The 54,703-nt window shown below is 64.0% G+C and carries 58 protein-coding genes (1 of these 58 cut by a window edge); 21 read left to right on the top strand and 37 right to left on the bottom strand.

Going from position 1 to position 54,703, the window contains the following annotated elements:
- From lnt to miaB, 7 genes are all read right to left on the bottom strand, one after another.
- A protein-coding gene (gene lnt, locus ACTRWG_RS03790) for an apolipoprotein N-acyltransferase (protein ID WP_462828976.1) crosses the window boundary here: on the bottom strand, positions 1-283 show its 5' end (the start). It extends 1,217 nt beyond the left edge of the window; 283 of the gene's 1,500 nt are visible here — the first part of the coding sequence; its start codon is at positions 281-283; its stop codon lies beyond the left edge, outside the window.
- On the bottom strand, positions 280-1,179 hold the full coding sequence (locus tag ACTRWG_RS03785) for a hemolysin family protein (RefSeq protein WP_462828974.1): 900 nt from the start codon (positions 1,177-1,179) through the stop codon (positions 280-282). The genes lnt and ACTRWG_RS03785 overlap by 4 nt, the downstream gene beginning before the upstream one ends.
- A 22-nt stretch (positions 1,180-1,201) precedes the next feature.
- Positions 1,202-1,714 carry an rRNA maturation RNase YbeY gene (gene ybeY, locus ACTRWG_RS03780; protein WP_027236349.1) on the bottom strand — a complete coding sequence of 171 codons (513 nt, stop codon included), beginning with the start codon at positions 1,712-1,714 and terminating at the stop codon, positions 1,202-1,204.
- A 67-nt stretch (positions 1,715-1,781) separates the two neighbouring features.
- Positions 1,782-2,792, bottom strand: a complete 1,011-nt coding sequence (locus ACTRWG_RS03775; RefSeq protein ID WP_027236348.1) for a PhoH family protein — start codon at positions 2,790-2,792, stop codon at positions 1,782-1,784.
- A 143-nt stretch (positions 2,793-2,935) separates the two neighbouring features.
- Complete coding sequence (locus tag ACTRWG_RS03770; RefSeq protein ID WP_435660548.1) at positions 2,936-3,241, bottom strand: hypothetical protein; 306 nt, start codon at positions 3,239-3,241, stop codon at positions 2,936-2,938.
- 13 nt (positions 3,242-3,254) lie between these two features.
- Positions 3,255-3,833, bottom strand: a complete 579-nt coding sequence (locus ACTRWG_RS03765) for an OmpA family protein (RefSeq protein ID WP_154667783.1) — start codon at positions 3,831-3,833, stop codon at positions 3,255-3,257.
- A 277-nt stretch (positions 3,834-4,110) separates the two neighbouring features.
- A complete protein-coding gene (gene miaB, locus ACTRWG_RS03760; protein WP_027236345.1) occupies positions 4,111-5,433 on the bottom strand; it encodes a tRNA (N6-isopentenyl adenosine(37)-C2)-methylthiotransferase MiaB in 1,323 nt (440 codons plus the stop codon).
- 126 nt (positions 5,434-5,559) lie between these two features.
- Between miaB and ACTRWG_RS03755 the strand changes: the two genes are divergently transcribed.
- Positions 5,560-6,429: a hypothetical protein gene (locus ACTRWG_RS03755; protein WP_027236344.1), complete on the top strand. Its 870-nt coding sequence runs from the start codon at positions 5,560-5,562 to the stop codon at positions 6,427-6,429.
- A 150-nt stretch (positions 6,430-6,579) separates the two neighbouring features.
- Positions 6,580-7,263 carry a UTRA domain-containing protein gene (locus tag ACTRWG_RS03750; RefSeq protein ID WP_051357866.1) on the top strand — a complete coding sequence of 228 codons (684 nt, stop codon included), beginning with the start codon at positions 6,580-6,582 and terminating at the stop codon, positions 7,261-7,263.
- Positions 7,264-7,336: 73 nt separating this feature from the next.
- Here ACTRWG_RS03750 and ACTRWG_RS03745 read toward each other — a convergent pair whose 3' ends face one another.
- From ACTRWG_RS03745 to ACTRWG_RS03735, 3 genes are all read right to left on the bottom strand, one after another.
- Positions 7,337-8,710 (bottom strand): ammonium transporter, encoded by a 1,374-nt coding sequence (locus ACTRWG_RS03745; RefSeq protein ID WP_027236342.1) that lies wholly within the window; start codon positions 8,708-8,710, stop codon positions 7,337-7,339.
- An 18-nt stretch (positions 8,711-8,728) separates the two neighbouring features.
- Positions 8,729-8,953: a hypothetical protein gene (locus tag ACTRWG_RS03740; protein ID WP_209320204.1), complete on the bottom strand. Its 225-nt coding sequence runs from the start codon at positions 8,951-8,953 to the stop codon at positions 8,729-8,731.
- Positions 8,954-9,096: 143 nt separating this feature from the next.
- On the bottom strand, positions 9,097-9,813 hold the full coding sequence (locus ACTRWG_RS03735; protein WP_027236341.1) for an SDR family NAD(P)-dependent oxidoreductase: 717 nt from the start codon (positions 9,811-9,813) through the stop codon (positions 9,097-9,099).
- Between the two features lie 187 nt (positions 9,814-10,000).
- On the opposite strand from ACTRWG_RS03735, the gene ACTRWG_RS03730 reads away from it, so the two are divergent.
- Positions 10,001-10,588 carry a sigma-70 family RNA polymerase sigma factor gene (locus ACTRWG_RS03730; RefSeq protein ID WP_051357791.1) on the top strand — a complete coding sequence of 196 codons (588 nt, stop codon included), beginning with the start codon at positions 10,001-10,003 and terminating at the stop codon, positions 10,586-10,588.
- Positions 10,589-11,224 (top strand): ChrR family anti-sigma-E factor, encoded by a 636-nt coding sequence (locus tag ACTRWG_RS03725; RefSeq protein ID WP_027236339.1) that lies wholly within the window; start codon positions 10,589-10,591, stop codon positions 11,222-11,224.
- A 42-nt stretch (positions 11,225-11,266) separates the two neighbouring features.
- On the opposite strand, the gene ACTRWG_RS03720 is transcribed toward ACTRWG_RS03725, so the two are convergent.
- Both ACTRWG_RS03720 and ACTRWG_RS03715 read right to left on the bottom strand, forming a co-directional pair.
- Positions 11,267-11,992 carry an SDR family NAD(P)-dependent oxidoreductase gene (locus tag ACTRWG_RS03720; RefSeq protein ID WP_027236338.1) on the bottom strand — a complete coding sequence of 242 codons (726 nt, stop codon included), beginning with the start codon at positions 11,990-11,992 and terminating at the stop codon, positions 11,267-11,269.
- On the bottom strand, positions 11,989-12,759 hold the full coding sequence (locus tag ACTRWG_RS03715) for a DUF1365 domain-containing protein (protein ID WP_462828969.1): 771 nt from the start codon (positions 12,757-12,759) through the stop codon (positions 11,989-11,991). Before ACTRWG_RS03715 ends, ACTRWG_RS03720 begins: the two co-directional genes overlap by 4 nt.
- A gap of 124 nt (positions 12,760-12,883) precedes the next feature.
- Between ACTRWG_RS03715 and ACTRWG_RS03710 the strand changes: the two genes are divergently transcribed.
- From ACTRWG_RS03710 to ACTRWG_RS03685, 6 genes are read left to right on the top strand one after another with little or no spacing between them, the layout of a single operon-like run.
- On the top strand, positions 12,884-14,233 hold the full coding sequence (locus ACTRWG_RS03710) for an NAD(P)/FAD-dependent oxidoreductase (protein WP_462828968.1): 1,350 nt from the start codon (positions 12,884-12,886) through the stop codon (positions 14,231-14,233).
- Positions 14,172-15,329, top strand: a complete 1,158-nt coding sequence (locus ACTRWG_RS03705) for an SAM-dependent methyltransferase (RefSeq protein ID WP_027236335.1) — start codon at positions 14,172-14,174, stop codon at positions 15,327-15,329. Before ACTRWG_RS03710 ends, ACTRWG_RS03705 begins: the two co-directional genes overlap by 62 nt.
- On the top strand, positions 15,322-15,813 hold the full coding sequence (locus ACTRWG_RS03700) for a hypothetical protein (protein ID WP_435660542.1): 492 nt from the start codon (positions 15,322-15,324) through the stop codon (positions 15,811-15,813). Before ACTRWG_RS03705 ends, ACTRWG_RS03700 begins: the two co-directional genes overlap by 8 nt.
- 2 nt (positions 15,814-15,815) lie before the next feature.
- Complete coding sequence (locus ACTRWG_RS03695) at positions 15,816-17,042, top strand: MFS transporter (protein ID WP_260001844.1); 1,227 nt, start codon at positions 15,816-15,818, stop codon at positions 17,040-17,042.
- Positions 17,039-17,587 carry a DUF3833 family protein gene (locus ACTRWG_RS03690; protein WP_462828966.1) on the top strand — a complete coding sequence of 183 codons (549 nt, stop codon included), beginning with the start codon at positions 17,039-17,041 and terminating at the stop codon, positions 17,585-17,587. The genes ACTRWG_RS03695 and ACTRWG_RS03690 overlap by 4 nt, the downstream gene beginning before the upstream one ends.
- Before the next feature lie 19 nt (positions 17,588-17,606).
- Positions 17,607-19,148: a cryptochrome/photolyase family protein gene (locus ACTRWG_RS03685; protein WP_462828965.1), complete on the top strand. Its 1,542-nt coding sequence runs from the start codon at positions 17,607-17,609 to the stop codon at positions 19,146-19,148.
- Between the two features lie 60 nt (positions 19,149-19,208).
- On the opposite strand, the gene ACTRWG_RS03680 is transcribed toward ACTRWG_RS03685, so the two are convergent.
- The 3 genes from ACTRWG_RS03680 to ACTRWG_RS03670 are packed head-to-tail and all read right to left on the bottom strand — an operon-like array spanning position 19,209 to position 22,260.
- Positions 19,209-20,243, bottom strand: a complete 1,035-nt coding sequence (locus tag ACTRWG_RS03680; protein ID WP_462828964.1) for an ABC transporter substrate-binding protein — start codon at positions 20,241-20,243, stop codon at positions 19,209-19,211.
- The gene (locus tag ACTRWG_RS03675; RefSeq protein WP_462828963.1) at positions 20,213-21,598 is read right to left on the bottom strand and encodes a sensor histidine kinase; all 1,386 of its coding nucleotides are present in this window, start codon (positions 21,596-21,598) and stop codon (positions 20,213-20,215) included. The genes ACTRWG_RS03680 and ACTRWG_RS03675 overlap by 31 nt, the downstream gene beginning before the upstream one ends.
- The gene (locus tag ACTRWG_RS03670) at positions 21,595-22,260 is read right to left on the bottom strand and encodes a response regulator transcription factor (RefSeq protein WP_259971033.1); all 666 of its coding nucleotides are present in this window, start codon (positions 22,258-22,260) and stop codon (positions 21,595-21,597) included. The genes ACTRWG_RS03675 and ACTRWG_RS03670 overlap by 4 nt, the downstream gene beginning before the upstream one ends.
- A 117-nt stretch (positions 22,261-22,377) precedes the next feature.
- Here ACTRWG_RS03670 and ACTRWG_RS03665 point away from each other — a divergent pair, with 117 nt between their 5' ends.
- From ACTRWG_RS03665 to ACTRWG_RS03655, 3 genes are all read left to right on the top strand, one after another.
- Complete coding sequence (locus ACTRWG_RS03665; RefSeq protein ID WP_259957435.1) at positions 22,378-23,361, top strand: tripartite tricarboxylate transporter substrate binding protein; 984 nt, start codon at positions 22,378-22,380, stop codon at positions 23,359-23,361.
- Between the two features lie 242 nt (positions 23,362-23,603).
- Positions 23,604-24,098: a tripartite tricarboxylate transporter TctB family protein gene (locus ACTRWG_RS03660; RefSeq protein WP_462828962.1), complete on the top strand. Its 495-nt coding sequence runs from the start codon at positions 23,604-23,606 to the stop codon at positions 24,096-24,098.
- A gap of 1 nt (position 24,099) precedes the next feature.
- Positions 24,100-25,617, top strand: coding sequence for a tripartite tricarboxylate transporter permease (locus ACTRWG_RS03655; RefSeq protein ID WP_462828961.1), 1,518 nt, complete (start codon positions 24,100-24,102; stop codon positions 25,615-25,617).
- A gap of 130 nt (positions 25,618-25,747) precedes the next feature.
- Here ACTRWG_RS03655 and ACTRWG_RS03650 read toward each other — a convergent pair whose 3' ends face one another.
- From ACTRWG_RS03650 to ACTRWG_RS03640, 3 genes are all read right to left on the bottom strand, one after another.
- Complete coding sequence (locus tag ACTRWG_RS03650) at positions 25,748-26,413, bottom strand: acyl-homoserine-lactone synthase (RefSeq protein WP_027236324.1); 666 nt, start codon at positions 26,411-26,413, stop codon at positions 25,748-25,750.
- A 61-nt stretch (positions 26,414-26,474) separates the two neighbouring features.
- Positions 26,475-27,110, bottom strand: a complete 636-nt coding sequence (locus ACTRWG_RS03645; RefSeq protein ID WP_084299561.1) for a helix-turn-helix transcriptional regulator — start codon at positions 27,108-27,110, stop codon at positions 26,475-26,477.
- Between the two features lie 197 nt (positions 27,111-27,307).
- Entirely contained in the window at positions 27,308-27,652 is a 345-nt protein-coding gene (locus ACTRWG_RS03640; protein WP_259967492.1) for a helix-turn-helix domain-containing protein, read from the bottom strand.
- Between the two features lie 298 nt (positions 27,653-27,950).
- Here ACTRWG_RS03640 and ACTRWG_RS03635 point away from each other — a divergent pair, with 298 nt between their 5' ends.
- Positions 27,951-28,274, top strand: coding sequence for a hypothetical protein (locus tag ACTRWG_RS03635; protein WP_027236321.1), 324 nt, complete (start codon positions 27,951-27,953; stop codon positions 28,272-28,274).
- A 167-nt stretch (positions 28,275-28,441) separates the two neighbouring features.
- On the opposite strand, the gene ACTRWG_RS03630 is transcribed toward ACTRWG_RS03635, so the two are convergent.
- The 7 genes from ACTRWG_RS03630 to ACTRWG_RS03600 form a co-directional block, all read right to left on the bottom strand.
- Positions 28,442-29,362 carry a nucleoside hydrolase gene (locus ACTRWG_RS03630; protein WP_027236320.1) on the bottom strand — a complete coding sequence of 307 codons (921 nt, stop codon included), beginning with the start codon at positions 29,360-29,362 and terminating at the stop codon, positions 28,442-28,444.
- Positions 29,363-29,378: 16 nt separating this feature from the next.
- A complete protein-coding gene (gene pth, locus ACTRWG_RS03625; protein WP_462828959.1) occupies positions 29,379-30,062 on the bottom strand; it encodes an aminoacyl-tRNA hydrolase in 684 nt (227 codons plus the stop codon).
- A 76-nt stretch (positions 30,063-30,138) separates the two neighbouring features.
- A complete protein-coding gene (locus ACTRWG_RS03620) occupies positions 30,139-31,380 on the bottom strand; it encodes an NAD(P)/FAD-dependent oxidoreductase (RefSeq protein WP_027236318.1) in 1,242 nt (413 codons plus the stop codon).
- Positions 31,381-31,519: 139 nt separating this feature from the next.
- On the bottom strand, positions 31,520-32,155 hold the full coding sequence (locus ACTRWG_RS03615) for a 50S ribosomal protein L25/general stress protein Ctc (RefSeq protein WP_027236317.1): 636 nt from the start codon (positions 32,153-32,155) through the stop codon (positions 31,520-31,522).
- 136 nt (positions 32,156-32,291) lie between these two features.
- Positions 32,292-33,458, bottom strand: a complete 1,167-nt coding sequence (locus ACTRWG_RS03610) for an alpha-hydroxy acid oxidase (RefSeq protein WP_027236316.1) — start codon at positions 33,456-33,458, stop codon at positions 32,292-32,294.
- Positions 33,459-33,653: 195 nt separating this feature from the next.
- Complete coding sequence (gene trpA / locus ACTRWG_RS03605; protein ID WP_027236315.1) at positions 33,654-34,445, bottom strand: tryptophan synthase subunit alpha; 792 nt, start codon at positions 34,443-34,445, stop codon at positions 33,654-33,656.
- A gap of 105 nt (positions 34,446-34,550) precedes the next feature.
- On the bottom strand, positions 34,551-35,048 hold the full coding sequence (locus ACTRWG_RS03600; protein ID WP_027236314.1) for an acyloxyacyl hydrolase: 498 nt from the start codon (positions 35,046-35,048) through the stop codon (positions 34,551-34,553).
- Between the two features lie 206 nt (positions 35,049-35,254).
- Here ACTRWG_RS03600 and ychF point away from each other — a divergent pair, with 206 nt between their 5' ends.
- The 3 genes from ychF to ACTRWG_RS03585 all read left to right on the top strand — a co-directional run bounded on the left by ychF (position 35,255) and on the right by ACTRWG_RS03585 (position 37,278).
- Complete coding sequence (ychF, locus tag ACTRWG_RS03595; RefSeq protein ID WP_027236313.1) at positions 35,255-36,352, top strand: redox-regulated ATPase YchF; 1,098 nt, start codon at positions 35,255-35,257, stop codon at positions 36,350-36,352.
- Between the two features lie 174 nt (positions 36,353-36,526).
- Positions 36,527-36,904: a DUF2237 family protein gene (locus ACTRWG_RS03590; RefSeq protein ID WP_027236312.1), complete on the top strand. Its 378-nt coding sequence runs from the start codon at positions 36,527-36,529 to the stop codon at positions 36,902-36,904.
- Between the two features lie 29 nt (positions 36,905-36,933).
- The gene (locus ACTRWG_RS03585) at positions 36,934-37,278 is read left to right on the top strand and encodes a lysozyme inhibitor LprI family protein (protein ID WP_051357790.1); all 345 of its coding nucleotides are present in this window, start codon (positions 36,934-36,936) and stop codon (positions 37,276-37,278) included.
- A gap of 72 nt (positions 37,279-37,350) precedes the next feature.
- Here the strand turns inward: ACTRWG_RS03585 and trpB are convergent, their stop codons facing one another.
- The 8 genes from trpB to ACTRWG_RS03545 form a co-directional block, all read right to left on the bottom strand.
- On the bottom strand, positions 37,351-38,610 hold the full coding sequence (gene trpB, locus ACTRWG_RS03580) for a tryptophan synthase subunit beta (RefSeq protein ID WP_027236311.1): 1,260 nt from the start codon (positions 38,608-38,610) through the stop codon (positions 37,351-37,353).
- Positions 38,611-39,115: 505 nt separating this feature from the next.
- Complete coding sequence (locus ACTRWG_RS03575) at positions 39,116-39,769, bottom strand: phosphoribosylanthranilate isomerase (RefSeq protein ID WP_462828957.1); 654 nt, start codon at positions 39,767-39,769, stop codon at positions 39,116-39,118.
- A gap of 7 nt (positions 39,770-39,776) precedes the next feature.
- Positions 39,777-40,127: a lipopolysaccharide assembly protein LapA domain-containing protein gene (locus ACTRWG_RS03570; RefSeq protein WP_027236309.1), complete on the bottom strand. Its 351-nt coding sequence runs from the start codon at positions 40,125-40,127 to the stop codon at positions 39,777-39,779.
- Entirely contained in the window at positions 40,127-40,411 is a 285-nt protein-coding gene (gene ihfB, locus ACTRWG_RS03565) for an integration host factor subunit beta (protein WP_008557618.1), read from the bottom strand. Before ihfB ends, ACTRWG_RS03570 begins: the two co-directional genes overlap by 1 nt.
- 245 nt (positions 40,412-40,656) lie before the next feature.
- Positions 40,657-41,889: a 50S ribosomal protein L11 methyltransferase gene (locus tag ACTRWG_RS03560; protein WP_462828956.1), complete on the bottom strand. Its 1,233-nt coding sequence runs from the start codon at positions 41,887-41,889 to the stop codon at positions 40,657-40,659.
- Positions 41,890-42,126: 237 nt separating this feature from the next.
- On the bottom strand, positions 42,127-43,806 hold the full coding sequence (gene rpsA, locus ACTRWG_RS03555; protein WP_027236307.1) for a 30S ribosomal protein S1: 1,680 nt from the start codon (positions 43,804-43,806) through the stop codon (positions 42,127-42,129).
- Between the two features lie 289 nt (positions 43,807-44,095).
- A complete protein-coding gene (locus ACTRWG_RS03550) occupies positions 44,096-44,545 on the bottom strand; it encodes a hypothetical protein (protein WP_259957450.1) in 450 nt (149 codons plus the stop codon).
- Between the two features lie 237 nt (positions 44,546-44,782).
- Entirely contained in the window at positions 44,783-45,424 is a 642-nt protein-coding gene (locus ACTRWG_RS03545) for an NAD(P)H-dependent oxidoreductase (protein WP_027236305.1), read from the bottom strand.
- Between the two features lie 122 nt (positions 45,425-45,546).
- On the opposite strand from ACTRWG_RS03545, the gene ACTRWG_RS03540 reads away from it, so the two are divergent.
- Entirely contained in the window at positions 45,547-45,924 is a 378-nt protein-coding gene (locus ACTRWG_RS03540) for a winged helix-turn-helix transcriptional regulator (RefSeq protein WP_027236304.1), read from the top strand.
- 175 nt (positions 45,925-46,099) lie between these two features.
- On the opposite strand, the gene ACTRWG_RS03535 is transcribed toward ACTRWG_RS03540, so the two are convergent.
- Together ACTRWG_RS03535 and ACTRWG_RS03530 are read right to left on the bottom strand one after the other, a co-directional pair.
- Positions 46,100-49,297 carry a 2Fe-2S iron-sulfur cluster-binding protein gene (locus ACTRWG_RS03535; RefSeq protein ID WP_462828955.1) on the bottom strand — a complete coding sequence of 1,066 codons (3,198 nt, stop codon included), beginning with the start codon at positions 49,295-49,297 and terminating at the stop codon, positions 46,100-46,102.
- Between the two features lie 17 nt (positions 49,298-49,314).
- Positions 49,315-49,767 carry a MarR family winged helix-turn-helix transcriptional regulator gene (locus ACTRWG_RS03530; RefSeq protein ID WP_259971048.1) on the bottom strand — a complete coding sequence of 151 codons (453 nt, stop codon included), beginning with the start codon at positions 49,765-49,767 and terminating at the stop codon, positions 49,315-49,317.
- 414 nt (positions 49,768-50,181) lie between these two features.
- Between ACTRWG_RS03530 and ACTRWG_RS03525 the strand changes: the two genes are divergently transcribed.
- Entirely contained in the window at positions 50,182-52,542 is a 2,361-nt protein-coding gene (locus tag ACTRWG_RS03525; protein ID WP_462828954.1) for a transporter substrate-binding domain-containing protein, read from the top strand.
- Between the two features lie 304 nt (positions 52,543-52,846).
- Here ACTRWG_RS03525 and ACTRWG_RS03520 read toward each other — a convergent pair whose 3' ends face one another.
- Complete coding sequence (locus ACTRWG_RS03520; RefSeq protein ID WP_027236300.1) at positions 52,847-53,020, bottom strand: DUF1328 domain-containing protein; 174 nt, start codon at positions 53,018-53,020, stop codon at positions 52,847-52,849.
- Between the two features lie 41 nt (positions 53,021-53,061).
- Entirely contained in the window at positions 53,062-53,478 is a 417-nt protein-coding gene (locus ACTRWG_RS03515; RefSeq protein ID WP_027236299.1) for a hypothetical protein, read from the bottom strand.
- A gap of 142 nt (positions 53,479-53,620) precedes the next feature.
- Between ACTRWG_RS03515 and ACTRWG_RS03510 the strand changes: the two genes are divergently transcribed.
- Positions 53,621-54,295, top strand: coding sequence for a Crp/Fnr family transcriptional regulator (locus ACTRWG_RS03510; protein ID WP_375544171.1), 675 nt, complete (start codon positions 53,621-53,623; stop codon positions 54,293-54,295).
- A 276-nt stretch (positions 54,296-54,571) separates the two neighbouring features.
- Positions 54,572-54,703: DUF1328 domain-containing protein (locus ACTRWG_RS03505; protein ID WP_462829018.1), on the top strand; the 132-nt coding region annotated here is incomplete at its 3' end.

Raw genomic sequence — 54,703 nt, 5'->3', positions numbered from 1 at the left:
CCATCCAAGCGTGGCGCTCCGGGTCGATTTGGAAGGGTTCGATGATCCACGACAGGCCAAAGGCAAAATACCCCAGCCCGAACAGCCAGCCGGCCAGCGCCGCCGTGCGGGCCGGGGCAGCTTGCAGGATCAGCCAGCCCGCAGCAGCCAGCGCCACCGGCAGCCCGAACAGGAAATGCCAAGGCGCAAGCGCCAGCGACAGCAGCGCGCCGCCGCCAACAGCCAGCGCCGCCGGCGCCAGCCGGAGCTGGCGGGCAGCCCGGCGCAGCCCGAGTGAGATCATGCGGCGGCGTCCGGCAGCCGCACGCGCAGCCGTTTGATCCGGCGCGGGTCGGCGTCGATCACTTCAAACTCGGCGCCTTCGGGATGCTCAATTACCTCGCCGCGGGCAGGCACCCGGCCCGACAGCATGAAGACCAGACCGCCCAGGGTGTCGATTTCCTCTTCATCGACCGCGTCATGGCTGGTCAGCGACTGACCGATCTCGCTCTCGAATTCCGGCAGAGGCGTGCGGGCCAGGGCGATATAGCTGCCGGGCTTCTCCTGATACCAGGTCTGCAGTTCATCGGCGTCGTGCTCATCTTCGATCTCGCCAACCACCTGTTCGATCAGATCCTCGATGGTCACCAGCCCGTCGACGCCGCCGTATTCGTCGATCACCAGCGCCATGTGGCGGCGTTCGGCCTGCATCTTGGTCAGCAGCACCCCGATCGGCATCGACGGCGGCACAAACAGCAGCGGCCGCAGCATCCGCGGCAGGTCGAAGTCCGAGCTGCCGCCATTGAAGCCGTGGGTGAGCGAAAAATCCTTGAGGTGGACAAAGCCCAGGGGCGTGTCCAGCGTGCCCTCGTACACCGGGATCCGGGTAAAACCGCTTTGCCGGAAGATGCCGACCAGGTCGTCCTTGCCGATGGTGACCGGCACGGCAGCGATCTCGGCAGAGGGGATGGCGACGTCTTCCACCCGCAGCCTGCGAAGGTTGATCATGCCATGCGACCCGGAACCAGCGGCCGGCTGGTCGCTGCCAGGTTCGTCTTCGGCCTGCGGCTCCGGGCTGAACACGCTGAAAAGCCGTGCCCAGAAACTGGTTTTCTCAGTGGCCGGCGCTTCTGCTGCCGTGCCGTTCACGTTCTGCAGCGCGCCCTGCGCCGCGTTAGAACTGCCTTCTATGTCGCCCATCTGTCCTATCCAAAAGCCCCGCCTAAGGGGCGTCCTCAGTCATATATGGGTTCGCAATCCCCATTTTGCCAAGTATCAGCACCTCAATCCCTTCCATTAATGCGGCATCGCGGTCACGAATGTGATCATAGCCCAAAAGATGCAACATTCCGTGAACAATCAGATGGCGGGTATGGTCGGCCAGCGGCTTGCCTGCCTCTGCGGCCTCGCGGGCGCAGGTGCCATAGGAAATGGCGATATCGCCCAGCGGGATTTCACCAGTGAAATCAGGCTCAGGCGGCAGCGGCGTGCCGCCGTCCTCCTCTGCGGCCCGCTCCTCAGCGGGCCAGCTAAGCACGTTGGTCGGGGCGGGTTTTTCGCGGAACTCGGCATTCAGCCCGGCGATTTCGGCGTCATCGCAGGCCAGCAGCGAGATTTCGCACATCTCCGGATCCAGCGCGAAATGGGCCAGCACGGCGGCGACGGCCTCCTCGGCCAGCGCCGCAAGCCCGGCGTCCTGCCAGCGGCTGTCTTCGATGGTAATGTCGAGCGTCATGGATCACATCCGGAAGCGGGGGCCGGCCCCGCGCCCCCGGGGTACTTCAGGCAAAAGGAAAGCGGGATCAGGCCGGCATAGCGTCTGCGTCATAAGCCTCGATGATGGCCGCCACAAGGGGGTGGCGCACCACATCGCGGGCCGTGAAGTAGTTGAAGCTGATCTTGGGGATGGATTTCAGCAGCCGTTCCGCGTCGGCCAGCCCGGACTGCACGCCCCGCGGCAGGTCGACCTGGCTGCGGTCGCCGGTGATCACCATGCGCGAACCCTCGCCCAGGCGGGTCAGGAACATCTTCATCTGCATGGTGGTGGCGTTCTGCGCCTCGTCCAGCACCACAAAGGCGTTGGAAAGCGTGCGGCCACGCATGAAGGCGAGCGGCGCAATCTCGATGCGCTTTTCCTCAATGAGCTTGGCGAGTTGCTTGCCCGGCAGAAAGTCGTTCAGCGCGTCGTAGAGCGGCTGCATGTAGGGATCGACCTTGTCCTTCATGTCGCCGGGCAGATAGCCGAGCTTCTCGCCCGCCTCCACCGCCGGGCGGGACAGGATGATGCGGTCGACATGGCCGGTGATGAACATGGACACGCCCACCGCCACCGCCAGATAGGTCTTGCCGGTGCCGGCCGGGCCGATGCCGAAGGCCAGCTCGTTTTCGAACAGCGAATGCACATAGGCCTTCTGTGCCTCGGTGCGCGGCTCCACCAGTTTCTTGCGGGTTTTGATCTCCACCCGGCCGCCCCGGAACATCTGCAGCTGGCCGTCGGGTTCGGCCTCGTCAGCCTCCTGGCCCATGCGCAATTCGCGGTCGATGTCGCCGCTTTCGACGCTGCGGCCGGTTTCCAGCCGGTCGTAAAGGGCGGTCAGCACGCCGGCCGCCTGTTCGCGGGCCGAATCTTCGCCCATCACCGACAGCTGGTTGCCGCGGCGGACGATCTGCACGCCCAGTTTTTGTTCGATGTCAGCCAGGTTGCGGTCATATTCGCCGCACAGGTCGATCAGCAAGCGGTTGTCGGGGAATTCCAGAAGCACTTCATGGGTTGCGGTCTGGTTTTGCGCGTCATTCAGGGCACCGATGGCCAAGCTGATCTCCTCAATCTGGCGTTGCCCCTCCAGTTTGCCGCCCCTGTTCCGTTTGCGCAAGCATGAGCAGCGGAAATTCACTCAATTGAAACAAAACAGCCGCCCCGGGAGGGACGGCTGCAGGCAGCGCATGTCTGCCGCGGTCAGATCGGATCCCATAGGGTCGAGCCGTTTTTGAACGGCCCGGTTGCCACATTGCGCGGCAGGTTGCTGTTGCAGACCGGCTTGCCATCGGGCGTGCGGCGCAGGTCGGCATAGCCTTCCAGGCCATCATCAATGATCCAATGCTCGCAGCCATTGGGATCAACCCAAATGCCTGCGGTCATGTTGGACAGGGTCTCGGAGCTGCCATCGCCGAAATGCCCGTCGGTGCCTTTGTCGGAGCCCGCAGCACAGGCTGAAACTGCGGCGGCGGCGGCAAGGAGGATGGCCGTTTTCATTGCTGTCATCGTCTGTCTCTCCTCAGCGCAGGCAATAGATTTCGACACGGCGGTTCTTTGCCATGTTGGCGGCGCTGGTGTTGGGCACCTGCGGCTCACGCTCGCCGTAGGCGCGGATGTCGTTGACCCGTGCGCCCGCAGAGCGCGCCACCTGTGCCACCGCATTGGCGCGGCGCTGCGACAGGCGGATGTTGTATTCGTCCGAGGCGCGGCTGTCGGTATGGCCCGCGATCACAAAGGACCGCGCGCCGTTGGACTTGGCCTGCCGGAAGAATTCGGCCAGGCGCTTGCGGCCTGCGGCATTGATGTGATGCTTGTTGGTGGCGAAGAACTGGTCGGTCGGCATCACGCCGCAGATGCTGCCGCGGCGGCAGACCGGTTTGCCGTCCGGGGTGACATGCGGCGTCATGAAGCCCTCGGCGCCATCGTCCATCACCCAATGCTCGCAGCCGTCCGGGTCGACCCAGATGGTGGGCACGTAGCGTTCGCCCTTTATAGTCCGCTGCTGGGATTGCGCGCTGGCAGGCGCGGCGGCGATGCTGAGCGCGGCCGTGGCAGCGGCAGCCAGCGCGATCACCTTGTTCAAATTGATTTTCGACACAACCAGATTTCCTTCACCTAAGTTTCCCAGGGTGTTAGCCGCATTGGTGCCCACCGCTCAGGCATGGCAGCAGAACTATCTGAAATTGATACGGTGTACCTGTTAAATTTCTCTTTTTTTGACGCGCGTTGATTGTGCGCCACGGACACTGGGCGCGCGCGGAGAGGATTGTTGCCGGAGGACGTTTAATAAGAATCCAGCCGGCCCGCGCCAGGAGGGCCGCGGCGGGCCTTCAAAACCGGCCCGCCACAAAAGATTCGCTGTTGTGCTAGCGGCCTTAGCCGATCAGCTCGCCCGCCAGGGAGTTTGCGCCTGAGGAGACAATCCGCACCCGCGCCAGCTCTCCAACCTCGCGGCTGCAATCGGCGACGTGGACGGCGTGGAGGTAGTCGGACTTGCCCACCATCTGGCCCGGCAGGCGGCCGGTTTTCTCAAACAGCACGCCAACCTCGCGGCCGACCATGCTGTCCTGCACCTCGCGCTGCTGTTTGGTCAGCAGAGCCTGCAGCCGCTGCAGCCGGTCGTCCGCCGCGGCGGGGTCGACCTGCGCGCGCTCTGCTGCCGGGGTGCCGGGGCGGGTGGAGTATTTGAAGGAATAGGCGGTGCCGTATTTGACCTCTTCCACCAGATCCATGGTGGCTTGGAAGTCCTCCTCGGTCTCTTCCGGGAAGCCGACTATGAAATCGCCGGAAATCAGGATGTCGGGCCGCGCCGCACGGATGCGCTCGATCAGGCGGATATAGCTTTCGGCGGTGTGTGCGCGGTTCATCCGCTTGAGGATCTTGTCGGAGCCCGCCTGCACCGGCAGGTGCAGATAGGGCATCAGCTTGGCACAGGTGCCATGCGCCTCGATCAGGTCGTCCTGCATGTCGTTGGGGTGCGAAGTGGTAAAGCGGATGCGCTCCAGCCCGTCGATCTTGTCCAGCTCCCAAATGAGCTGCGCCAGGGTCAGGTCGCCGTTGGGACCAGCGCCGTGGTAGGCATTCACATTCTGCCCCAACAGGGTGATCTCGCGCACGCCGCGTTCCACCAGGTCCTGTGCCTCGCGCAGGATGCGGTCCGCCGGGCGCGAAACCTCGGCACCGCGGGTATAGGGCACCACGCAGAAAGCGCAGAACTTGTCGCAGCCTTCCTGCACGGTCAGGAACGCGGTCGGGCCGCGTTTGGCCTTGGGGCGGTTTTTCAGTTTCTCGAACTTGTCTTCCTCGGGGAAATCGGTGTCCAGCACCTTCTCCCCCTCGCGCGCCTTGGCTTCCATCTCCGGCAGGCGGTGATAGCTTTGCGGGCCGACCACCAGATCGACCAGCGGCTGGCGGCGCATGATCTCCTCGCCCTCGGCCTGGGCGACGCAGCCCGCGACGCCGATCTTGAGATCCGGCTTCTCAGCTTTCAGCCCCTTGAAGCGGCCCAGTTCGGAATAGACCTTCTCCGCCGCCTTTTCCCGGATATGGCAGGTGTTCAGAAGGATCATGTCGGCATCATCGGCCGACTTGGTCTCGACATAGCCCTCGCCGCCCAGCGCTTCGGCCATGCGTTCGCTGTCGTAGACATTCATCTGACAGCCATAGGTCTTGATAAACAGCTTTTTCGGGGCGCTCATGAGTCTCAGCCTTTTAGCCTGATCCGGGGTCAGCGGCCTGCCATACAGGCAAATGCCGCCGCTTGCAATGACGCGGGAATTACCCGATTTTGGCCGCAAAGGCCAGAAAGGCAGGGGCAGACGGGCATGATGCATTCTTCGCTGGAGGATTTCCTGAAGCAGGGCAAGGTGCTGCTGGCCAAAGGCCCGGTTGCGCTGGTCTTCATCGAGGATGAGGTAGAGATTGCCACCACCCTGCGCCATCACCTGCAATGCGGCTTCACAGCGGTTGCGGCGCTGATGCCCGATGCCTTCGACCTGCCGCAGGATGTGCGCGCCAAGGTGCACCGGGTGCCGTTCGACTGCGGGCCGGAGGGCGCGGTGACCGCCGCCGTCAACGCAGCCATTGCGGCGGCGCAGCCGGGCTGCTGGCTCTATTACTGCTACAATGCGGAATACCTGTTCTACCCGTTCTGCGAGACCCGCAGCATCGGCGAGATGCTGGCCTTTCACACAGAGGAGCGGCGCGATGCGATGCTCAGCTATGTGATTGACCTGTATGCGGGCGATCTGGACGCCTGCCCCGGCGCGGTGTCGCTGGACGATACCTATCTGGACAAGTCCGGCTATTATGCCCAGGCGCGCAAGGACCCGGCAACCGGCGCCCCGCGCGAGCGGCAGCTGGACTTTTTCGGCGGCGTGCGCTGGCGGTTCGAGGAGCATATCCCCCCGGCCAGCCGCAAGATCGACCGGATCTCGCTGTTCCGCGCCAAGCCGGGGTTGAAGCTGCAGCCGGATCACACGTTCAACGATCAGGAATACAACACCTATGCCTGCCCCTGGCATCATAACCTGACCGCCGCCGTCTGCTCCTTCCGCACCGCCAAGGCGCTGAAGCGCAACCCGGGCTCCACCTTCGACATCCAAACCTTCCGCTGGCACAATTCCGCGCCTTTCGAGTGGCACTCGCGCCAGCTGCTGGATCTGGGGCTGATGGAACCCGGGCAGTGGTTCTGAGCGGCTGACGCCTAGCACGCCGCCCGGCCCCCGGTATCAAAGCCGCCGGGACCGGATGCCGCTTTCCTGCCCGCGGATTATGTGTATTCTTATAGGCGTTAAATTTCCTTATGACCCTTGAGAGGCACCATGGCAGCACCGCGCCGGAACATGAGCTACCGGGATATCAAGCAGGTCGTTCTTGACCGCATCCAGAACCGGATCTGGGCGCCCGACAGCCTGCTGCCGAGCGAGACCGACCTGGCGGAGGAATTTTCCAGCACCCGCACCACCGTGAACCGGGCGCTGCGGGAGCTGGCCGAGGAAGGCTTTTTGGAGCGCAAGCGCAAGGCGGGCACACGGGTGCTGAACTCTCCGGTGCGCAAGGCGCAGTTCTCAATCCCCCTGGTCCGGGATGAGATTGCCGGGACCGGCGCGGGCTACCGGTATTCCCTGGTCGAGCGCAGCGTGAAGGCGGCGCCGGACTGGCTGTCCGCCAGGCTCGACCTGCCCCAAGGCCAGGAAGTGCTGCATATCAGATGCATGCATTATGCGGACAATGCGCCCTTTCAGTACGAAGTCCGCTGGGTGATCCCGGACAGCGTGCCGGAGATCCTGGAGGCGGATTTCTCGCAGTCGGGGCCGAATGATTGGCTGGTGCAGAAAGTGCCGTTCACCAATCTGGAACTGAGTTTCATGGCGACCAAGGCGGATCAGGCAGTGGCGGAGTTTCTGGATGCGCCCGCCGGCGACCCGGTGTTCACCGCGGAACGGATCACCTGGCTGCGCGGCAGCCCGGTCACGCTGGCCAAACTGTACTTTGCGCCGGGGTACAAGCTGACGACGCACCTGTGATGCCCGGCGCGACCTGATCCGGCCGTGAAAAAGGCCCCGGCAGATGCCGGAGCCTTTGCGGTTGCAGGCGGGATCAGGCGTTCTGGGCGCTGTCCGCATGGGTGAGCACGTCGGGCTCCAGATCCCAAATCTTGCCGTCCAGGCCCTCGATCTGGTCATCCTCATGCACCCGCAGCCCCACGGTCCGCTCCAGGATGAAAGACAGGACCAGCGCCGTGACCACCCCGGTGCCGATGCAGACGGCGGTGCCCGCCAGCTGCATCATCAGCGAGATTTCCCCGTGCTGGAACGCATAGGCGCCTTCCTCGATCCCGAAGTAGCCGCCGCGCGGGGTGCCGGCCTTGAACAGCCCCAGCATGACCATGCCAAAGACGCCGGAGCCCAGGAACAGCGGGAACAGCTTATGCTCGTCGATGCCGCGCTTAAGCGTGAACTCATAGACGGCGTAGGCCACGAAGGGCGCTGCGAGGCCGATGATGAAGGCCTGCCAGGGCAGGTAGACATCAAAGCCCGATGCCCCTGCGACATAGCCAGCCAGCGGGCCAAGCAGGGTATAGGCGTATTTGCCCGTTGAATAGGCAATCAGCAGGCCGGTGACCGCGCCGCCGGCCCAGACCATGGCGTAGTTGTTGATCGCGATGCCGACGCTGGTGTCGGCCATGGTGACGCTGACTGCCAGCGCCTCGGGGTCAAAGAAGAACAGGCAGGACAGGATCACCATCGGCAGGCCCGCAAAGATCAGCAGCAGGCCCGGTGCGCACAGACCGATGCTGGGCGCCAGATAGGCCGAGATCCGCGGGTGCGGTTCCATCATGCCCGGGCGTGCGCCCAGTTTCGGCGTGAACACCAGCGCCATGCCGGCAGGGAACAGGTACACGAAACCAACGCCAAAGAAGTCGTGGAAACCGGCATTGGTCAGCGGCCCGACCGAGCCCCAGGTCGCCCAGCTCAGCGCTGAGGACACAACCGCGGCCACGATGCAGGTGATGAAATAGGCCGGGGCCTTCATCCGCTCCGACACCGCGAAGTGCAGCAGGATGTTGATGATCCCGGCAAACACCGCAAGGAAAAAGATGAAGATCTGAAAGGTGTTCAGACCGGGGAAGATCCCCGGATCGGTGTGATGCGCCATAGCGTTGGTCATGGCGCCGCCCAGCCACCAGTCATTGATGGAATCCATCATGGTCGCACCTTCCATGATGTAATACTGCCCGGCCCACAGGCCGAACCCGATGACATAGTAGGTGGCAAACCCCAGGAAGAAGCCGAGCGTCTTTTCGATGGTCGAGTTGAACAGGTTCCTGCGGCGCGCGGTGCCTGCGTCGATCAGCAGAAGCCCGACAACCACCAGGATTGCCCCGACGATCCCCGATGCGTACAGAATGTTCTGCACCAGCGAGTTCAGTGTGACTTGCTGAGCAAATATTGTGCTCACGTCCAATGACATTTGAATTATCCTCCCGGTTCATTGCCATTTTTGCCGAGTATGTTGCCTCGGTTTTTCTTCCGGCGTGCGCAGCCGCGTCAGACGGGGCATGCCGGTGTCAAGCGCACCAGATAAGAGCCGGCGTGCGGACTCATCTGGTCTCACCGGAATGATGCGGGGAAGAAGGCGCATCACAAAGACATTTTTTATTTTCCGGAAATGTTTTTTACCCAGAGTGCGCATTTGCGCCAGCGCATGCCGCATATGGCCAGGCGGAGGGCGTTTACGTGCCAGAAATTTGGGCGCAGCTTTCACGAATTGACGGCCGGGCTGACAGCGCACGCCCCGTTCCAGGCCATGGAACAGGCCTTTCCGGACCGCGGCGCGGCTGTGGCGCTTGCGGCGGATCAGGGGTCGATCAGGCTGCCGTCCCAGGCATAACACTGGCCGCTGTCGGCGGGTGTCAGGGTGGCGATCACGTCCATCATCCGGGACACCGCATACTGCGGCGGGAAGCGCTTGTCCGGGGCGACGTTCCGCAGGAACGGCTGGGACAGGCCGCTTTCCACCGTTCCGGGATGCAGCCCGGCGGCAATGGCCTGCGGGTTGCGGCGGCGGATTTCTATCGCGGCAGTGCGGATGAACATGTTCAGGGCAGCTTTGGACGCCCGGTAGGAGTACCAGCCGCCCAAATGGTTGTCGGAGATGCTGCCAACCCGTGCGGACAGGGCCGCGAACACGCCCCGCCGGTCACGCGGCAGCAAAGGCAGGAAGTGCTTTGCAGTCAGGGCCGGGGCAACCGTATTTGCGGAAAAGAGCGCCAGCAGCTTCTCGGCGCTGAGGTCTCTCAGGGACTTCTCCGGCATCATATCCCCCTGATGCAGAATTCCTCCCGCCACGATCATCAGATCAACCGCGCCCTCCTTGGCGACCTGTTCCGCCGCGGCGTGCAGGCTGTCCTCATCCAGATAATCCACCTGCAGCCACTGCACGCCCTCCGGAACGCGGGTGTCCGGGCTGCGGGACAGGCTGTGGATGCGGGCGTGCGGGTATTTTCGGACCAGTTCGTCAACAAAGGCCGACCCGATCGCCCCGGACCCGCCGCTGACAACAATATTGTGCATAAGCAGTCACTTTCCTGAACGCTGTTTGCAGCTGTTACGCGCCCGCACGTCGAACGGATCAGCTTGCCTGCGCTGCCGCATCTGCCCCGCGCAAAAAATTGCGGCAGCCTATGATCCAACTTTCCCACCGCTGCGTAACCTGATTATGCTGACACTAAACTTGGATAGGTCGCCCGGGAATACCGCTATGCTTCGGGCATCCCCTGAGGGCAAAGCAGTAGTGTCAAAAGACAAAACCTATTCGCAGCTGACTGTCTGGCTTCTGGCTGTGCGCGACCACCGGGACCGCGCGGCATTCGGCGACATGTTTGATCACCTGGCCCCGCGCCTGAAGGGGTTCATCATCCGTTGCGGCGCGCGGCCTGCACTGGCCGAGGAGATCGTTCAGGACGTCATGCTGACGATCTGGCGCAAGGCGGCGATGTTTGATCCGCACAAGGCGCAGGCGTCAGCCTGGATCTATCAGATCGCCCGCAACCGCCACATAGATATCGTGCGCAAGGAAAACCGGCCCGTCCCGGATGAGCTGGGCGAGGATCCCGGAACCGAGCCCGACGCCAGCCAGATCCTGGCCCTGGAGCAGGAGTCCTTGCACCTGAAGCAGGCGATCCAGCAGCTGCACCCCGATCAGAAGGAGATGATCGAAAAGGCCTATATCGGGGATTTGACCCATCAGGAGATCAGCACCCAGACCGGCTTGCCTCTGGGAACAGTAAAGTCGCGCATCCGCCTTGGCCTGGGGCGGCTGCGCAAGGAACTAAAAGGATTGCGTTGAATGCCTGCAATCACACATCACATCCCCGACCCGATGATCGCGGCCTATGCCTCGGGCAGCCTGCCGCATGCCTTTTCGATGGTTGTGGCCAGCCACCTGTCCTATTGCCGCGATTGCCAGGCCGCGCTTGGCGCGCATCAGGCCGCGGGCGGTGCGCTTCTTGAGGAAGCGGAGTGCGTGGCGCTGGAGCCCGCGCTGAAGTCCAAGGTTCTGGCGGAATTGGATGCGCCTGCCGTGCCGGACCCGGTTTATGACGCCAAGGGCATTTACCCGGGCGCAGTGATGCAGTCGCTGAAAGGGCGGCCGCCGCGCTGGAAGACGCTGGGCATGGGGGTGAAACAGGACATCCTGTTCGAGGACAAGCACGGCTCTGCCCGGCTGCTGTTCATCCCGGCCGGTCAAGCTGTGCCCGATCACAGCCACAACGGGCTGGAGCTGACCCTGGTGCTGCAGGGCAGTTTCAGCGACGAGACCGGGCGGTTTAGTGTCGGTGATGTCGAAATCGGCGATGAAGATCTGGAGCACACGCCGGTCGCAGATGCGGGCGATCCCTGCATCTGCCTGGCCGCCACCGACGCGCCGCTGCGGTTCAAGGCGCTGATGCCGCGCCTGCTGCAGCCGCTGTTCCGGATTTGACGCGGGCCGATAAAAAGCGGGGCCGCCTTGCGGCAGCTTCGTTTATTTCCCGCGATAGGCCAGCCAGTCGGGCAGCATGTCAAACGCCTTGATCGCATAGGAGAAAGGACGGGGGAAATCCGTCCGGAACCGGCGCGACTGCATGGCAGAAACCACATGCCCGGCGGCCTCCTCAGGCTCCATCAGCTGCGGCATCTTAAAGCTGTTCTTGTCGGTCAGCCGGGTTTTGATAAAGCCCGGGTTGACCACGCGGACAGTAACACCGCTGTCCTTCAGATCATGCCGCATGGTTTCCGCCAGGCTGATCAGCGCGGCCTTGCTGGCGCCATAGCCAATGGAGGCGGGCAGCCCCCGGTAGCCGGCCAAAGATCCGACCAGCGTGATATCGCCCCGGCCCGCCTCGACAAACCCGGGGACAACATGCCCCAGAACCCGCAGCGCTCCGGTGAAGTTCACGTCGCTCATCGCCAGCACGGCCTCCGCATCCCAGTCCTGGGTCCGCATCGGCTCATAGGCGCCGGCGTTATAAAGGAGCGCGTCAACTGGCCCGGCCCGACGGAAAGCCTCTGCGACAGATTCCGCATCGGTCACATCCAGCGGCACCGCCTGCGCCTGTTTCAGCTCGCTTGCCAGCTCCTCCAGCGCGTCTTCGGAGCGTGCCGACAAAACCAGCCGGGCGCCCGCCCGGTCCAGCTTCCGCGCCACCTCGCGCCCCAGCCCGTGGCTGGCCCCGACCATCCAGATGGTCTTGCCTGCAAAATCTGTCATGCTCCGCCTCCTGAAAACGTCGAACTGTCGGAAATCAGCGGCTCCGGCGGTGGCGGCTTACGCAAAAACGGCGCGCGCTTGATCCAGAGCTTGAGCGCCTGCCAATAGATCAGCGCAACGACACGGGCCGCCCCGAACGGCCTGCGCAGCGCAGCCCGCAGCAGCCCGCCGGATGTCACCGGGCGGCGCGCGCCCTCCAGCGTGGCCAGCACGCCCTCAGTCCCATTGTTATAGGAAATCCGGATGTTGAACGCCTGGTCCGTCATCCCGAAATTGAACCGGTAGCGCCCGGCCACCTGCTGAAACGGCGAGACATGCATCAGCTTCTCCGCCTCGATCACATCGCTGCGCCGGATCGGGCCGAAGTCCGGGTGCGCCGCGAAATAACAGTGGCGGTGGCCGAAGGTGTTGTTCACCTCCGCAATGAAGGCGCGCGGACTGCCACCCCTGACCGCGATCCAGAAGCTCACCGGGTTGAAATGGAACCACAGGAAGCTCGGCTGGGTCAGCAGCAGCAGCTGGGCGCCCTCCAACGGGAAACCGCGCCGCTCCAGCTCCTCCCGGAACCACAAGATGCCGCGGCCGCAGCCGCGCGGGCCGCCGTGGCGGCGGTCGTGGACCGAAAACAGGTTGAAGCGGTTGCGCGACAGCAGCGGCGGCGCGCCGAGGGTCATATCGGTCAAGATGTAGTCCACGCCATACCGGAAGGCGTTCTTCAGCCGCCCGCGGCGGGCATGAAAAGTCTGTGCTGAAACATGCTCAATCATGCACCGGATACGCAGGCGCCGCCGCCCCGGATCACCCGCAAACACAGTTTTATCGCGAATGCGGTGATCCGCTTTCTTGCCTGCGGCGTATCCGGTCTAAACAACAGCAAGGGAAAACCGACGCATGCTGGATCAAACTCAGGGGCCACGCCGCAAGATTGCCATCGTGGGAGGCGGCATTTCCGGGCTGTCTGCGGCGTATTATCTGGCTGGCAGCCATGACGTCACCTTGTTTGAGGCCGCCCCCCGGCTGGGCGGCCATGCGCGCACCGTTCTGGCGGGAAAGAACGGCGATCAGCCGGTCGATACCGGCTTTATCGTGTTCAACTATGCCACCTACCCTTACCTCACCCGGCTGTTCCGCGAGCTGGATGTGCCGGTGATCAAAAGCGAGATGAGCTTTTGCGCCAGCATCGACGACGGCCGCCTGGAATACGGGCTGAACAGCCTGCGGATGCTGGCCGCGCAAAAGCGCAACCTGGTGCGGCCGCAGTTTCACAGGATGGTCGCGGACATTGTGCGCTTTGGCAAACGGGCCGAGGCCGCCGCCACCGATGACGACAAAACCATCGGCGAGCTGGTGGAGGAGCTGGGCCTGGGCAGCTGGTTCCGCAACCATTACCTGATGCCGATGTGCGGCGCGATCTGGTCGACCCCGGTCACCGACGTCGACGCCTTTCCGGCGAAATCGCTGGTCCGCTTCTTCCGCAACCACGCGCTGCTGGCGGGCACCGGCAAGCACCAGTGGTGGACCGTCAAGGGCGGCAGCATCGAATATGTCCGCCGGCTTGAGACGGCGCTGGTTGCGCGGGGCTGCGAGATCCGCACCGGCAGCCCGATCCGGAACGTCACCCGTCAGGCAGGCGGTGTTTCGGTGCAGGCAGAGGGCGCAGACCCGCGCCTGTTCGACGAGATCATCCTTGCCTGCCATTCCGATCAGGCGCTGGCCATTCTGGGGGCTGATGCCACACCGGAAGAGGCCGCAGCGCTGGGGTCAATCCGCTATCAGCCGAACACGGCGGTTCTGCATTGCGATGAAGGCCAGATGCCCAAGCGGCGCAGCTGCTGGTCCAGCTGGGCCTACCGCAGCCAGGACGGCGGCGTCGGCGTCACCTACTGGATGAACCGCCTGCAAAGCATCCCCGAATGCGATCCGCTGTTTGTAACCCTGAACCCAACCCGACCCATTGCAGCAGACAAGATTTACGACACGGTGGAATTCTCGCACCCGGTCTTCGACAAGGCGGCGCTGCGTGCACAGCAGCAGATCCGGGCGATGCAAGGGCAGAACCGGACCTGGTTTGCCGGTGCCTACAACCGCCACGGCTTTCACGAAGACGGTATCGCCAGCGCCATGCGGATTGTCCGCATGATGAATTCTCTCACTCCCTCCCCGGTCAAAGGAACAGATCATGGCATTCACGGACAAAGCCCTTCAGTCGGAATTCCTGGACACCTGCGCGCGACTGCGTGAGGGCAGGCTGACGCTGCGCACACCGGATGGCGCACGCTATGAATTCGGCGACAGCGGCCCCGAGGCCGAAATGCAGATCAACGACTGGGCCGCGGTTTCCGCGATGGCGGCGCACGGCCAGGTCGGACTGGGCGAGGCCTATGTGCAGGGCCTGTGGGACACCCCGTCGGTCGATGCCCTGATGCAGCTGGCAATGCGCAACCGGGACCACCTGGGCAGCTACGATCAGGCCAGCCCGCTGAACCGCGCCAAGTTCCGTATCGTCGACACCCTGCTGCGGGCCAATTCCAAACGCGGCGCGCGCAAGAACATCCGCGCCCATTACGATGTTGGCAATGAGTTCTACCAGCTGTGGCTGGATGACGGCATGACCTATTCCTCCGGCCTGTTCGGGACAGAGGGCGATGATCTGGCGCAGGCACAGACCCGCAAGAACGCCCGCATCCTGTCGCGGCTGGGGGATGGCGAACAGGTGCTGGAAATCGGCTGCGGCTGGGGCGGCTTTGCCGAACAGGCCAGCGCCGAGGGCCGCGATGTGACCGGTGTTACCATATCCCGCAACCAGCACAGCTATGCCGAAAGCCGCCTGGACGGGCGCGCCGACATCCAGCTGCGCGACTACCGCGATATCGAGGGCAAATTCAGCAGCATCGTCTCCATCGAGATGATCGAGGCCGTGGGCGAGCGGTATTGGCCCAGCTATTTCGCCAAGCTCAAAAACAGCCTGGCCGAAGGCGGCCGGGTGCTGCTGCAGGCGATCACGGTGCGGGACGACTTCTTTCCGACCTACCGGACCTCCTCCGACTACATCCGCCAGTATGTTTTTCCCGGCGGTATGCTGCTGTCCGACCAGGTGATCGCGCAGCAGGCAAAATCGGCCGGGCTGCAGGTCGCGGACAGCTTTGCCTTCGGCCAGGATTATGCCCGCACCTGCCGGATCTGGGCCCAGCGCCTGGCGGCGCAGAAGCGCCGGATCGCGGAACTGGGCTATGGCGAGGCGTTCTTCCGCAACTGGCAGTACTATCTGGAGATCTGCGCCGCCTCCTTTGCCATCGGCCACACCAATGTCGTGCAGGTGGAGCTGGCCCATGCGTAGGCTGCTGCTGGCCCTTTGCCTGCTGGCGGTTCCGGCGGCAGGCTTTGCCTCTCCGGTCCAATCGCTGCTGCCGGGGGCCGAACAGCGCGGCGCTGCGACATTCCGGTTCCTTGGATTTCCGGTCTATCAGGCCCGGCTGTTCACCAGGGGCGCCGCGCCCTTGGACTGGTCGCAGGATTTCGGCATTGAGCTGACCTATCAGCGCCGCCTGAGCCAGAAGGATCTGGTCGAGGCCACCCTGCGCGAAATGCGGCGGCTGGGGCAGCCCGCCCCGGCCCGCGCCCGGTTTGAGGCCTGTTTCCAGGCCGTCTCCCCCGGCGACCGGTATCTGGCCGTCAGCCAGGGGCCTGACCGGGTGAAGTTCCTGCGCAATGGGCGCACCGCCTGCACACTGAGCCAGCCCGGTATCAAGCGCGGCTTCATGTCGATCTTTGTCGGCGCAAACACCCGCTCCGCCCGGTTCACCCGCGCGCTTCTGGGCTGACGATGCTGTATCCGCGCGTCAGCCTCTATGCGATGATGCTCGCCTCGGCGGGGATCCCGCTATATATTCACCTGCCGCAGTTTGCCTCGGTGAATTTGGGGATCGGCCTGGGGGCGCTTGGCGGCATCCTGCTGGTGATCCGGCTGTTCGATCTGGTTCAGGACCCGCTGATCGGCTGGGCTATCGACCGCTGGCCCGGGGCGCAGCTTTGGTTCGCGCTGGCGGCGGCGGGCGGTCTGGCCGCCGGATTTCCGCTGCTGTTCGGCCTGACGGCCGGCCCGCTGGTGGTGCCTAAGCTGGTCTTGGTCCTGCTGCTGCTGTTTTCGGCCTACAGCCTGGGCATGATCCTGCTCTACGGCCGCAGCGCCACGCTGGCCAAGCAATCCACCCCGCGCGAGCTGATGACGCTGGCCGCCTTCCGCGAGGCGGGCATGCTCAGCGGCGTGATCTTTGCCGCCATCGCGCCGGCGGTTCTGGTAGCGCTCGGAGCCGCGGGCCAGGGCTATGCCGCCTTTGGCCTGACCCTCGGCGGCTTTGCCCTGTTCACCGCTGCGGCCACCCGGCCCATGTGGAAGCGCCCGGCTGTCACCGGCCAGCCGCTGTCGGCGATGGCCCTGACCCAGGCCGGCGCGGTGCGCCTGCTGGCGCTGGCTGTGCTCAACAGTCTGCCGGTGGCGCTGACCTCAACCCTGTTCCTGTTCTTTGTCGAGGACCGGCTGAACCTGCCTGCCTACGCAGGGCCACTGCTGGTGCTGTTTTTTCTGTGCGCCGGGCTCAGCGTGCCACTGTGGGCGCGCCTCAGCCAGCGGATCGGGGCGAAACAGACGCTGCTGATCGCCATGCCGCTGGCCATTGCCAGCTTTGCCGGCGCGGCCTTTCTGGGCCCGGGGAGCCTGCTGGGCTTTGCGGTGATCTGCGCGGTATCGGGCGCCACCCTAGGCGCCGACATGGTGCTGCTGCCCGCCATGTTCAGCATCGCGCTGACCCGCGCGGGCCTCAACGCCTCCGCCGCCTTTGGCATCTGGTCCTTTGCCGGCAAGCTGGCGCTGGCCCTTGCCGCCGCCCTGGCGCTGCCGCTGCTGGAGCAGCAGGGCTTCCAGCCCGGGGCGGACAACAGCGCCCGGGCGCTCAGCGCGCTTGCCCTGGCCTATGCCGTGCTGCCCTGCGTCCTGAAAACCGCCGCCTTCGCCTTTGCCCTGACCCTGCCATCAGAGAGAGCAACCGCATGAAACTCCTGACCCTTGCCCTTGCCATCATCGTGCTTGTGATGATCACGAAAACCTACTTGTTCAGCTTCCGCTTCCAGTCGCCGCAGGATTATGCGGACACCGGCCCGCAGTTCATCCTGACCCAGCACCTGTCCGGCGAGATCCTGTCGGAGGGGGTGATTTTCGGCCCAACTGGCAAGATGGCCAACAGCTTCACCGCCAAGATGGTGGGCGAATGGGACGGCGATACCGGCACGCTGAGCGAAGAGTTCACCTATTCCAACGGCGTCACCCAAAGCCGCAAATGGTTCCTGACCCTCGGGCCCGACAACACCTTCACCGCCACAGCCGATGACCTTGCCGGAGAGGCCAAGGGCATCGTGTCCGGCGCCACCGTGCAGCTGACCTACGAGATCATCCTGCCCGAAAGCGCAGGCGGTCACACCCTTAAAGCCACCGACTGGCTGTACCTCACCGCGAACGGGGTGATCATGAACAAGTCCGAAATGCGCAAATTCGGCCTTAAGGTTGCGGAACTGGTCGCCACCATGCGGCCTGCCAGCTGACCCCTGACGGTGACCCCCGATGACCTCCTCTGACGATCAGACCGGTGAGCGCAGCCTCATCCTCATTCTGGGCGACCAGCTCAGCCGCAACATCGCCGCGCTCAAGCGCGCAGACCCTGACCGCGACGTCGTCCTGATGGCGGAAGTTGCGGAGGAAGCCGGTTACGTACAGCACCACAAGAAGAAGATCGCGTTTCTGTTTTCGGCAATGCGCCACTTTGCCAAGGCGCTAAAGGAGGGCGGCTGGCAGGTGCATTACGTGCGCCTGGACGACCCGGATAACTCCGGCAGCCTGACCGGCGAAATCGACCGGCTGCGCGCGGCACATCCGGTGGCCCGCGTGGTTGTGACCGAGCCCGGCGAATACCGGCTGAAATCTGCCCTTCAGGACTGGGCGGAGGCGTCGGATGTTCCCCTGGACATGCTGCAAGACAGCCGGTTTCTCTGCTCCCACGACCGGTTTGGCGAATGGGCCGAGGGGCGCAAGCAGCTGCGGATGGAGTATTTCTACCGCGAGATGCGCCGCGAAACCGGGCTGCTGATGGACGGCGATGAGCCGGAAGAGTGGAACTTCGATCACGAAAACCGCAAGCCGGCAGAGGACGGCCTGACGCTGCCGGAGCCGCCGCAAACCAGCCCGGATGAGATCACAGAGGAGGTTCTGGATCTGGTGGAGTCGCAGTTCGGCAACCACTTCGGCACCCTGCGCCCGTTCTGGTTTGCAGTGACCCGCGAGGATGCGCTGGCGGCGCTGGAGCGCTTCGCCGCGGAGGCGCTGCCGAATTTCGGCGACTATCAGGATGCAATGCTGGAGGGGGAACGGTTCCTCTATCACTCCGTCCTGTCGCACTATATCAACGCAGGCCTGTTGGAGCCGCTGGAGGTCTGCCACCGGGTGGAGCGGGCGTATTACGAGGGGGATGCCCCGCTCAACGCGGCCGAGGGGTTCATCCGCCAGATCATCGGCTGGCGCGAATACGTGCGCGGGATCTACTGGCGCAACATGCCGGGCTATACCGAACAGAACTTCTTGGAGGCCACCCGCCCCCTGCCCGGCTTCTACTGGACCGCTGACACGGACATGGCCTGCGTGGCGGCTGCGGTCAGCCAGACCCGCGACGAGGCTTATGCGCATCACATCCAGCGGCTGATGGTGACGGGAAACTTCGCCATGCTGGCGGGCATCGACCCGCATCAGGTGCACGAATGGTATCTGGCGGTCTACGCCGACGCCTATGAATGGGTGGAGGCGCCCAACGTGATCGGCATGAGCCAGTATGCCGATGGCGGCCTGCTGGGGTCGAAACCCTATGCCGCCAGCGGCAATTACATCAACAAGATGTCCGACCACTGCGCAGGCTGCCGCTACAGCGTGACAAAGAAAACCGGCGAAGACGCCTGCCCGTTCAACCCGCTTTACTGGGATTTCCTGGTGCGCAACCGGGACAAGCTGCGCAACAACCCGCGCCTCAAACGGGCCTACAGCACCTGGGACAGGATGCTGGAGCCGCGGCAGGAGGAATACCTGGACAGCGCCCGCAAGGTGCTGGACCAGCTTTGAAAACAGGCGCCGGGACAGCCGTGCCGGACGACCGTATTGGCCTCGGGCACTGCAGCAGCGTCACTGCTTCCGCACCGCACTGAACCATTCCGCCATGAAGCGGCGGCGTTTTTCGGCGTCCAGATAGACCAGCAGGCCCGGGCCCAGCTGAATCGGCCGTTTCGGGCTGGCGCTGTCCACAAAGGCGACCGGCGGCTGCCTGAAGGGGTAGTTTTCCGCTGGCGGCTGCGACCAGGCCGCGGTTGCCAGATGGTCGGCAAAGCTCCGCGCCAGCCCTGGCTGCCGCCCGCCCCTCAGCAGCACGGCAGAGCGCATCATCAGATGGGTGTAATCCTCCGGGTCGATCACAATGATCTTGTCCGCCAGATCCCGCCGGGCCCGCGCATAGCTGCCCAGGACGTTATAGGCCACCAGGATCTCCCCCGACGCGACACTTTCGATCATGCTGGAAGAACAGCAGAACAGCTTCGGATCCAAACCGCCGATGACTTCCATAAGCCGCCAGTAGGTTTCCGATGTGCGCGCATCCTGGGTCGCAAAGAGATACCCCAGCCCGCTGAGGGACACATCATACGTGCCCACCTTGCCGCGGAACCGCTCCGGCTGCGCCCGCAGCAGCGAAATCAGGTCCTGCCGTGTGCGCAGGACCTCCCCGCCGGAAAAGGCCGCCGCCGACACGACGATGGACGCGGGCTCCAGGGAAAAGGCAAACACATGGCCGCGCCACTCGCCCCAATCCGGGATCAGCGCGGTCGATGCGGACTGATGCGGCCGGGTGAAACCGTCATTGGCCAGCTTGGTCTGCAGATCCATGGCCGAGGACAAAGCAACGTCAAAGGGCTCCTCCCCCTCCAGAACCGCCTTCATCACCTCGCTGCTGTTGGCGACAGTGTATTCGATCGCCACCCCCGGACGGTCTTCCAGAAAGCTGCCGATCAAAGGCGCCAGAATGGCCGTGTCCGTGGTGGAAATCACCCGCAGGACGGTGCCGTCCTCAGGGCCGATCCAGTGCCGTTCCTCCACCTCGAACCCGGTGGCCGCTGCCGCGGCAAAGATCAGACTAGTCAGGAAAGCGGAAAACAAAGTGTGACGCACGCGCCTGCTCCTGTCTGGCTGTTTTCGATAATCAGGCGGCCGCCGTGGGCCTCCGCCACCTCGCGGGCGATGGTCAGCCCCAGCCCCGAACCGATGGTCTCCCCGGCATTGGCGCCCCGGACGAAGCGGCGGGTCAGGGCTTCGGTGTCTTCACCGCCAAAGCCGCCCGCCTCATCCTCCACTTCGATACAGGCCTCCTTGCCAGCGCTGACCGTGCGGATCCATACATCCCGTTCCCGTCCCGAGTATTTGATGGCATTGTCCAGAACATTGCGGACCGCGTTTTGCAGCAGGATCGCGTCGCCCTTGATGGTGGCATCACCATCGCTTTGGAAATGCAGGGCAATATCCTTAAGCTCCGCCACCGGCTGCAGCCGCTCGGCCAGGTCGCGCGCCAGCGCGGTCAGGTTGACCTCTTCCTGCTCCAGGCTGTCGGTGCGGAACGACACCATGGCATGATCCAAGAGCTGCCCGGCAGCGCGGGAGCTTTCGTCAATGGCGCGGATCATCTCGCGCAGGCTGGCCCGGTTGTCTTCTTTCTCCACCCGCATCAGGGTGACCTCCGCCTGGGTGCGCACCGTCGCCAGCGGCGTGCGCACCCGGTGCGCGGCTTCGGCGATAAAGTCCTCGGACCGGGTCAGCGAGGCCTGCAGGCGGCGGATGAAGCTGTTGAGCGAGGACACCAGCGGCGACATTTCGGCCGGCACCGGACGGGTCACGGGGCGCAGATCCTTGGGGCCGCGCCGCGAGATCGCTTCGGTCAGCGACCGCAGCGGGGTGATGCTGGACTGCGCGGTCCAGACCGCCAGGCCCGAGGCCAGCACAAAGAACCCCACCCCCAGAAAAAGCGCGGAGCGGAACAGCTGCGCCAGCAAGGCCGCCTGGCCGGCGCGGGTCTGCGCAACCGTCACCTGCACCGCCACCGGCGCGCCCTGCGCCGACAGGCGGCGCGATACCGTCACCGCCCGGATCGTCTCATCCTTGTATTCAGCGGTCTCGAACAACGGCTGCCGCGGCTGGGCCGGCCGGCCGCCTGCAGGCAGATCAGCGTACCCGGTCAGCACCCCTGCGGGGCTTGCGATCCGGTAGAACACCCGGTCGTCGCTGACATTGCCCAGCATCGACAGGGCGGCATAGGGGATGTCGGCCGTGAGCTCCCCAGATTGCACCGAAACGGAGTCCAGTATCGAGGTTGCCGAGGCCAGCAGGATCCTGTCGTGGCTTTCCACGGCAACATTGCGGACAAACCCCAGCACCGCGAAAAACAGGACCGCCGCCAGCAGCGCAGCACTGCCCAAAAGCTGCAACAGCAGGCGGCGGCGCAGCGAGCCGCTGACATTGACCGCAGCGCTCATTCCAGGCTCAGCCGGTAGCCCAGGCCGCGCACCGTGGTGATCTGCACCCCGGACCCGGCCAGATGCTTGCGCAGCCGGGCCACATAGACCTCGATCGCGTTTTCCGAAACCTCCTCGTCATAGGAAAACAGCCGGTCGACCAGGTTCGATTTGGAAAAAATCCGGTCCGGCGCATTCAGAAAAACCTCCAGCAGCCGCAGTTCCCGGTTGCGCAGCGTGATGGTCCTGCCGCCGGCGGACAGCGTTCCCGCCATCGGGTCGAACTGCAGGTTTCCGAATCGCCTAAGGTTGGAACTGCCGCCGCCGCGCCGCCGCAGCACCGCCCGGCAGCGCGCCTCAAGCTCGGAAAAATCGAACGGCTTGGTGATGTAATCGTCGGCGCCAAGGTCCAGCATCCCGACCCGGTCAGACACCTCGGAGCGGGCCGTCAGGACAATCACCGGGGTCTCCTTCCGGTTCTCCCGATGGCTCTTGAGGAAGCTGCGCCCGTCCCCGTCCGGCAGCATAATATCCAGTAATATCAGATCGTAATCCGTCGTGCCGGAAAACGCCGAGGCGGTGCTCACATCCGGCGCATGATCCACAACATGCCCGTCCAGCCGCAGCCGGTCCAGAATGGCCTTTGCCAGGCTTTCGTTGTCCTCAACCAGCAGGAAGCGCATCGGCGCGGCTCCTTTCGAAACGGTCCCCCGCGGTCCCGTGACAGGTTTGTGTCAGCTTGCTGTGCTCCCTTTCAGTCATGAGCGGCTTGACCGCGATTTGTCAAATGGGAGGACAACATGAACAAATGGACCCTGACCCGCCGCGCAGCGCTGGCGGCAACAGCGGCAGCACTGGCGTTTGCCACCCCGTCCTGGGCCGAAGAGCAGGTGGTCGACAGCATCCACTTCCTGATCCCCGGCGGCGCAGGCGGCGGCTGGGACGGCACCGCCCGCGGCACCGGCGAAGCGCTGACCGAAGCCGGGCTGGTGGGCAAGGCGTCTTATGAAAACATGTCCGGCGGCGGCGGCGGCAAGGCGATCGGCTACCTGATCGAAAACGCCGCCAGCAACCACGGCACGCTGATGGTGAACTCCACCCCGATCGTGATCCGTTCGCTGACTGGTGTGTTTCCGCAGAACTTCCGCGATCTGACGCTGGTGGCGGGCACCATCGGCGACTATGCGGCCATCGTGGTGGGCAAGGACAGCCCGGTCAATTCGATGGAGGATCTGCTGGCCGCCTACAAGGCCGACCCCCGCGGCACCGCGGTTGGCGGCGGCTCGGTTCCGGGCGGCATGGACCACCTGGTTGCGGCGATGGTGATGGAGGCCGCAGGCGAGGACCCGACAGCGGTGAAATACATCCCCTATGACGCCGGCGGCAAGGCCATGGCGGCGCTGCTGTCCGGTGAGATCGCGGCACTCAGCACCGGCTTCTCCGAAGCCATCGACCTGGCCAATGCGGGCGAGGTCAAGATCATCGGGGTAACCTCGGAGGAGCGTGTGGACAGTTACCCGGACGCGCCAACGATGAAGGAACAGGGGCTCGACACCACTTTCGTCAACTGGCGCGGCTTCTTCGCCGCCCCCGGCCTGCCCGAGGACAAGCTGTCCGCCTATCAGGAGGCACTGGCCAAGATGTACGATACCCCGGAATGGGAAGAGGTCCGCGCCCGCAACGGCTGGGTCAACATCCACAACAGCGGCGATGATTTCCGCGCCTTTCTGGAGAACCAGGAACAGGCCATCGGCGATCTGATGAAAAAGCTCGGCTTTCTCTGACTCCTGGGCAACCGCGGGGGTTTTGCCCCCGCACCCCCAGGATATTTGCAGCCAGAAGAAACCCGCCCCCAAACAGCCGTCAACTGATTGCCTATCGCGCCCGGCGGCGCAGCAAATCGTGTTCAGAGCGCGGACTTTAGCCCTTCTTCTGGCTGCAAATATCCTGGGGGAGCCGCGCAGCGCGCGGCGGGGGCAGCGCCCCCCTCCTGTCCCATAATACTTTCACAATACCGGAGGAGAACATGGCACTCGACCGCTGGATTGCCCTGGTCATTCTGATGATCTGCCTTGCCTACGGCTATGCGGCCTTCTTCACCATGGATGCCGCCCTGCCGCCCTTCATGAAACGCAACCCGGTCTGGCCCAGCACCTTTCCCAAGGTGCTGTCGGTGATGGCCATCCTGGCGGCCATGTACGTGCTGCTGGGCTTTGAAAAGGGCGCTGACGACCCGAAACCGATGGACATCAACTACCGCCACCTGACGGAGTACAAGCTGGGCCAGGCGCTGGCGCTCTTGGGGCTGATGGCGGCCTACGCGCTGCTGCTGCGGCCCGCGGGCTTCCTGCCCGCCACCGTAGTCTTTCTGGTGGCCGGCGCCTGGGTGCTGGGCGAGCGCAAGCTGCACATCCTGCTGCCGGTGGCGGCCGGGGCGGCGGGCGTCGTCTGGTACCTGGTGCAGGAAGTGCTCGGCATTTTCCTGAGCCCCTGGCCCGCAATTCTAATAAACGGAGGCTGACATGCTCGAAGGCATCATGGTCGGGCTGGGAACGGCCTTTTCGCTCACCAATCTTCTGATGGTCATCGGCGGCTGCCTGATCGGCACCTTTATCGGCATGCTGCCGGGGCTGGGGCCGATGTCGATCATCGCCATCATGATCCCGGTGGCGATCTCCATCGGCGACCCCTCGGCCGCGTTGATCCTGCTGGCCGGAGTTTATTACGGCGCGATCTTCGGCGGCTCCACCTCTTCGATTCTGATCAACGCGCCCGGCGTCGCCTCCACCGTGGCGACCAGTTTCGACGGTTACCCCCTGGCCCGCCAGGGCAAGGCCGGCAAGGCGCTGACGGTGGCGGCCATCGCGTCCTTCTCGGGCGGCACCATCGGGGCAATCCTGCTGATGATCTTCGCCCCGGCGCTGGCAACCGTGGCGCTGCTGTTCCATTCGGCCGAATACTTCGCCCTGATGGTGGTGGGCCTGTCGGCGATCGCCGCCTTTGCCGGCTCCGGCCAGGTCGGCAAGGCGCTCTTGATGACGCTCTTGGGGCTGATCATGGCCACGGTGGGCGAAGGCGCGCTGTTCAACATGCCGCGCTTCACCATGGGCATCATGGATCTGCAATCGGGCTTCGGCTTTATCACCCTGGCAATGGCGATGTTCGCCCTGCCCGAGGCGATGTACCTGGTGCTGGACCCTTCCCGCTCAAACTCCGGCAGCGGCAGCAGCGAGATCAAGGATCTGCGCATCACCCGGGACGAGGCCAAGGCGATCGCACCGGTGATCGGGCGCCAGTCGATCCAGGGCTTCCTGATCGGCGTGCTGCCGGGCGCGGGTGCCACCATCGCCTCCTTCCTCGGCTATGCGGTAGAGCGCAACATCGCCCCCAAGGAGGAGCAGGAACAGTTCGGCAAGGGCTCTGTCAAAGGGCTCGCCGCACCGGAAAGCGCCAATAACGCCGCCTGCACAGGGTCGTTCGTGCCACTGCTGACGCTGGGCATTCCCGGCTCCGGCACCACTGCGATTCTGCTGGGGGCGCTGATTGCGCTCAACGTCTCGCCCGGGCCGCGCCTGATGGTGGATGAGCCGCAGATCTTCTGGGCGGTGATCATCTCGATGTATCTGGGCAACCTGATCCTGCTGATCCTGAATCTGCCGCTGATCCCCTATATCGCCAAGGTCCTGGCGGTGCCGCGCAACTACCTGATCCCCTTCATCCTGTTCTTCACCCTGATGGGGGCCTACATCGGCCAGAACAACGCCACCGAACTGCTGATCCTTGTCGGCCTCGGCATCTGCGCGACGCTGCTGCGGTTTGCGGACTATCCGCTGGCGCCGCTGCTGATCGGCTTCATCCTGGGGCGGATGCTGGAGGACAACTTTGCCCGCTCGATGCAGCTCTATGACGGGCTGGGTTTCATCCTGGAGCGGCCGATGACCCTTGGCCTGCTGGGCCTGGCCCTGATCCTGGTGGTTCTGCCCAGCTACCGCGCCCGGCGCGCCCGGCTGCGGGCCGGAGGCGCCGCCGACGCGGACTGATCCCTGCCGGGATTTCCCCTGCCTGCCCCGGCAGCGCGGGCGGGCAGGCAGGACAAGGCGGCGCTGCCGGACAAGGGATTTGCCCGGCAGTGCCGATTGTGTTCAAGGCCGCCTGTTCCGGACGGCCCCGTTACGCAGCCCCTTGCAGCGCAGGCTCCGGACCGAAGCTGGAAACAGGCGAAACGTAGAAGGCTGCCAGGTCCTGGTTCACCGCAGGGTCGCAGGCCATCAGAAACGGCCGGTACTCCCGCCCGTCGTCATCGCAGACATAGCGGGCCGCCTCCCTGCGGACAGCGTAGCCGAACCGCCGCAGCAGCAGCCCCAGGCTGCGCGGCGACAGCGACATCATCTCAGACGCACCAAGGCTGGCGGCCGCCTGGCACAGGCCGGCAACCACCAGCTTGGTTTCGATGGACGGCTGCGCGGCGTCGGCCCGGGTTTCGTCCATGACGAACCGGGTGCATTCCCATGTCCGCCCGGTCTCCGGGTACTCGCTCAGCAGGCCGCCCGGTATGCCCTGGATTTTGCCGTCCCTGGCATCCTTCAGCATATAGCTCCAATAGCCGTCGCTGCCGCCGCAGGACGCGGCACGCGCCCCGGCAATGATCCGGCTGCCCTGCGTGACAATTGAATAGACGGCTCCCGGGCGGTCGTACTGGTCCTGCTCGAAGGTTCCGTCGTGGTCCAGGCCCCAGCCCAGTTCATCCACCAGCTTCTGCTTGCGCAGGGCAAGAAAGCCCTGATACGCCGCCTTGAAACCGGACCGCTGCTCGTAAGAAAAAATATGTAGATGCATGACGCTCTCCTTTTTGCAGCGCCATGATCGAAGGCTCCCAGCCGTTTGGAATCCTGAACTGTCAGATCAGTCCGAATTTTATTACTTGTGATATGAGCTGAGCGCTTGTTTTAGCCTCCAGCGCTTGCATCGCCGTCCGCCGCCGTGCTCTGACCGTTTCCAGTTTGACGCCCAAATTCTCCGCGATTTCCTGATCTTTGCAGCCGTTGCACATCATCCTCAGAACATCTTTAACGGGAGCCGTGAGGGTGATTGAATTCGACGGCTCATATTCCAGTGCGTGCAAAGCATAGAGGGCTGCCCGGGCGATCCGCAGCTCCTCGTTGTTCCATTCCGGGCCGGAACAGCTGAGCACGGACACCCGCCCGTCAGCGCTGATCGCCAGGGTGTTGCCGTGCACCAGCCCGTAATTCGCGGCATCTTCGAAAAACGTCCTTGAAGACGGAAACAGCCGCTCCAGCTCCTTCCAGGTGACCCAGCCCGTGCTGCTCAATCCGAACTGAATGGTCGGGTCGGCCAGCAGGTAGGCCTGGTCGACATACCGGTCCACCCAGCGCTGCGCGTAGGTGCTGTGGACAAAGACCGGTTCGACCCCGTCGAAGCCCACACCGATGGAATACCCGCTCTCGGAAATTTCATCCAATGACCTTAAAAGAATGCCGCGAATATCACTTCTCATATTGTAATCCACACGCATAGTATGCAACCAAATATTACGATACCGCAAAAAGCGATTATCACAAATGATAAATTTTAAACCTGGGCTGGACTATGCAAAGAGAGAAGATCACCGCGGCGACCCTCGAAGTGCTGTTGCGCACGGTTGCCAAGGCCAACCAGGAAAGGCCCCGCCAAGGAACCCACCTGTTTGAGCGTATTGTAGAAAGGATAGAATCAGCGCGCGCGGGCGCTGCTGATGAGACGGTTAACTAGTTTTGCGTCATCTTCGGTCAGGTCTGCAGCCTTGTCCAACACGCTGCGGTCATCCGCATTCGGCTCATCCGAAAACAGATAAGCCATATCGATATTGGCAACTTCACAGATCCGGATGATCCGGGCCACTGTAGGATTAAAGCGGCCGTTCAGAACTTTGCTGACGTACTCCGGATTGTTGCCCGCAGCTTCAGAAACCTCGTCATAGTCAAGCCCCCGGATGTCCAGCGCCTGACGCAGCCGCTGCCTCCAAAGCTCAATGCCGCCATCTGCACCCAGATGTGTTTTTCCACCGTTTTCACTCATGCCCAGAAGCATACACAGAACTATAGTTCCTGCAAATAGAATTATAAGTCGATATACGAAAGGATGAGGTGCAGCAATTTGGAATACAGCCCTCAGAATCCGATTTACACCTGCTTGTTGATAGAACTATATTTCTATCGCGCCGATATGCCGGAGACCGCGATGACACGCAGAACCTCAAACACTCAACGGAGCAGGCTGCGCCGCGCAGGTTTCCTGAACAGGCCCGTCGGCCCCGCCGGCAGCAGCTTGGTAACGCCGCCCTGCCTTATCTGATGACGCTTGGAGATTTGCTCAAATGAACGCCAGCAGTGCGCCCCTCCCTGAAACGCAGACGGAACGCATCCGGGCCGTGATCGCCGCAGCCCAGGACTACGCCCAAGCACGTGAAGCCTTTGATGCTGCCTCCGAAGGGCTGGAGCGTTCGCGCCGCCAGGACAGCAGCTTTGCCGGCCAGCACCTGGATGAGCTTGACGCCGCCGCCGATGCCATCGGCAAGACACAAGCGCGGGTTGCGGACCTTGTCGCTTCGCTGGCCACTGACGGCTCTCTGGAAACGCTCAGCAGGCTTCTGTCAACCGAAGCCGCCTTCCCCGGCAAACCGCGCGGCAACGGCGCCTAGGGCCGCATCCGGGGCCGCTTCCACCGCATGGCCGCCGGCCGCCCCGGTGGAGGGAGCAGCAATTTCCAATCCCCGCGGCACCAGCCCGCCAGCCGGGGAGCACGGCCGAACCGGCTTACCTGCAGAAAAACGCCCCCAAGCGCAGAGCCGGGATTGCGGTCATCGCTTTACGGCAGCAGCGTCAACCGCTTCAGGAACAGCGATTTCACCCTGTCAGCTTCTACCGTCATGCAGACTTTCACCGGGTCGCGCCCGCTGTCCGGCGCGGCCAGCGTAGCGCCGGAGGTCTCGCCCCCGCAGGAGACTTCAAGCGGCACATCGCGCATCCCGAACAGCTCAGGATGGGTGCAGGCGATCACCGCCGCCGGGTCATGCAGCGAGCAGCCGTTCTTGCCCGCGACCTCCAAGTAGAACTTGAGATAGAAATACGACATCTCCTGCAGCATGCCGCCCAGCTCAGGCGACTTGGCCGCAATCGCCTCGAAGTCCTCTGCCGTGCACAGGATGCGGTGGGTGACGTCCAGGCCGACAAACACCACTTTTTCCCCGCCTTGGCAGACCACATCCGCGGCGTGCGGATCGTGATAGATATTGGCCTCGGCATGGGGCGTGATATTGCCGCCCTCCTCCAGCGAGCCTCCCATCACCACGATGGATTTGACGTTTTCAATGAATTCCGGGTCGCGCTGCATGGCCAGGGCGATGTTGGTCAGCGGGCCGATCGGGCAGACCACCAGCTCCCCCTTGTGCTCGCGCGCCATGCGGCACAGGAAATCCGCGGCGTCCTCCTCCAGCGGTTTGCCCTTGGGCTCTGCCGCCGGGATGTCGCCAAAGCCCTCGTCCCCGTGTACATGGGAGGACGGTTTGAATGGCGGCAGCACCAGGGGCGCGGTGGCGCCAGAGGCCACCGGCACATCCAGCCCGGCCGCTTCCAGGAGGCGCAGCGCGTTGCGGGTGGCTGTCGCGGTGGTCACATTGCCGAAGATCGTGGTCAGGCCCAAGAGGTCAATGTCCGGCGCCGCGGCGGCATAGAAGATCGCCATGGCATCGTCGATGCCCGGGTCGGTGTCGATAATCAGTTTCACCATCTGCCTGTCTCCCGGCTTACTTGAACTTGTCCATCAGTTTTTCCAGCGGCGAGCGGGTGTCCGGCGCCACCTCTTCGCTGGCTGCCTTCTCCGCCTTTGCCTCTGCCTTGGGCTTGGTGGCGGAGCTGCGCGGCGGCGCCACGCGCAGGGCAACCGCATTAATGAACTTGCCGCCATCGCCCTTCGCCAGCTCTGCCGCGCCGTCGGAAATGCCGCGCATCAGGTCATCCAGCCAGCCCTCGTCCGCCTTGGGGAAGTCGCGCAGCACATAGCCCGCGACCGCGTCCTTGTGGCCCGGATGGCCGATCCCCAGCCGCACCCGCGCGTAATCCGCGCCGATGTGCGAATGGATGGAGCGCAGGCCGTTGTGGCCCGCATGGCCGCCGCCCTGCTTCATGCGCGCCTTGCCCGGCGCCAGGTCCAGCTCGTCATGCAGCACAACCACATCGGCGGGCGTCAGCTTGTAGAACCGCATCGCCTCCCCCACCGACTGGCCAGACAGGTTCATGAAGGTCTGCGGCTTCAAGAGCAGCACCTTTTCGCCGCCCAGGACCCCTTCGCTGATCAGCGCCTGAAACTTGGACTTCCAGGGACTGAACCCATGGTCCGCAGCAATCTGATCCAGCGCCATGAATCCGATGTTATGGCGGTTGCGCTCATATTTCGGGCCAGGATTGCCAAGGCCGACAAAAAGTTTCATGGGCGGTGCTCAATCTGCGTTTCAGGGAAACCGAGTGATGCCCTATTTGGGCCGCGGAATCCAGAGGCCCGCGCCCTCAGGCAAAGGCCCGGTCTGCCGCAAACGGCGCCAGATCGACATTGGGCTGGCGGCCTTCCGCCAGATCCGCGATCAGCCGCCCGGTGATGCCGCTCAGGGTCAGTCCGATGTGCTGGTGGCCAAAGGCATACAGCACCCGGTCCGTGTGCGGGCTGGGCCCGATCACAGGCAGCGAGTCGGGCAAGGTCGGGCGGTAGCCCAGCCATTCGCTGCCGGGCGGAGGCAGCGGCCCCAGCATCTCTGCCCCCTTGCGGGCGATATAGGCCAGCCGGCGCCGGTTCGCAGGCGCCTCCAGCGATGCAATCTCCACCGTGCCGGTCAGGCGCAGGCCCTGCGCGTGGGGCACCGCGTAAAATCCCGCCTCGCCCCAGCCGACAGGCCGCGTCACCCGGTGCGCCTCGCCTTCATACATCAGGTGATAGCCGCGCTCAGTGCCCAGCGGCAGCTTGTCCGTGCCCGCCCCCTTGATGCGTTTCGAGAAGGCCCCGCCGGCAATCACCGCCCGGCCCGCCGTCAGGGTTTGGCCCTCTGCCCGCACTTCGACCCCGTTAGCGGAGGCCCGCACCGCCTCCACCGGCGCCTGCAGTGTTGTGCCGCCCAGCTCCGTAAAGGCCCGGTGCATCCGGGTGATGAACTCAAGCGGGTCGCGCAAATGCCGGGCGGCATGGAAATGCACCGCACGTTTCACCGGCAGGCGCAGGCCCGGCTCCATCTCCAGCGCTTCGTCCGGACCGACCTCGCGCCAGGGCACCCCCAGCGCGCGGCGCTGTTTCAGATCCGCCGTGGCCGCCTCCGCCGCCGATGCCGTGGACCAGACGGACAGCTGGCCGCGCTCCACCACCAGATCCTGGGCCCCCGCGGCCTCGATCAGCGGGTTGATCCCGGCATCGGCATGGGCCATCAGATCCGCCAGATGGCCTGCAATCCGGCGCGAGGGGCCGCTGCGGCAATTGGCCAGAAAGGCCAGCATCCAGCGCGGATTGCGCAGCGCATGGGCATACGACAGCGACAGCGGGCTGTCCTTGGAAAACATCAGGCCGGGCAGGCCCGTCAGCACTGAGGGGCTGTTCACCGGCAGGCAGGCATAGGTCGCAAGCGTGCAGGCATTGCCATAGCTGGCACCCGACCCCGGCGGATTGGGATCCGCCAGCAGCACCCGGTGCCCGCGCATCTGCGCCCACAGCGCGCAGCTCATGCCCACTGCGCCTGCGCCTGCAATGGCAATATCGTAATCGGCCATGCCCTGCTCCCGTTTCTTCAAACCGAAATGGGGCAGCGGCGCCTGGGAAAGTCAATCACTTGCGGACCGCGCGCCGCACAAAAGAAAACGGGCCCCCGGATGGGAGCCCGCGAAACCGATACCCGACTGGGTGCGGTTCTTATTGTTCGACTTCAGTCGCTTCGACTTCTTCGCCCTCTTCGCCGTCCTCATCAGCAGCGGCCAGGCCGCCCGGGGATGCGATGTTGGCGATCACGAAGTCGCGGTCGATGGTCGGCTTGGTGCCTTTCGGCAGCTCGATCGACGAGATGGTGACAACGTCGCCGATGTTCAGGCCAGCCATGTCGACAACCAGCTTCTCGGGGATGTCGCCGGCGGTCACAACCAGCTCAACCTCGGGACGCGTCACGTTCAGCATGCCGCCCTTCTTGATGCCGGGCGCTTCGTCCTCGTTGATGAACTCAACCGGGATGAACAGGTTGATCTTCGAGGTGCGGCGCAGGCGCATCAGGTCGAAGTGGGTCGGCAGGTCCTTGACCACATCGCGCTGCACGTCGCGGCAGATCACGCGCACGTCGTCGTGGCCGTCCACTTTCAGGTTCCACAGAGTGGACTTGAACTGGCCGGCTTTCAGCTTTTTCAGCAGTTCGTTGAACGGGATCTGGATCGCGACCGGATCCACGTCACCGCCATAAACCACACCCGGAACCATGCCTGCGCGGCGCGCAGCGCGAGCGGCGCCCTTGCCTGTCCCCGCACGTTCCTGGGCTACGAGATCAGGAATCTCTTTTGCCATCTTAATTCTCCAATATGACTATCGGGGTGCCTCCAAGGCTGTCACCCCGCGTGAAGCCGTGCCTATAAACCGGATGCCGCTGTTTGGGAAGGGGGCAAAGCCCGCGGAACGCCCCCTGCCCGGGTGTCCAACCACGTTATTCCTGCCAGCGGCCGCCGAAATCCTCGGGGATCAACAGATTATGGCGGCCCAGGCCATCGACAGAGCGTTCGCCGCACAGCGCCATGGTGGTGTCCAGCTCCTTGCGAATCACGTCCAGCGCAGCGGTCACGCCCTGCTGCCCCATGGCCCCCAGGCCATAGACAAAGGCACGCCCGATCATGGTGCCTTTGGCCCCCAGCGCCAGCGCCTTCAGCACGTCCTGGCCGGAACGGATACCGCTGTCCAGATGCACCTCGACGTCATTGCCGACGGCATCCATGATCTCCGGCAGCATCCGGATTGAGCTCAGCGCCCCGTCCAGCTGCCGCCCGCCGTGGTTGGAGACCACGATGGCATCAGCCCCCAGCTTGGCCGCCATCCTGGCATCTTCGGCGTCCAGGATTCCCTTCAGGATCACCTTGCCGCCCCACATCTCCATCAGCTTTTCGACCTTGCCCCAGTCCAGCGCCGGGTCGAACTGCTCTGCCGTCCAGACCCCCAGCTGCGAGGTGTCGGAGACCCCCTGCACGTGGCCCACGATATTGCCGAAATTACGCCGCTTGGCGCCCAGCATCTCGATACCCCAGGCCCATTTGGTCATCAGGTTGGCAATGGTTCTGGGCGTCAGCTTCGGCGGCGCCGACAGGCCGTTCTTCAGATCCTTGTGGCGCTGGCCCAGGATCTGCAAATCCAGCGTGATCACCAGGGCGGAGCATTTGGCATCCTTGGCGCGCTGGATCAGGCGGCGGATATAATCCTCATCCTTCATCGTATAAAGCTGGAACCAGAAGGGTTTGGAGGTCGCCTCCGCCACTTCCTCGATCGAGTTGATCGACATGGTGGAGAGCGTGAACGGCACCCCGAATTCCTCAGCCGCCTTGGCCGCCTTGATCTCGCCGTCGGCGTGCTGCATCCCCGTCAGCCCCACCGGCGCCAGCGCCACCGGCATCGCCACATCCTGGCCGATCATTTGGGACGCGGTGGTGCGTCCGGTCATATCCACCGCCACCCGCTGACGCAGGCGGATCTGCTCAAAGTCCGAGGTGTTCTCGCGGAAAGTCTGTTCTGTCCAGCTGCCGCTTTCGGCATAGTCATAGAACATCCGCGGCACGCGGCGTTCATAGATGCGCTTGAGGTCGTTGATATTGGTGATCACCGGCACCGGACTGTCTCCCGCTTTCGTTTGGTAAAGTTTTTTTACCAATCCGGCCCGGCAAAAGCAACGCTGCCTTTGCCGCACCCCTAAAAATGCAAAAAACCGCACCCGAAGGCGCGGTTTCCTCAACTATTGCCGCATCTTGCACTCGGACCGCCCGGCCCTCCCCACGAGAGGGTGCCGCCCGAAGTGTTTTGAAACTCAGCCCTTATGCGCGCCGTCCGCGAGGGACTTCACAAACGCCAGCACCTCCTCCGGCGACTTGCCCGACGCGATCTGGCTGACGATGGCACTGCCCACCACCGCGCCATCAGAGATCGAGGCAATGTTTTGCGCTTTCTCGGGCGTGTTGATGCCAAAGCCCACGATGATCGGCAGGTCGGTCGCCGCCTTGATGCGGGCGACCTCCGGGCCGACGTCGCCGGCCTCAGCCTCTGCCGCGCCGGTGATGCCGGTTATCGAGACGTAATAGACAAAGCCGGAGGTGTTCTGCAGCACCTTGGGCAGGCGTGCATCATCGGTGGTCGGGGTCGCCAGGCGGATAAAGTTCAGCCCCGCCTTCTGCGCCGGGATGCACAGCTCTTCGTCCTCTTCCGGCGGCAGGTCCACCACGATCAGCCCGTCGATGCCCGCGGCCTTGGCGTCTTCCAGGAATTTGTCCACGCCGCGGTTGTAGATCGGGTTGTAATACCCCATCAGCACGATCGGGGTGGTGTCGTCTTCCTTGCGGAAGTCGGCCGCCAGCTGCAGCGTCTTTTCCAGCGTCATGCCGCCATCCAGCGCCCGCTGGCCGGCCAGCTGAATGGTCGGGCCGTCCGCCATCGGATCGGTGAACGGCAGGCCCAGCTCGATGATGTCCACACCGGCGCCCGGCAGCCCCTTCACCACCTCCAGCGAGGTCTCATAGTCCGGGTCCCCTGCCATCACATAGGTGACAAAGGCTTTCTTTCCGGCGGCGTTCAATTCAGCGAATTTGGCATCAATGCGGGTCATGGGCGGGCCTTGCTTTCAGGTTTCCGCCCCGGTGTGCCGAATGTTGCGCGGGAAATCAATCCCGCGCCGCGCGCCGGCCCCGTCCGGCCGGGCAGCCGCTGTGCCTCAGCCGCCCAGCGGGATGTGCCAGCGCAGGGTCAGCGAATTCACCCCGGGGTTATCATCCGCGGTCGAGGCGTTGGATTTGTGGCTGAACGCCAGAGACACTGCCCTGCCGTTGCGGAACCGCTTGCCCACCGCCACCAGGCTGCGGATTTCAAAGGTGGACCCCAGGTCGTTGGCCGCAGAGCTTTCGTGATAGGCTCCGGGCATCACGCTGGTCTCGATGAACCAGTCATTGTTCAGATCAATCACGCCGCTGATGCCGACACCGGCAAACACGTCGCCCGCCTCCTGCACTTCCAGCGCGGCGCCAAAGCGGGCCGACAGCCGCCCGCGCTCGTGGAACGGCGCGTGCAGGTAATCCACCGCGAACACCGCGCTGTCTTCCGCCGCATCCCGGTGATAGTCGGAATACCCCAGCCCCAGCGTCACCTCTTGGGCAGCCGCGGGCAAGGCCACCGCAGCCGACAGTGCCGCCGCCAGCAAAGCTGTCTGTTTCATTTCTAGCCCCTCGCAGAATTATTTATTTTGCTTAAAGATATTTTATTGCTGTGGTTTTCCAAGCCACCTCACGAAAAAGCAATATGAGGGCCCGCTGTGCAAAGCCGCACAGAAGGCGATTGTGGCGCTTTTGCCAGCCATACTTGGCTTGCGCGCACGTCCAATGCTGCCTAGAAGCAGCTCCCAAGTGGCATCAGGAGGCCGGAATGGGCTTTAAAATGGGAATCGTCGGCCTGCCGAATGTGGGTAAGTCGACACTGTTCAACGCGCTGACCAAAACCGCCTCGGCGCAGGCGGCCAACTTTCCGTTCTGCACCATCGAACCCAACGTGGGCGAAGTGGCGGTGCCGGACGCGCGGCTGGACAAGCTGGCGGCAATCGCCAAGTCGAAACAGATCATCCCGACCCGGATGACCTTTGTCGACATCGCAGGCCTGGTGAAGGGCGCGTCGAAGGGGGAGGGCCTGGGCAACCAGTTTCTGGCCAACATCCGCGAGACCGATGCGATTGCCCATGTGCTGCGCTGCTTTGAAGACGGCGACGTGACCCATGTGGACGGCCGTGTCGATCCGGTGGCCGATGCCGAGGTGATCGAGACCGAGCTGATGCTGGCGGACCTCGAAAGCATCGAGAAGCGCCGCGCCAACCTGGTGCGCAAGCTGAAGGGCAACGACAAGGAAGCCCAGCAGCAGGACCGCCTGCTGGCTGCCGCGCAGGCGATGCTGGAAGACGGTAAGCCCGCCCGCCTGGTCGAGGTCGACGCTGAGGACGCCAAGGCCTGGAAGATGCTGCAGCTTTTGACCACCAAGCCGGTGCTTTATGTCTGCAACGTGGGCGAGTCGGAATCGGTCGAGGGCAACGAGCACTCCGCCAAGGTGGCTGAAATGGCTGCGGCGCAGGGCAACAGCCATGTGATCATCTCGGCCCAGATCGAAGAGGAAATCAGCCAGCTGGACGCCGATGAGGCCCAGATGTTCCTGGAGGAAATGGGCCTGGAAGAGGCCGGCCTGGACCGGCTGATCCGCGCAGGCTACGAGCTGTTGCACCTTGAGACCTATTTCACCGTCGGCCCCAAGGAGGCACGCGCCTGGACCATCCGCACCGGCACCGCGGCGCCGCAGGCGGCGGGCGTCATTCACGGCGATTTCGAAAAGGGTTTCATCCGCGCCGAAACCATCGCCTATGACGACTTTGTCGCCATGGGCGGCGAGCAGGGCGCCAAGGAAGCCGGCAAGATGCGGGCCGAGGGCAAGAGCTATATCGTCAAGGACGGCGACGTGCTGCATTTCCTGTTCAACACCTGATCTGCAGCGTCCGCTGGAATTTCAACCGCCCGTCAGCCCTGCTGGCGGGCGGTTTGCTTTTTGCAGCCGCCTGCGGCAAGGCTGTGCAAGCGGGACCGCTGCCGCCGGAAATCCCGGGACGGGCGGCGCAATCGCACTACAGTTACATGTGCACGCAGCGAGGGCGGGTGATCCATGGAAAAAGACGACAGTATCAACGTTCTGGGCGGACCGCTTGCGCCCTGCTCCACCGCGCCGGTGACCGGCTTTTTCCGCGACGGCCATTGCAACACCTGCGCCGAGGACCAAGGCAGCCACACCGTTTGCGTGGTGACCACGGCAGAGTTCCTCGCCTTTTCCAAATATGTCGGCAATGACCTGTCCACCCCGCGGCCGGAGTTCGGATTTGCGGGGCTGCAGCCGGGCGACCGCTGGTGCCTGTGCGCGGCCCGTTTCCTGCAGGCCGCGGACGAGGGCTGCGCCCCCAAGGTGCACCTGGAAGCCACCCATATGCGGGCGCTGGAAATCGTGCCGCTGAGCATTCTGCAAAGCTACGCCGCCGACCCGGCCTGAAACCGCCCCGCCCGTCAAAGGAGGCCGCGATGAAGCGCATACTGATCCTGCTGGCTGCGCTCAGCCCCGCCGCAGCAACCGCCCAGCCCCACTGCAACGGGCAGACCCAGATCGACGCCAATTTCTGTGCCATGGAGAAATGGGAGATCGCCGACCGGGAGCTGAACCGGCTGTGGAACCAGGTAAAACCGGCGGCAGATGCCCGCGGCACCGGCCCGGCCCTGCTGGCCGAACAGCGCACCTGGCTGAAACGGCGCGACGCCACCTGCGGGCCGGAGCAAGCTTCCGGCGGCAGCGCGGCGCCGATGTTCTATTGGTCCTGCATGGAGCAAGAAACCCTGCAACGCAATCAGGTGCTGCGCTCGCTGCGGTAGCCCCTGAAAAATGAAAGGCCCCGGAAATCCCGGAGCCCATCTGATTGATGCACAGGCGGTGCGGCGCCTGCATTATTCCTCGAAGGTGCGCCCCTCTTCGGTGTCAGACATGTCAAAGCCAAGGTGCTTGGCGACGGTGAACACGTCCTTGTCGCCGCGGCCGCACATGTTCATCACGATGATGTGGTCCTTGGGCAGGTCCGGTGCGATCTTGGTCACATGGGCGAGCGCGTGGGAGGGCTCCAGCGCCGGGATGATGCCCTCGGTGCGGCAGCTGAGCTGGAACGCCTCCAGCGCTTCCTTGTCGGTGATCGAGACATACTGCGCGCGCCCCGACTCATGCAGCCAGGAATGCTCCGGCCCGATGCCCGGGTAATCCAGGCCCGCGGAGATGGAATAGCCTTCCTGGATCTGGCCGTCAGCGTCCTGCAACAGATAGGTGCGGTTGCCGTGCAGCACGCCGGGACGGCCGCCGGTCAGTGAGGCGCAGTGCTGAATCCGGTCATCCACGCCTTTGCCGCCTGCTTCGACCCCAATGATGTTCACCGACGAATCGTCGAGGAACGGGTAGAACAGGCCGATTGCATTGGAGCCGCCGCCGATTGCGGCAATCACGGTGTCCGGCAGGCGGCCTTCGCCTTCCTGCTCGGCCAGCTGCCAGCGGACTTCCTTGCCGATGATCGACTGGAAATCGCGCACCATCGCCGGGTAGGGGTGCGGGCCGGCCGCAGTGCCGATGCAGTAGAAGGTGTCGCGCACATTGGTCACCCAATCGCGCAGCGCGTCGTTCATCGCGTCCTTCAGGGTGCCGCGGCCGGAGGTGACCGGCACCACTTCGGCGCCCAGCAGACGCATCCGGAACACGTTCGGCGCCTGGCGTTTCACGTCGTGGGCGCCCATGTAGACGATGCATTTCAGCCCGAACTTGGCGCAGACGGTGGCGGTGGCCACGCCATGCTGGCCCGCGCCGGTTTCGGCGATGATGCGGGTCTTGCCCATGCGCCGCGCCAGCAGGATCTGGCCCAGCACGTTGTTCACCTTATGCGCGCCGGTGTGGTTCAGCTCGTCGCGCTTCATATAGATCTTGGCGCCGCCCAGTTCCTCGGTCAGACGCTCGGCATGGTACAGCGGACTGGGGCGGCCCACATAATGCTTCCACAGATCGTCCATTTCGGCCCAGAAGGAGGGATCGTCCTTGGCCTTGTTGTATTCTTCCTCAAGGCTCAGGATCAGCGGCATCAGAGTTTCGGACACAAACCGCCCGCCAAAGATGCCAAAACGGCCGTTTTCGTCCGGACCGTTCATGAAGCTGTTGAAAAGATCGTCGGCCATAGGTGTTCCCTCACTTTCGCAGCGCCCGCAATGACTATAGCGCGGCGGGGCCTTGGTAAAGGGGGCTCTGCGCAAGCCGCTTGGTCCGGCTTAGGGCCCTGCCCTGCCGGTCTTAGCTGTGTATTGCTGTGGTTTGCTGCCGGTCCTGCTGGTCAACAGGTTAGGGATGGCGGCGCCGCCAAGGGGCGGAGGCGGGACGGGAGGTTCCTCCCGCACGCTGAACGTTGTCTCTGCGTGCCCTTGCCAAAGGGCCCTGTTCCAAAGCGCCGGGGGTGTCAGGCCCGGCAGTGACCGCGATCAGGAGGGATCATGGCATCTGCCGCCTAAGATCACGTGAGGACGGCGTCCGCAGAGGGCGCAACACCCTGAACGGTGCGCTGCCGGGCAGCGGTTGCGCAGTGAGTATTTCAGGAAAGATGAAGGCGCGGGGCCGGTGTTTCATCTTTCCCTAAATACTCGAAATCCACCCTTGCAGCCCCCGCAAAAGCCGCGGCGGCGCGGGCCGTCAGCCGCGGGCGGCGCGGGCGGCCTTGGTAAAGCTTTCGATCAGCGCGGCATCCTTATCACCCGGTGCGCTTTCGACGCCTGAGGAGACATCGACCTGCCGGGCGCCGGTCATGCGGATCGCCTCAGCCACGTTGTCCGGCGTGAGGCCGCCGGCCAGCATCCAGGGTTTCTGCCAGTATTTGCGCCCCGCCAGCAGGCGCCAGTCGAAGGCGAGGCCGTTGCCGCCGGGCAGCTCAGCCTCATTGGGCGGCTTGGCGTCGATCAGCAGCTGGTCCGCCACCTGCTCATACTCAGCAATCTGCGGCAGGTCGGAGGCATCGGCGATGCCCACCGCCTTCATCACCGGCAGGCCGTAGCGGGCGCGCACCTCAGCCACCCGCTCCGGGCTTTCCTTGCCGTGCAGCTGAAGCATGTCGAGCGGCACTGCCGCAGTTATGGCATCCAGCTCCGCGTCAGTAGCATTCACCGTCAGCGCCACCTTGCACAGTCCAACGGGCGCCTCGACGGCCAGCGCAGCGGCCTGTTCGATGCTGACGTTGCGGGGCGACTTGGGGAAAAACACAAACCCGGCATAGGCTGCGCCCGCCGCGGCAGCGGCAGCCACATCCTGCGGGGTGCTGAGCCCGCAGATCTTGACCCGGATGTCCGTCATGACTGGTTCAGCTTGCGTCTTCGAGAAGCGCCAGGACTTCGTCCTTGCCTTCGTGCTTCTGCTTTTTCAGCCGTTTCACTTCGCGGTTCAGCTTGCGGGCTTCGCGGGCCTTTTCAGCCGCCTCGCGCCGGTGCTTGTGCTCGCGGATCCATTCCCACAAGAAGCCAAGCACCAGACCGGCGCCGACCCCGCCCAGAACCACCGCGAACAGCGGCAGCGAGATGCCGGGGTTGAAGCCGAACAGCTCACCCAGCGCCTCGGGCATCAGTTTGAGCTCAACAAAACTCCGGTTTGCAAGGCTCACCGACACCAGCACGACGGCCAGAGACCCCAGAATCGCATAGCGAATGTAACGCATCAGGCTTTCCCGTTCAGGCGGTCCCTCAAGAGCTTACCCGTCTTGAAGAACGGCACATGTTTTTCCTCGACATGGACGGTCTCACCGGTGCGGGGATTGCGGCCGACCCGCGAGTCCCGTTTCTTGACCGAGAACGCGCCGAAACCGCGCAGCTCCACCCGGTCGCCGCGGGCCATCGCGTTGGTCACTTCCTCAAACACCGTGTTCACGATCCTCTCCACATCCCGCTGATACAGGTGCGGGTTTTCGTCTGCAATCTTCTGAATCAACTCAGAGCGGATCATGATCTTTTTTCCTCCCAGGATGCCGTAATGTTTTGGCTATTGTTCTGAGAGTATAGGAAAAATTCCTGCGTGGGGGAACAAAATGACGCATGCGGGACGGGAAATCCGGCAAGAGTTCACCCGCTTTTCAGCCTGCCGGGGCCGGATCAGGCACCGCCGCGCGGCGCTGCAATGCGGCATCCGGGGTCCGGATGCCGCCGCAGCCGTGGTTGATTCGGGGTCGCTCAGCCCGCCCCGGAGGCGGCCTAGTGGCAGGGCTGGCCCGGAAGGCCTGCGCCGCCGGTGTCCGCGGGGCTCCATGCAGCGGGGGGCGGGGCTGTCCGGTCGCCGCCGTCCCGGACCGGGCGGCGCAGGCGCCACGCCGGGTTCAGCCACACGGTGGCAGCAGCGGCCTCCCCGGCAGGGATCAGCGGGCCGTTTGCGGAGACGCTCAGATGCGAGGTGTCATGCTGCGCGGTGACCGGCAGGCGGCCCCCCGGCGCTGCGGCCTCGGCACGGTCCAGCAGGAACGCCGTGCGCCCCCAATGCCCGCCGGCGTCCATTCCGTTTGCCACCTGGATACCAGGCGCCAGCTGCAGTTCAAAACTGACGAGGACCGCATGGATGGTGCCCGCAGCGGCACACGTAAGGTCCGTTGCGGTGCGCTCCGGTGTCAGGTCCGGCCTGGTGAAGTCGAACTGGAACAGCTCTGCCGCCGGGCCCAGGGACCGCAGGCCGCAGGCCGCAAATTCGCCCGGCGTCAGCTGCGCGACGCGGGCAAAGCGATGGAAGGCGCTCAGGTCGAAGCCTTCCGCCTGGTGCGGGCGCCACTGGTCCAGCAGGCCGCTGCTTTCCACCAGCTGCGCTTTCAGTGTTCCCCATTCCGGCACCGCGCGCGCGTCTGGCTTGGCCAGCGCCGACATGGCATGGGTGAGCGTCGCAAGAGCGCCCTCGCCCAGCAGGACGGTGTCGACAATTTCCGAGATCACAACATCCGCCCGTTCGGGAATATCCGTGCCCACGGTGATTTCGTGCGACCATTTCGGGATCACGGTGATCCGGTCGCTGAGACCGTTTTCCGCGATGACACGGGTTGCGGCTTGGGCGATCAGCGGCTGCTGTTCGCAGGTGTAGACGTGTTTCGCGCCGGCGCGTGCCGCCAGCATGGCCGTCAGACCGGCACCGCAGCCGATGTCCAGCACCACATCCCCCGGCTGCACCTTGGCCGCGATGGCCTGGGCGTAGGCACGGTTGCGCGCGGTGTCGGCAAGCATCGGGAAATGCCAGCGGGGCACGAACATCTGGTGCAGCCGCTCCTGCAGCACCTGCGCCTCGTGGTGCTGCGGGTCCAGCGCGAGGGCGTCGCCAAGGATCTGCGAGGTGCGGAGGCCGCCATCGTCCAGGGTTTGGGATTTCGCGCGCTGGACCAGTGTGTCCGCGTTCTGGGCGCCGTCGCCGTGAAAATTTTGCGCAGGTTCAGCCGAGTGTCTTTCAGTCAACTTTTAGTCTTCCCGATTTGATGCAAATGCCATTGGTTTGCATAATCATCATGCGCCTCTAACAAATGATGAAGGGAAGGAAGGGCCGGTGCGGAGATGCCGCGCCGGTGCGGTTTTGCCCCGGCCGCCAGGGCCGGCGCCAAGGGCCGGTCAGGCGTTGAAGCGGCAGGTGCCGGAACGGAAAAAGCCCCGCAGTTGCCTGCGGGGCTTTCCAGTTCAGAGCCGTGAGGCCGGGTCTTAGTCGCCCGACTTCAGTGCGGCGCCCAGGATGTCGCCCAGCGATGCGCCGGAATCCGAGGAGCCATACTGTTCCACTGCTTCTTTCTCTTCCGCGATCTCGCGCGCCTTGATGGACAGGCCCAGGCGGCGGGTCTTGGAATCGACGTTGGTGACGCGCACGTCGACCTTGTCGCCAACCGAGAAACGCTCGGGGCGCTGGTCGGCACGGTCGCGGGCCAGGTCGGAGCGGCGGATGAAGGACTTCATGCCTTCGTATTCCACTTCGATGCCGCCGTCTTCGATCGCGGTCACTTCGACGGTGATCACGGAGCCGCGCTTCACGCCGCCCACGGCTTCGGCGAACTTGTCGCCGCCCAGAGCTTTGATCGACAGCGAGATACGCTCTTTGTCGACGTCCACTTCGGAGACAACGGCCTGAACCACGTCGCCTTTGCGGTAGTTCTGGATCGCGTCTTCACCGCGCTCGTCCCAGGACAGGTCGGAGAGGTGAACCATGCCGTCGATGTCGCCGTCGAGGCCAATGAACAGACCGAATTCGGTGATGTTCTTGACTTCGCCTTCGACCTGGGTGCCTTCCGGGTGAGTCTCGGCAAAGACTTCCCACGGGTTGCGCATGGTCTGCTTGAGGCCCAGGGACACGCGGCGCTTGGCACCGTCGATTTCCAGAACCATGACGTCGACTTCCTGGGAAGTGGAGACGATTTTGCCCGGGTGGACATTTTTCTTGGTCCAGGACATTTCGGAAACGTGAACCAGACCTTCGACGCCCGGCTCAAGCTCAACAAATGCACCGTAATCGGTAATGTTGGTGACGCGGCCCTTGTGAACGGAGTTCAGCGGGTACTTGGCGCCAACCAGATCCCACGGATCTTCCTGCAGCTGCTTCATGCCCAGGGAGATGCGGTGGGTCTCTTTGTTGATCTTGATGACCTGAACCTTGACGGTTTCGCCGATCGACAGGATCTCGGAGGGGTGGTTCACACGGCGCCATGCCATGTCGGTGACGTGCAGCAGGCCGTCCACGCCGCCCAGGTCAACAAACGCACCGTATTCGGTGATGTTCTTGACGACACCGTCGACTGCCTGGCCTTCGGACAGGTTGCCGATGACTTCGGCACGCTGCTCGGCGCGGGACTCTTCGAGGATCGCACGGCGCGAAACCACGATGTTGCCGCGGCGGCGGTCCATCTTCAGGATCTGGAACGGCTGCTTCAGACCCATCAGCGGGCCTGCGTCGCGCACGGGGCGCACGTCAACCTGCGAGCCGGGCAGGAACGCAACAGCGCCGCCCAGGTCGACAGTGAAGCCGCCCTTGACGCGGCCGAAGATCGCGCCTTCGACGCGCTGATCGTCTGCGTAGGCTTTTTCCAGGCGGTCCCAGGCTTCTTCGCGGCGGGCCATCTCGCGGGAGATGACGGCTTCGCCACGGGCGTTCTCGGCCGAGCGCAGGTAGACTTCGACTTCGTCGCCAACGGAGATTTCGGGAGCTTCGCCGGGGTTTGCGAATTCTTTCAGATCAACGCGGCCTTCCATCTTGTAGCCGACGTCGATGATGGCCTGGCCGGCTTCGATTGCCAGCACTTTGCCTTTGACAACCGAACCTTCGTCCGGGGTGTCCATTTCGAAGCTTTCGTTCAGGAGGGCTTCGAATTCCTCCATAGATGCGTTTTGAGCCATGAGGTCTCAGGTTTCCTTTACTAACGGTTTTCTGGCCGGGCGGTTGTCTCCGCCGGTCTTGGTTAGCCCTACAGAACGTGGTCCGGAGCACATCTGATCAAACAAACACAAAGGGCCGAGGTGTTCCTCAGCCCTGCTCAGATATGCCACCCGGACGTTGACCGCCCTTGTATTGACAGCGCGCGTATAGGCGGATTCCCCGGTCTGTGCAAGGGGAAAGCCCTGCTGGGCAAGGCGAAGACGCCATTTGTGCAGCCCCCTGCCCCGCCGTTCGCGCGCCGGGACCGCTTCAGGCCTGATCCGGGCGCAGGTATTCCTGCTCCAGCAGAACAACGCCCGTCATCACATAGTCGACCGACGATCCCTCTCCCAGCAGGGGGAGCATGATTTCGGTGGAGCTGCGGTATTCCGGCAGCGGGCCGACATAGGGCAGCGAGACCAGCAGCGGCCGGGGATTGGCGGCCACTTCCGCAAAACAGGTCCAGATCATGGACCCGGGCCCGAAGCCCGGACGTTCAGACAGGCGGGTGCCGGCGACTTTGGCGCTCAGGGTATTGATGATCTTGCTGCGCACATAAAGCGCCTTGAAATCAGACAGCTCCCCGCTCCCGGTCCGCTCGATTTCAAAGACCGCCAGGATATTGGCCGTTGTGCTGAAATACGGCAGGCTCAGTTCGGCGAGCCGCGGGAAAGCACCCGCCTCCGAGGCGTTCTGCCAAAGCATAAGAACGGGTTTCAAAGCGGGATCCAGGTCACTCGCGGAAAAATCAGCGGTAAACATGGAAACTGGCACCCCTTGCAAAATCTCAACTGACAGCACCAGGCCCAGCGGATATGCCCCGTGGCCGAAAAGGGTGCCTGCCGGCCAGTATAATGCAGATGGAATACATGAATAGCCTCCGCAGGCAGATTTTACCTGCGGAGACCCCGGCAGCGGACGCGGCAAGAGCCGCCTGCTGCCGGGGGATCAGCCCTCTCAGGCGATTTCGGTCACGATGGTGTCGCGGGACTTGCGGACTTTCTTCATCGGCAAGAGCCAGTCGCCTTCTTCGGCGCGGTAGCCCAGCGGCAACAGCAGGACAGAGCGCAGGCCCTTGTCCTTGAGGCCCAGGATTTCGTCGATCTTCTCGGGCGTGAAGCCTTCCATCGGGGTGCTGTCGACCTCAAGCTCGGCGGCGGCGGCCAGTGCAAAGCCCAGTGCGATATAGGCCTGGCGGGCGGCGTGGTCGTGGTTGGTGCGCGCCTCGCGCGGCAGGTAGGTGGCCTTCAGATTGTCGTAATACTGATTCAGCATCGGGATTTCGCCGCGTTCTTCGGTCATCTGGCGGGTGACCGAGTCGATGCGGTCTTCGGAGTAGTTGTCCCAGGCGGCGAAGACCAGCAGGTGCGAGCCGTCGGTGATCTGGGCCTGGTCCCAGGCGTGCGGACGGATCTGCGCGCGGATTTCCGGGTTGGTGATGACAAAGACTTCAAAGGGCTGGGTGCCGGACGAGGTCGGCGCCATGCGGATCGCCTCGATGATCTGGTCGACCTTTTCCTGCGGCACGGATTTGGCGGGGTCCATCTTCTTGGTCGCATAGCGCCAGTTCAGCTTCTCGATCAGGGTGCTCTTGCTCATGTCCTGTCCTTTCGGGGTCTTTTGCATAGGGTGGTATAAATTTGTAACCCGATATATAAGCGGCACCGGAAAGGGCGCAAGAAGGCACATTTCTGAGCCCCGGTTACACGGAGGAAACCTCAATGGCAGAAGGACAATGCCCGGAATGCGGCCGCATCAACGAGGTGCTGTCGCGGGTCGGTGACCGCTGGAGCGTGCTGATCGTGATCTCGCTGGCGCAGTACGGTGTGCTGCGATTCAATGAGCTGAAGCGGCATCTGGGCATCTCCCAGCGGATGCTGAGCCTGACCCTGCGCGAGCTGGAGCGGGACGGGCTGGTGAGCCGCACCTATCACCCGACAATTCCGCCCAAGGTGGAATATGCGCTGACGCCGCTGGGCGAGTCATTCCGCGAGCCGGTTCGGGCGCTGGGGCTGTGGGCGCTGGAGCATCTGCCGGCGATTGACGCAGCGCGGGCAGAGTTTGATGCCGCGGCGGGGGCAGAGGAGAAAACCGCCTGAGGGCAGAATCCGGAACGCCCGCGGTTAGCGGGAGCCTGTGCCGATCCGGCTGCGACGGCAACTGGACCAAACGCTGCCGCCGCCCCGCGCGCAAAAGTTTTCAAAAAAAGCTTTTGGCAATTTTCTTGTTCAAGAAAATTGTGCCGCCCTCAGCCCGGCCGCCTGAGCGGCCTGCCTAAAGGTCGATTTCCAGCACCCCGCCCGGCGCTTGCGCACGGGACTGGCAGAGGATGATCGCGCCTTCGCGCTGCTTGTTCGACAGCACGAAATCGCGGTGTTCGGCGGCGCCTGAAACCAGCCCGCATTTGCAAACGCCGCAGATCCCGTCAGAGCATTTCACATCCACATGGATGCCGCTCTCGGCCAGCGCCTCGGTGGCGGATTTTTCTGCCGGCACCAGAATGTCGCGGCCCGATTTCGTCAGCCGCAAGGTGAAGGGATGGTTTTCGTATTCGGGCTGTTCAGGAACCGAGAAGTATTCCATATGGCGGGTGTCTTCGGGGAAGCCGTTGGCCTCAGCCGCCGCCAGCACCGCTTGCATATAAGCCTCCGGCCCGCAGGTGTAGACGTGGCTGCCCGGGGCGAACTTCAAAACGTCATTCAGGTCTGCACGGGTGCCCTGATCAGAGAAATGCAGATGCACCTTGTCTGCCCAGGGAACGTGTTTCAGGTCGTCCAGAAACCCGGCCTTTGCCTTTCTTGAACAGGAATAGCGGAACTCGAACTCCCGGCCCAGGGCGTGCAAGCGGTGGGCCATGGCGATCATCGGCGTCACCCCGATGCCGCCGCCCATCAGGTAGGATTTGGCGGCATCCTCCTGCAGCGGGAAGTGGTTGATAGGTTTGGAGATGAACACCATCCGGCCTTCCTCAAATATCCGGTGCATCAGCTTGGAGCCGCCGCGGCCCGCGTCCTCGCGCAGCACCGCGATCTGGTATTTCGAGCGGTCCGCCGGGTCGCCGGACAGCGAGTACTGGCGGAAGAACTCCGGCACGACCACCACGTCGATATGGGCGCCTGCGGTGGCTGCGGGCAAGGGCGAGCCGTCCGGCAGGGAGAACTCGTACTTGGTGACGGCATCCGTCATATGTTCGACCTTCGACAGGCGCACCCGCATGACAGGTGCGTTGCCCTTGTCGGCGGTATAGACATGCTCCGGCGGCAGGCCCTGGGCGCGGCGGCGTTTGTGTTCAGCCGCGGGGATCATTGCCTGATAGGCGGTGATCCCAGCCTCCCGGTCCATCGGCGCGGGCCAGGTGTAGGGCGGCGGCGCCAGCGGCGCCGGGTAGACGGCCAGGGTCTGATCCTCGTACTTCAGGTCCAGATCCTTGGACAGCTTGCGGGCGTTGACGGGATGCCGTGAAGGGGCATAGGGCCCCTCCTCCGCCATCTCCAGATCCCACCACCATTTCTTGGCTGTATTGACCTCGCCATGGCCCAGCGCGTCGTCGAGTTTCGCCAAGAGCGGCGCGCTGCCCGGCAGGTTCATCGCGGCCCAGCGGAACGGCGCCTCGGCAAAGAGCCCTTCAAGGTTCCAGGGGCAGGTCTTCATGCAGCGGCCGCACATGGCGCCGCCGGGGACGGTGACGCGGTAGGTGGTGCATTTCTGGCTGTCGGATTTCCAGATCTCGTAGCCGTTGAACATCAGCTTGGGTCCGGCGGTGATGGCGCCGGAGGGGCATTCGCGGGCGCATTTGTTGCAGGCCTCGCAGAAGCGCTGCAAGCCGAAGTCGACCGGCTTGTCGCGGGTCATCGGCAGGTTGGTGGTGACTGCGCCGGACTTCAGCCGGGGTCCGAGGAAGGGGTTGAGGATCACCTCGCCGATGCGGGAAACCTCGCCCAGGCCGGAGAGCAGCAGCAGGGGCGGCTGCAGCACCTCGCCGTCCATCACCGAATGCACCCGGGCGGTATAGCCGAGATTTCGGATCTGCTGCGCAATCACCCCGCCGAGGAGCGAGAACCGGAGGTAGGCGCGCATCGACTGGGCGCAGGCGATCCAGTCGTCGCCGGAGGCGCCCTCCATCGTTTCGTGGCCCTGGTCGATGATGACGCTGATGGCGTTTTCATGGTAAGGCGCCAAGGGGTCGCCCGCCGCATCGTGGGAGTAATATGCCCAGTCCGGGCAGCGCGAAATGCCGACCGCGTCGCAGCCGAGGAAATAGGCCGCGGCCTTGATATTCGCGGCATTGCGGGCGGCGTCAGCGGTGCTGGGGTCCACTTGCGGCGCGGGCTCGCCGTCCTGCAGCAGCACGAAGGCGGCAAGCGAAGACCGGAAGGCAAAGGCGGAGGAGGATTTGCGGACGTAGTTGCCGTTCTTGGCGGCCTCCTGCGGGCCTTTGCCGAGGTCGCCGAACAGGGAGCGCGCGAACATGTCGGCGCGTTTCGGGACGCGCGCAACGTTCACCTCGTCGATATAGGTGGTGGGATCCTCCACCCGTTTCAGCGTCTCGAACGGATGCGGGCCGTCCATGAAACGGCGCTTGGCGTAGGGATCGCGGCTGGCGGCGCTTTTGGCGTGGGCGCCAAGGCCCAGACGGTATTTCAGGCCCGGTGCCTGGCCCGGCGCCAGCGGCAGACCGGCGGCCAGTTCCAGCGTGGTGGTGACGGCAGCGATGCCAAAGCGGCTGCCCAGGAAAGGATTGATGAGGACGCCGTCTTCATAGGTGGCAAGGCCCGCCTGCACCGCCAGCCGGCCCAGATGCACATCGGTGGCGGCACCGGTATGGGCGCGGGCCTCCCATCCCAGCAGCCGGATGTAATTGGCCAGCGTCACCACCGTCTCCGCTGCCCGCAGGCAGGCGCGCTGCTCCTGCGCGCCCGCCAGCCAGTCGGTGCCGTCTTCCCCTGCTTCGGGGTCGCGGGGGAATTCGTAGACATAGACCAGCGCGTGGCTGTGGTGGCGGCAGTCCGCGGGCGGGGCCTGCATCGCCTCGCGCAGGTTTGCCATTACCACGTCGATGCCGGAGGCAAAGGTCTTGGTCTGTTTGGTGCGCAGGGTTTCGGCCAGCGCCGCCACATCCGCGTTCACCAGCGGCGTCTCCAGCCAGGCGCCGGAAGGTACTGCGCAGGCGCCCGCCAGGGAGGCGTCGCAGAAATAGCCGAAGGCCTTCAGGTGGTCGGTGCGCTCCTGCGGGCTGGCAGGGATCTCTGCGCGTTCTTTCTTGACCAGCCCTTCGCGGGTGGCGTCCAGCACCGCCTGATAGTCGCGCATCGCATTAACGAGGGACAGCGGCGCATCGGGGCGGCGGAAGCTGATCTGGGCCGGCGCCGGGAGCGCGTTCAGGTCCGCGGGCGCCGCCTGGCGCGTCAGGGTTTCCATTGGATAGGGCCCCAGATGCACAGGCCGGTTGCGGTAGGAAAACAGTTTGCCCATGGTTGGCCCCCGGTGAATTACAGCTTGGCGACGATGCGCGGCTCGTCCTCGAGCAGCTTGGCAGCGGCCGCGCGCAGATGGGCCAGTTCCTGCCCCGTGAGCTTGGCCTCGAAATAGGCCGCGTTTTCCTGCGCGATTGGCAGCACCTCTGCCAGGGCGGCCTGACCGCCCGGGGTCAGCCGGACCTGGATCGACCGGCCGTCCCGGGCGCCGCCGCTGCGGGTGATGAAGCCGCGCGCCTCCATCTGCCGGAGCGTGCGCGAGGCGGCGGTGCGGTCGATGCCGATGAAGCCTGCGATCTCTGACGGGGCGGTCAGCCCCTCTTTCCCGGCGGCCAGCAGCACACACCACATCACCCTGGTCAGGCCGAACTCCGCTATCCGCTGCTCAAAGCGGCGCTCGATCACACGGGCCAGCATGGTCACCTGGTAGCCCAGGGAGCGGTGAAGATGAAATGGAAGGTCAGACATGATAATTGACAGTGTCAACTATCTTATTGACGCTGTCAATTATATTGCCGGGAGACCGCTGGTTTCGCATCTGACGTGCCACGGCCGCCTTGCGCTTGACCCTGCCTGAGCGGAGAAAACCGAGCACAGCCAGCTGTACGCACCCCAGGGTTGCGCAAAAACACCGGAAAATCGCCCTGCCGGGCGTAGAGGAAGCGGCTTGTCCCGCCTGCCCGCGGCAAGCACGAACTCCGCAGCGAACCCTGCAAACGTATAATAAATAATGACAATAAATTGCCTCTCAATTCCTCCTAAGGGACCGGAAACACGTTATAGCGCGCACCGAAGCGTCTGAGGCTAGAAAGAGAGTGTTTACTTTCCCGCCCCTAAAATTCCGATCACTCACCCTAAGATTGAAAAACGGACGCCTATTGAATGACCCTTTTGCATCAGCTGCCGCGTTTGATGCTCGCCGGGACGATCTGCCTCCTGGCTCTCAGCTGGCACGCCCCGCCGCAGGCGCGGGAAACCGGCGGCCCGCTGACGGCGGCCTTTGTGCCGGTGCCGCCGTTTGCGCAGCAAGGCCCGGATGGCGCCCGAAGCGGCTTTCTGATCGAATTGACGGAGCTGATCGGCGCGGAAACCGGTGTTGCGATCCGCTATCTTGACCTGAAAACCTCGCGTGAGTTCATCCGCCGGCAAATTGATGGCGGCACCCAGATCATCGCCGGTGTTGCGCGGCTGCCGCCGCTGGAGGCCAGCAATGTATTCTCCTCGCCGGTGGCATCCGAAACCCTGCGCCTGACGGTGCTGAGCCGACGGGCCGCAGCGCTGGCCGGCCGCCGCAGCGGCCTGCGGATCGGCATTGTGCCGCCTGCGGCCGGCTCAGCCGTCCAGGATCTTCTGGATGCGAACAGCCCTGTGGAATTCGCAACACCCGAAGCCGCAGTGATGAACCTGCTGACCGGCGGCGTCGATGCGGTGCTGATGCCTGAACCCGTCGTCTTTTCGATTGCCAGGAACGCGCAGGTTGACGCCCGGATCAGTTTCCTGGACCCGCCGGTCCGCGCGTTCGACCGTTATGTCGCCCTGCACAATAGCCGCGCGGACCTGCTGCCTGCGGTCAACGCCGCTTTGGCGCGGATGGAGGCAGATGGCCGCCTGCCGGCGCTGCGGCAGAAGTACTTTCTCGATATCCCCGAACCCGCCCCTGGGGTGCTGACTGCGGGGGTCTATCACAACCCGCCCTACCAGACCGTGGAGCCAGGCGGCAGGTTCTCCGGGTTTGCCGTGGAGGTGCTGCGCGGCCTGGCAGACCGGGCGGGCCTGATGCTTGAATTCAAACAGATTTCCCTCGCTGAGCGGCAGGCAGGCCCGGGGCCCGGCCGCTATGACCTGCTGCCGGAGCTGAGGATCACCGGAGAGCGGCGCGGCATGATGGACTTTACCCTGCCGCTGGAGCAGGTGCCGGTTTCGCTGTTCACCCGCACAGGCGAAACAGAAGATATTGCCGGACTGGCAGGCCTGTCGTTGCGCCGGGTGGCAGCCCTGCGCGGCAGCCCCGCCCACGAGTTTGCCGCAGACCGCCAGGGCATGCTCCTGCTGGCAGAAGATACTGCGGATGCCGTGCTGGACAGCCTGTTGCAAGGACGCGCCGACGCCATTCTGGCGCCCGCCGCAGCAACCCGGGCTTTGGCCCGGAAGCGGGGCGCCGAGGACCGGATCGAGGCCGCCGGCCTGCCTGTTCTCAGCGTCGCGCGGGCCCCGGCGCTACGGTTCGGGCTTGGGTCCGTCCGCGACCGGCTGAATGCGGTCATCCCGGGATACCTGGCCTCCAGCGAGTTCGCCTGGCTGCGGGAGAAGTATTTTGGCCCGCCGGCGTTCTGGACCCGCCCGCGCCGCCTTGCTGCTGCGGCAGCGGCAGGGGTTGTGATCCTGGCGCTGGCCGGTTTTCTGGTCTGGCAGCATCAGCGCCAGCGGCAGCAGGCGTATGAGCGCCAGGCCCGGGAACTGGAAATCGAGCAGACCCACGGCCGCCAGCTGTCGGCGATGGTGAACCGGCTGGAGACCACGAGCCGGCAGCTTGCGGAATTCACCTATGCGATGTCGCATGACCTGAAGGCGCCTGCTCAGACGATCCGCGCGCTGCTGGCGGAATTGCGCGCCACGTCCGGCCGCCGCCTGGACGGCGACGGGCAGGAGATTCTGGACGACCTGGACAGGACCAATGCGCGTATGGCCCGGCTGGTTGAGGACCTTCGGGTCTATGCCCGCTCTGCCGATGAAAAGCGGCCCGCTGTGCCCGTCGATCTGAACCGCGAAGCCGAAGCTGCGGCCGCAGACGCCGCAGCTGAGATCGCCGCCGCCGGCAGTGTCATCAAAACGGCTCCGCTGCCCGCCGTGGACGGCAACCCGGAGCAGCTCAGGACGCTGTTCCGGCAGTTGATTTCCAACGCCGTCGCATACCGCGACCCGGCGCGCGGCAGCATGATCGAGATCGGCCGCGGCCCGGCAGCCCCGGCGGGATGGGTCAGCTTCACTGTGCGCGACAACGGGATCGGCATCGAACCGGAGTACCACGACCGGATTTTCGGGCTGTTCAAACGGTTGCACAGACACAGCGACCATCAAGGGTCCGGGATCGGCCTGACACTGTGCCGCCGCATTGCGGCCAACCACGGCGGCAGTATCGAAGTTGAATCACGGAAAGGGGCCGGCAGCGCCTTTACTGTGACGCTGCCAGAGAAAGCAGAGATCCGCAGTCACGAAATCCAAAGGCTAAGCGACGGCGACTAAGGCCGCCTCCAAGGGCAAAAGCGGGTGACGGCGCGCAGCGCGCGGGCAGCCTGCACCGCTGATTCTGCTGTCTTTTGCCGCTGTCTCCTGGGCCTGGCCGCACCTTGCGGACGGCCACCGGAGCGCTTGCCCCTGATCCGGACATAGGGTGTCGGGCAGTCCTCGCCGCCTGCATGCGGCGCAATCCATGACTGCACGGCCCCCCGGCACGCACACCCTATGTCCGGCAGGCAGCCCCCCCAAGGGCTGGCACGGCAAGCCCGCGGCGGGGCTTTGACCGTGCGGGCATGCCGCACCCCCATCTTTACACCGGTGGTTTGCCCTTGATCGCGCGGGCGATCATCGCAATGACGAACAGTACCAGGAAGATGAAGAAAAGAATTTTTGCAATACCGGCGGAAGCGCCGGCGATCCCGCCGAATCCAAGCAGGGCGGCGATCAAAGCGACAACCAGAAATGTCAGTGCCCAACCAAGCATATTGTTACTCCTCTTAGCAGGGCTGCCAAAGACAGCAGCCGCTAAACCAACCCGGCAAGGCTGCGATTGTTCCTTTTGCCGGTCTGCAGCGGCGCCAGCTGAGCCAGGATCATCTGGGTGGACACAGGCCGGGCAAGCACCGGCCACCGCAGGCACGGCGAGTGCGCGTCCAGCTCATTTTCGGCGGTGTCCCCCAACAGAACCAAGCGGCCGCCACGGCCCTGAACGGCCCTGTCGAAGTGGAGCCGGGTCACCAGCTCGGAGCCCGCTTCGATAAAAGCCACAGCAATCCGGCGATACCGCGACAGCGCCGTCAGCGCGGTATCGTGCGCCGTTTGCACGCTAAGTTCGGCGGTCGGGTCGAAGTCCATCACCGCATCGCAAATATCACATGTTACCAGATAGTTCCTGGACATGATCAGATACACATGCGAGCAGCCTGGAGAGAGCATTTCCATTGCACCAGCCTCCCTATAGGCTTAGAGTGTGTAACGATTTCCCACCGGGCGCATTAAACTGCGACATAGCTGCCAAGGGAGCGCCATGTCTTCGACTGCCTGCCGCGAATGCCCATTGCGAAAACGGGCCATATTCACGCCGATGTCGCGTGAAGAGATCGTTTTCACCCAGCAGTTCAAAACCGGGGAACTGGTGGTGGATGCGGGCACGACCATCCTGCTGGAAGGCTCCAACAGCCCGCAGCTGTATACCGTTCTCAAAGGGATGGGCACGCGGTACACGACCCTGGAAAACGGCCGCCGTCAGGTGATCAACTTTCTGTTTCCGGGGGATTTCGCCGGATTGCAGGCCGGGCTGATGGGAGAGATGAAGCACTCGATCGAGGCGACCACCCCGATGACGCTGTGCGTGTTCCGCCGCACCGCACTGTTCCAGCTGTACGAGCTGCATCCGGAACGGGCCTATGATCTGACGTGGATTGCCGCGGTCGAGGAGCATTTCCTGGGGGAAACCATCGCCTCGCTGGGGCAGCGGTCCGCCGCGCAGCGGATCGCTTGGGCATTGGTGCGAATCTATGAGCGGCTGAAGGCCGTGGGGATGGAGGCGCACGGATCAGTGCCGCTGCCGTTCAAGCAGCAGGACCTGGCAGATGCCCTGGGCCTGTCGCTGGTGCATACCAACAAAATGCTGAAAATGCTGCGGGACAAAAATCTTGCCCAATGGCAGAACGGCAGGCTGAAGGTCAGCAACCTGCCCGCACTGGCCACCGTGGCGATGATCGACTTGGCCGCGCCCGAACCGCGGCCGCTGATCTGACGGCACGGCGCAGCACCGCCCGGGCCGCTGCCTGGACATCTTCACCCTCCTATGAAACTTGACTTGGAGCTCGGTCCCGGCCGCAGGCGGGCAGCCGGCCTGTCCGGCTTTCGCGCGGCCCCCATGCCAGCCTGAGTCCCCCTTCGCCCCGCCGCGGCCCCAAGCTGCCGCCTGAACCGCAGCGCACCGGCGGTGAAAACTCTAAGCAATCGTCCCGGAACCTTTCGCCGGGCTTGCGGGTTGGGCCGGTACAAATCGCAACTGAAAGGACACGGCATGCTGTACTGGGCGCTCGTTTTCCTGGCCGTTGCAATCATCGCCGGCATCTTCGGGTTTGGCGGCATCGCTTCGGCCTCTGCAGGGATCGCGCAGATCCTGTTTTTTATATTCCTGGTGCTGTTTGCAGTG

The organism is Leisingera sp. G5_S3_59_S7 (genome assembly GCF_054968485.1).
This window is presented reverse-complemented; position numbering and strand designations above follow the sequence as displayed.

Coding starts and splice junctions, on each gene's coding strand:
- ACTRWG_RS03725 (WP_027236339.1), top strand. CDS start 10,589: ATGCCTGCAATCACACATCACATCCCCGACCCGATGATCGCGGCCTAT.
- ACTRWG_RS03715 (WP_462828969.1), bottom strand. CDS start 12,759: ATGATTGAGCATGTTTCAGCACAGACTTTTCATGCCCGCCGCGGGCGG.
- ACTRWG_RS03740 (WP_209320204.1), bottom strand. CDS start 8,953: ATGCGGCATGCGCTGGCGCAAATGCGCACTCTGGGTAAAAAACATTTC.
- ACTRWG_RS03665 (WP_259957435.1), top strand. CDS start 22,378: ATGAACAAATGGACCCTGACCCGCCGCGCAGCGCTGGCGGCAACAGCG.
- miaB (WP_027236345.1), bottom strand. CDS start 5,433: ATGAGCGCCCCGAAAAAGCTGTTTATCAAGACCTATGGCTGTCAGATG.
- ACTRWG_RS03630 (WP_027236320.1), bottom strand. CDS start 29,362: ATGGTGAAACTGATTATCGACACCGACCCGGGCATCGACGATGCCATG.
- ACTRWG_RS03755 (WP_027236344.1), top strand. CDS start 5,560: ATGATGCATTCTTCGCTGGAGGATTTCCTGAAGCAGGGCAAGGTGCTG.
- ybeY (WP_027236349.1), bottom strand. CDS start 1,714: ATGACGCTCGACATTACCATCGAAGACAGCCGCTGGCAGGACGCCGGG.
- ACTRWG_RS03720 (WP_027236338.1), bottom strand. CDS start 11,992: ATGACAGATTTTGCAGGCAAGACCATCTGGATGGTCGGGGCCAGCCAC.
- ACTRWG_RS03685 (WP_462828965.1), top strand. CDS start 17,607: ATGACCTCCTCTGACGATCAGACCGGTGAGCGCAGCCTCATCCTCATT.
- ACTRWG_RS03520 (WP_027236300.1), bottom strand. CDS start 53,020: ATGCTTGGTTGGGCACTGACATTTCTGGTTGTCGCTTTGATCGCCGCC.
- ACTRWG_RS03615 (WP_027236317.1), bottom strand. CDS start 32,155: ATGGCAAAAGAGATTCCTGATCTCGTAGCCCAGGAACGTGCGGGGACA.
- ACTRWG_RS03525 (WP_462828954.1), top strand. CDS start 50,182: ATGACCCTTTTGCATCAGCTGCCGCGTTTGATGCTCGCCGGGACGATC.
- ACTRWG_RS03530 (WP_259971048.1), bottom strand. CDS start 49,767: ATGTCTGACCTTCCATTTCATCTTCACCGCTCCCTGGGCTACCAGGTG.
- ACTRWG_RS03540 (WP_027236304.1), top strand. CDS start 45,547: ATGGCAGAAGGACAATGCCCGGAATGCGGCCGCATCAACGAGGTGCTG.
- ACTRWG_RS03535 (WP_462828955.1), bottom strand. CDS start 49,297: ATGGGCAAACTGTTTTCCTACCGCAACCGGCCTGTGCATCTGGGGCCC.
- ACTRWG_RS03585 (WP_051357790.1), top strand. CDS start 36,934: ATGAAGCGCATACTGATCCTGCTGGCTGCGCTCAGCCCCGCCGCAGCA.
- ACTRWG_RS03570 (WP_027236309.1), bottom strand. CDS start 40,127: ATGCGTTACATTCGCTATGCGATTCTGGGGTCTCTGGCCGTCGTGCTG.
- ACTRWG_RS03620 (WP_027236318.1), bottom strand. CDS start 31,380: ATGGCCGATTACGATATTGCCATTGCAGGCGCAGGCGCAGTGGGCATG.
- rpsA (WP_027236307.1), bottom strand. CDS start 43,806: ATGGCTCAAAACGCATCTATGGAGGAATTCGAAGCCCTCCTGAACGAA.
- ACTRWG_RS03700 (WP_435660542.1), top strand. CDS start 15,322: ATGCGTAGGCTGCTGCTGGCCCTTTGCCTGCTGGCGGTTCCGGCGGCA.
- ACTRWG_RS03670 (WP_259971033.1), bottom strand. CDS start 22,260: ATGCGCTTCCTGCTGGTTGAGGACAACGAAAGCCTGGCAAAGGCCATT.
- ACTRWG_RS03750 (WP_051357866.1), top strand. CDS start 6,580: ATGAGCTACCGGGATATCAAGCAGGTCGTTCTTGACCGCATCCAGAAC.
- trpB (WP_027236311.1), bottom strand. CDS start 38,610: ATGGCCGACGATCTTTTCAACAGCTTCATGAACGGTCCGGACGAAAAC.
- ihfB (WP_008557618.1), bottom strand. CDS start 40,411: ATGATCCGCTCTGAGTTGATTCAGAAGATTGCAGACGAAAACCCGCAC.
- ACTRWG_RS03650 (WP_027236324.1), bottom strand. CDS start 26,413: ATGCATCTACATATTTTTTCTTACGAGCAGCGGTCCGGTTTCAAGGCG.
- ACTRWG_RS03730 (WP_051357791.1), top strand. CDS start 10,001: ATGCTTCGGGCATCCCCTGAGGGCAAAGCAGTAGTGTCAAAAGACAAA.
- ACTRWG_RS03575 (WP_462828957.1), bottom strand. CDS start 39,769: ATGACGGACATCCGGGTCAAGATCTGCGGGCTCAGCACCCCGCAGGAT.
- ACTRWG_RS03645 (WP_084299561.1), bottom strand. CDS start 27,110: ATGCGTGTGGATTACAATATGAGAAGTGATATTCGCGGCATTCTTTTA.
- trpA (WP_027236315.1), bottom strand. CDS start 34,445: ATGACCCGCATTGATGCCAAATTCGCTGAATTGAACGCCGCCGGAAAG.
- ACTRWG_RS03545 (WP_027236305.1), bottom strand. CDS start 45,424: ATGAGCAAGAGCACCCTGATCGAGAAGCTGAACTGGCGCTATGCGACC.
- ACTRWG_RS03515 (WP_027236299.1), bottom strand. CDS start 53,478: ATGGAAATGCTCTCTCCAGGCTGCTCGCATGTGTATCTGATCATGTCC.
- ACTRWG_RS03655 (WP_462828961.1), top strand. CDS start 24,100: ATGCTCGAAGGCATCATGGTCGGGCTGGGAACGGCCTTTTCGCTCACC.
- ychF (WP_027236313.1), top strand. CDS start 35,255: ATGGGCTTTAAAATGGGAATCGTCGGCCTGCCGAATGTGGGTAAGTCG.
- ACTRWG_RS03705 (WP_027236335.1), top strand. CDS start 14,172: ATGGCATTCACGGACAAAGCCCTTCAGTCGGAATTCCTGGACACCTGC.
- ACTRWG_RS03785 (WP_462828974.1), bottom strand. CDS start 1,179: ATGGGCGACATAGAAGGCAGTTCTAACGCGGCGCAGGGCGCGCTGCAG.
- pth (WP_462828959.1), bottom strand. CDS start 30,062: ATGAAACTTTTTGTCGGCCTTGGCAATCCTGGCCCGAAATATGAGCGC.
- ACTRWG_RS03510 (WP_375544171.1), top strand. CDS start 53,621: ATGTCGCGTGAAGAGATCGTTTTCACCCAGCAGTTCAAAACCGGGGAA.
- ACTRWG_RS03660 (WP_462828962.1), top strand. CDS start 23,604: ATGGCACTCGACCGCTGGATTGCCCTGGTCATTCTGATGATCTGCCTT.
- ACTRWG_RS03675 (WP_462828963.1), bottom strand. CDS start 21,598: ATGAGCGCTGCGGTCAATGTCAGCGGCTCGCTGCGCCGCCGCCTGCTG.
- ACTRWG_RS03640 (WP_259967492.1), bottom strand. CDS start 27,652: ATGAGTGAAAACGGTGGAAAAACACATCTGGGTGCAGATGGCGGCATT.
- ACTRWG_RS03590 (WP_027236312.1), top strand. CDS start 36,527: ATGGAAAAAGACGACAGTATCAACGTTCTGGGCGGACCGCTTGCGCCC.
- ACTRWG_RS03695 (WP_260001844.1), top strand. CDS start 15,816: ATGCTGTATCCGCGCGTCAGCCTCTATGCGATGATGCTCGCCTCGGCG.
- ACTRWG_RS03690 (WP_462828966.1), top strand. CDS start 17,039: ATGAAACTCCTGACCCTTGCCCTTGCCATCATCGTGCTTGTGATGATC.
- ACTRWG_RS03635 (WP_027236321.1), top strand. CDS start 27,951: ATGAACGCCAGCAGTGCGCCCCTCCCTGAAACGCAGACGGAACGCATC.
- ACTRWG_RS03600 (WP_027236314.1), bottom strand. CDS start 35,048: ATGAAACAGACAGCTTTGCTGGCGGCGGCACTGTCGGCTGCGGTGGCC.
- ACTRWG_RS03735 (WP_027236341.1), bottom strand. CDS start 9,813: ATGCACAATATTGTTGTCAGCGGCGGGTCCGGGGCGATCGGGTCGGCC.
- ACTRWG_RS03710 (WP_462828968.1), top strand. CDS start 12,884: ATGCTGGATCAAACTCAGGGGCCACGCCGCAAGATTGCCATCGTGGGA.
- ACTRWG_RS03770 (WP_435660548.1), bottom strand. CDS start 3,241: ATGACAGCAATGAAAACGGCCATCCTCCTTGCCGCCGCCGCCGCAGTT.
- ACTRWG_RS03745 (WP_027236342.1), bottom strand. CDS start 8,710: ATGTCATTGGACGTGAGCACAATATTTGCTCAGCAAGTCACACTGAAC.